Annotated in this window: 54 protein-coding genes; 28 read left to right on the forward strand and 26 right to left on the reverse strand. The window is 59.3% G+C overall.

Annotated features, from left to right (window positions below; genetic code table 11):
- The first annotated feature begins 428 nt into the window (after positions 1 to 428).
- The 7 genes from C4S63_RS09935 to C4S63_RS09965 all read left to right on the forward strand — a co-directional run bounded on the left by C4S63_RS09935 (position 429) and on the right by C4S63_RS09965 (position 4,035).
- Positions 429 to 845 carry a hypothetical protein gene (locus tag C4S63_RS09935; protein WP_062815812.1) on the forward strand — a complete coding sequence of 139 codons (417 nt, stop codon included), beginning with the start codon at positions 429 to 431 and terminating at the stop codon, positions 843 to 845.
- A 90-nt stretch (positions 846 to 935) separates the two neighbouring features.
- The gene (locus tag C4S63_RS09940; RefSeq protein WP_146063375.1) at positions 936 to 1,544 is read left to right on the forward strand and encodes a hypothetical protein; all 609 of its coding nucleotides are present in this window, start codon (positions 936 to 938) and stop codon (positions 1,542 to 1,544) included.
- A 56-nt stretch (positions 1,545 to 1,600) separates the two neighbouring features.
- Positions 1,601 to 1,894: a hypothetical protein gene (locus C4S63_RS09945; protein ID WP_062815814.1), complete on the forward strand. Its 294-nt coding sequence runs from the start codon at positions 1,601 to 1,603 to the stop codon at positions 1,892 to 1,894.
- Between the two features lie 21 nt (positions 1,895 to 1,915).
- Positions 1,916 to 2,491: an FxLYD domain-containing protein gene (locus C4S63_RS09950; RefSeq protein ID WP_146063376.1), complete on the forward strand. Its 576-nt coding sequence runs from the start codon at positions 1,916 to 1,918 to the stop codon at positions 2,489 to 2,491.
- Between the two features lie 70 nt (positions 2,492 to 2,561).
- Positions 2,562 to 2,870 (forward strand): DUF3658 domain-containing protein, encoded by a 309-nt coding sequence (locus C4S63_RS17645; RefSeq protein ID WP_082810770.1) that lies wholly within the window; start codon positions 2,562 to 2,564, stop codon positions 2,868 to 2,870.
- Positions 2,871 to 2,973: 103 nt separating this feature from the next.
- Positions 2,974 to 3,339, forward strand: coding sequence for a cupin domain-containing protein (locus C4S63_RS09960; protein WP_062816013.1), 366 nt, complete (start codon positions 2,974 to 2,976; stop codon positions 3,337 to 3,339).
- 87 nt (positions 3,340 to 3,426) lie between these two features.
- Entirely contained in the window at positions 3,427 to 4,035 is a 609-nt protein-coding gene (locus tag C4S63_RS09965; protein ID WP_062815816.1) for a PH domain-containing protein, read from the forward strand.
- A gap of 107 nt (positions 4,036 to 4,142) precedes the next feature.
- Here the strand turns inward: C4S63_RS09965 and C4S63_RS09970 are convergent, their stop codons facing one another.
- From C4S63_RS09970 to yidD, 5 genes are all read right to left on the reverse strand, one after another.
- Entirely contained in the window at positions 4,143 to 4,661 is a 519-nt protein-coding gene (locus C4S63_RS09970; protein ID WP_062815817.1) for an outer membrane beta-barrel protein, read from the reverse strand.
- 275 nt (positions 4,662 to 4,936) lie between these two features.
- Positions 4,937 to 6,349, reverse strand: a complete 1,413-nt coding sequence (locus tag C4S63_RS09975) for a hypothetical protein (RefSeq protein WP_103917474.1) — start codon at positions 6,347 to 6,349, stop codon at positions 4,937 to 4,939.
- Between the two features lie 78 nt (positions 6,350 to 6,427).
- On the reverse strand, positions 6,428 to 8,494 hold the full coding sequence (locus C4S63_RS09980; RefSeq protein ID WP_103917475.1) for a TonB-dependent receptor domain-containing protein: 2,067 nt from the start codon (positions 8,492 to 8,494) through the stop codon (positions 6,428 to 6,430).
- A 146-nt stretch (positions 8,495 to 8,640) separates the two neighbouring features.
- Positions 8,641 to 8,946 carry a hypothetical protein gene (locus tag C4S63_RS09985; protein WP_062815820.1) on the reverse strand — a complete coding sequence of 102 codons (306 nt, stop codon included), beginning with the start codon at positions 8,944 to 8,946 and terminating at the stop codon, positions 8,641 to 8,643.
- Complete coding sequence (yidD, locus tag C4S63_RS09990; RefSeq protein ID WP_082810771.1) at positions 8,943 to 9,218, reverse strand: membrane protein insertion efficiency factor YidD; 276 nt, start codon at positions 9,216 to 9,218, stop codon at positions 8,943 to 8,945. Before yidD ends, C4S63_RS09985 begins: the two co-directional genes overlap by 4 nt.
- 263 nt (positions 9,219 to 9,481) lie before the next feature.
- Here yidD and C4S63_RS09995 point away from each other — a divergent pair, with 263 nt between their 5' ends.
- Entirely contained in the window at positions 9,482 to 10,141 is a 660-nt protein-coding gene (locus C4S63_RS09995) for a hypothetical protein (RefSeq protein WP_234999984.1), read from the forward strand.
- Between the two features lie 164 nt (positions 10,142 to 10,305).
- Here the strand turns inward: C4S63_RS09995 and cysS are convergent, their stop codons facing one another.
- The 3 genes from cysS to thrS form a co-directional block, all read right to left on the reverse strand.
- Positions 10,306 to 11,688, reverse strand: a complete 1,383-nt coding sequence (cysS, locus tag C4S63_RS10000; protein ID WP_103917477.1) for a cysteine--tRNA ligase — start codon at positions 11,686 to 11,688, stop codon at positions 10,306 to 10,308.
- Positions 11,685 to 12,113, reverse strand: a complete 429-nt coding sequence (hisI, locus tag C4S63_RS10005) for a phosphoribosyl-AMP cyclohydrolase (RefSeq protein ID WP_062815824.1) — start codon at positions 12,111 to 12,113, stop codon at positions 11,685 to 11,687. Before hisI ends, cysS begins: the two co-directional genes overlap by 4 nt.
- Positions 12,114 to 12,218: 105 nt before the next feature.
- Positions 12,219 to 14,135 (reverse strand): threonine--tRNA ligase, encoded by a 1,917-nt coding sequence (thrS, locus tag C4S63_RS10010; protein WP_103917478.1) that lies wholly within the window; start codon positions 14,133 to 14,135, stop codon positions 12,219 to 12,221.
- Positions 14,136 to 14,396: 261 nt separating this feature from the next.
- Between thrS and C4S63_RS10015 the strand changes: the two genes are divergently transcribed.
- The gene (locus C4S63_RS10015; protein ID WP_103917479.1) at positions 14,397 to 15,968 is read left to right on the forward strand and encodes an HD domain-containing phosphohydrolase; all 1,572 of its coding nucleotides are present in this window, start codon (positions 14,397 to 14,399) and stop codon (positions 15,966 to 15,968) included.
- A gap of 200 nt (positions 15,969 to 16,168) precedes the next feature.
- Complete coding sequence (locus C4S63_RS10020; protein ID WP_234999985.1) at positions 16,169 to 16,984, forward strand: M23 family metallopeptidase; 816 nt, start codon at positions 16,169 to 16,171, stop codon at positions 16,982 to 16,984.
- A 158-nt stretch (positions 16,985 to 17,142) separates the two neighbouring features.
- Here the strand turns inward: C4S63_RS10020 and C4S63_RS10025 are convergent, their stop codons facing one another.
- Together C4S63_RS10025 and C4S63_RS10030 are read right to left on the reverse strand one after the other, a co-directional pair.
- Positions 17,143 to 18,372: a GGDEF domain-containing protein gene (locus C4S63_RS10025; RefSeq protein ID WP_103917481.1), complete on the reverse strand. Its 1,230-nt coding sequence runs from the start codon at positions 18,370 to 18,372 to the stop codon at positions 17,143 to 17,145.
- A gap of 125 nt (positions 18,373 to 18,497) precedes the next feature.
- Complete coding sequence (locus C4S63_RS10030) at positions 18,498 to 18,770, reverse strand: Arc family DNA-binding protein (RefSeq protein WP_062815829.1); 273 nt, start codon at positions 18,768 to 18,770, stop codon at positions 18,498 to 18,500.
- A gap of 351 nt (positions 18,771 to 19,121) precedes the next feature.
- On the opposite strand from C4S63_RS10030, the gene C4S63_RS10035 reads away from it, so the two are divergent.
- Entirely contained in the window at positions 19,122 to 20,069 is a 948-nt protein-coding gene (locus tag C4S63_RS10035) for a LysR family transcriptional regulator (protein WP_062815830.1), read from the forward strand.
- 333 nt (positions 20,070 to 20,402) lie between these two features.
- Here C4S63_RS10035 and C4S63_RS10040 read toward each other — a convergent pair whose 3' ends face one another.
- Positions 20,403 to 21,311: a 6-carboxytetrahydropterin synthase gene (locus C4S63_RS10040; protein WP_062815831.1), complete on the reverse strand. Its 909-nt coding sequence runs from the start codon at positions 21,309 to 21,311 to the stop codon at positions 20,403 to 20,405.
- A 247-nt stretch (positions 21,312 to 21,558) separates the two neighbouring features.
- Here C4S63_RS10040 and C4S63_RS10045 point away from each other — a divergent pair, with 247 nt between their 5' ends.
- Together C4S63_RS10045 and C4S63_RS10050 are read left to right on the forward strand one after the other, a co-directional pair.
- Complete coding sequence (locus C4S63_RS10045; RefSeq protein WP_103917482.1) at positions 21,559 to 21,897, forward strand: histidine triad nucleotide-binding protein; 339 nt, start codon at positions 21,559 to 21,561, stop codon at positions 21,895 to 21,897.
- A 48-nt stretch (positions 21,898 to 21,945) separates the two neighbouring features.
- Entirely contained in the window at positions 21,946 to 22,542 is a 597-nt protein-coding gene (locus tag C4S63_RS10050; protein ID WP_103917483.1) for an ACP phosphodiesterase, read from the forward strand.
- Positions 22,543 to 22,664: 122 nt separating this feature from the next.
- On the opposite strand, the gene C4S63_RS10055 is transcribed toward C4S63_RS10050, so the two are convergent.
- Together C4S63_RS10055 and C4S63_RS10060 are read right to left on the reverse strand one after the other, a co-directional pair.
- Positions 22,665 to 23,498, reverse strand: a complete 834-nt coding sequence (locus C4S63_RS10055; RefSeq protein ID WP_103917484.1) for an SDR family oxidoreductase — start codon at positions 23,496 to 23,498, stop codon at positions 22,665 to 22,667.
- A gap of 60 nt (positions 23,499 to 23,558) precedes the next feature.
- Positions 23,559 to 24,422: an alpha/beta fold hydrolase gene (locus C4S63_RS10060; RefSeq protein WP_234999986.1), complete on the reverse strand. Its 864-nt coding sequence runs from the start codon at positions 24,420 to 24,422 to the stop codon at positions 23,559 to 23,561.
- Positions 24,423 to 24,452: 30 nt separating this feature from the next.
- Between C4S63_RS10060 and C4S63_RS10065 the strand changes: the two genes are divergently transcribed.
- Positions 24,453 to 24,905: a 3D domain-containing protein gene (locus C4S63_RS10065; RefSeq protein WP_062815835.1), complete on the forward strand. Its 453-nt coding sequence runs from the start codon at positions 24,453 to 24,455 to the stop codon at positions 24,903 to 24,905.
- A 90-nt stretch (positions 24,906 to 24,995) separates the two neighbouring features.
- Here the strand turns inward: C4S63_RS10065 and C4S63_RS10070 are convergent, their stop codons facing one another.
- From C4S63_RS10070 to C4S63_RS10080, 3 genes are read right to left on the reverse strand one after another with little or no spacing between them, the layout of a single operon-like run.
- Positions 24,996 to 25,754, reverse strand: coding sequence for an SDR family oxidoreductase (locus C4S63_RS10070; RefSeq protein WP_103917487.1), 759 nt, complete (start codon positions 25,752 to 25,754; stop codon positions 24,996 to 24,998).
- Entirely contained in the window at positions 25,751 to 26,686 is a 936-nt protein-coding gene (locus C4S63_RS10075) for an alpha/beta hydrolase (protein WP_103917488.1), read from the reverse strand. The genes C4S63_RS10070 and C4S63_RS10075 overlap by 4 nt, the downstream gene beginning before the upstream one ends.
- Entirely contained in the window at positions 26,670 to 28,127 is a 1,458-nt protein-coding gene (locus C4S63_RS10080; RefSeq protein WP_103917614.1) for an NAD(P)/FAD-dependent oxidoreductase, read from the reverse strand. Before C4S63_RS10080 ends, C4S63_RS10075 begins: the two co-directional genes overlap by 17 nt.
- A gap of 101 nt (positions 28,128 to 28,228) precedes the next feature.
- Here C4S63_RS10080 and C4S63_RS10085 point away from each other — a divergent pair, with 101 nt between their 5' ends.
- On the forward strand, positions 28,229 to 29,236 hold the full coding sequence (locus tag C4S63_RS10085; protein ID WP_103917489.1) for an AraC family transcriptional regulator: 1,008 nt from the start codon (positions 28,229 to 28,231) through the stop codon (positions 29,234 to 29,236).
- A 139-nt stretch (positions 29,237 to 29,375) separates the two neighbouring features.
- Here C4S63_RS10085 and C4S63_RS10090 read toward each other — a convergent pair whose 3' ends face one another.
- Positions 29,376 to 29,837 carry an LEA type 2 family protein gene (locus C4S63_RS10090; RefSeq protein WP_063508601.1) on the reverse strand — a complete coding sequence of 154 codons (462 nt, stop codon included), beginning with the start codon at positions 29,835 to 29,837 and terminating at the stop codon, positions 29,376 to 29,378.
- Positions 29,838 to 30,114: 277 nt separating this feature from the next.
- A complete protein-coding gene (locus C4S63_RS10095) occupies positions 30,115 to 30,870 on the reverse strand; it encodes an SDR family NAD(P)-dependent oxidoreductase (protein WP_103917490.1) in 756 nt (251 codons plus the stop codon).
- A 125-nt stretch (positions 30,871 to 30,995) separates the two neighbouring features.
- Between C4S63_RS10095 and C4S63_RS10100 the strand changes: the two genes are divergently transcribed.
- The 3 genes from C4S63_RS10100 (at position 30,996) to C4S63_RS10110 (ending at position 34,090) form a co-directional block, all read left to right on the forward strand.
- Positions 30,996 to 31,493 (forward strand): hypothetical protein, encoded by a 498-nt coding sequence (locus C4S63_RS10100; RefSeq protein ID WP_062815842.1) that lies wholly within the window; start codon positions 30,996 to 30,998, stop codon positions 31,491 to 31,493.
- Between the two features lie 7 nt (positions 31,494 to 31,500).
- On the forward strand, positions 31,501 to 33,372 hold the full coding sequence (locus C4S63_RS10105) for a lipopolysaccharide assembly protein LapB (RefSeq protein ID WP_063508600.1): 1,872 nt from the start codon (positions 31,501 to 31,503) through the stop codon (positions 33,370 to 33,372).
- A 100-nt stretch (positions 33,373 to 33,472) separates the two neighbouring features.
- On the forward strand, positions 33,473 to 34,090 hold the full coding sequence (locus tag C4S63_RS10110; RefSeq protein WP_103917491.1) for a LysE family translocator: 618 nt from the start codon (positions 33,473 to 33,475) through the stop codon (positions 34,088 to 34,090).
- A gap of 36 nt (positions 34,091 to 34,126) precedes the next feature.
- Here C4S63_RS10110 and C4S63_RS10115 read toward each other — a convergent pair whose 3' ends face one another.
- The 4 genes from C4S63_RS10115 to C4S63_RS10130 form a co-directional block, all read right to left on the reverse strand.
- Positions 34,127 to 35,101, reverse strand: coding sequence for an FAD:protein FMN transferase (locus C4S63_RS10115; RefSeq protein WP_103917492.1), 975 nt, complete (start codon positions 35,099 to 35,101; stop codon positions 34,127 to 34,129).
- A 63-nt stretch (positions 35,102 to 35,164) separates the two neighbouring features.
- Positions 35,165 to 36,745 (reverse strand): general secretion pathway protein GspF, encoded by a 1,581-nt coding sequence (locus C4S63_RS10120; protein ID WP_103917493.1) that lies wholly within the window; start codon positions 36,743 to 36,745, stop codon positions 35,165 to 35,167.
- A gap of 21 nt (positions 36,746 to 36,766) precedes the next feature.
- The gene (locus C4S63_RS10125) at positions 36,767 to 39,217 is read right to left on the reverse strand and encodes a LamG domain-containing protein (protein WP_062815847.1); all 2,451 of its coding nucleotides are present in this window, start codon (positions 39,215 to 39,217) and stop codon (positions 36,767 to 36,769) included.
- Between the two features lie 4 nt (positions 39,218 to 39,221).
- Complete coding sequence (locus C4S63_RS10130) at positions 39,222 to 40,406, reverse strand: hypothetical protein (protein ID WP_103917494.1); 1,185 nt, start codon at positions 40,404 to 40,406, stop codon at positions 39,222 to 39,224.
- 203 nt (positions 40,407 to 40,609) lie between these two features.
- Here C4S63_RS10130 and C4S63_RS10135 point away from each other — a divergent pair, with 203 nt between their 5' ends.
- The 6 genes from C4S63_RS10135 (at position 40,610) to C4S63_RS10160 (ending at position 46,595) form a co-directional block, all read left to right on the forward strand.
- Entirely contained in the window at positions 40,610 to 43,219 is a 2,610-nt protein-coding gene (locus C4S63_RS10135) for a hypothetical protein (RefSeq protein WP_103917495.1), read from the forward strand.
- A gap of 137 nt (positions 43,220 to 43,356) precedes the next feature.
- Positions 43,357 to 44,100, forward strand: coding sequence for an outer membrane beta-barrel protein (locus C4S63_RS10140; protein ID WP_103917496.1), 744 nt, complete (start codon positions 43,357 to 43,359; stop codon positions 44,098 to 44,100).
- Between the two features lie 83 nt (positions 44,101 to 44,183).
- A complete protein-coding gene (locus C4S63_RS10145; RefSeq protein ID WP_231866032.1) occupies positions 44,184 to 44,732 on the forward strand; it encodes an outer membrane beta-barrel domain-containing protein in 549 nt (182 codons plus the stop codon).
- Between the two features lie 20 nt (positions 44,733 to 44,752).
- Entirely contained in the window at positions 44,753 to 45,244 is a 492-nt protein-coding gene (locus C4S63_RS10150; RefSeq protein WP_062815851.1) for a TlpA disulfide reductase family protein, read from the forward strand.
- Positions 45,241 to 45,477, forward strand: a complete 237-nt coding sequence (locus C4S63_RS10155; RefSeq protein WP_082810776.1) for a DUF4266 domain-containing protein — start codon at positions 45,241 to 45,243, stop codon at positions 45,475 to 45,477. Before C4S63_RS10150 ends, C4S63_RS10155 begins: the two co-directional genes overlap by 4 nt.
- Complete coding sequence (locus C4S63_RS10160) at positions 45,468 to 46,595, forward strand: DUF3570 domain-containing protein (protein WP_062815852.1); 1,128 nt, start codon at positions 45,468 to 45,470, stop codon at positions 46,593 to 46,595. Before C4S63_RS10155 ends, C4S63_RS10160 begins: the two co-directional genes overlap by 10 nt.
- A gap of 375 nt (positions 46,596 to 46,970) precedes the next feature.
- On the opposite strand, the gene C4S63_RS10165 is transcribed toward C4S63_RS10160, so the two are convergent.
- Complete coding sequence (locus tag C4S63_RS10165) at positions 46,971 to 48,065, reverse strand: phospholipase A (RefSeq protein ID WP_103917497.1); 1,095 nt, start codon at positions 48,063 to 48,065, stop codon at positions 46,971 to 46,973.
- Positions 48,066 to 48,120: 55 nt separating this feature from the next.
- Positions 48,121 to 48,309, reverse strand: coding sequence for a Trm112 family protein (locus C4S63_RS10170; protein WP_062815854.1), 189 nt, complete (start codon positions 48,307 to 48,309; stop codon positions 48,121 to 48,123).
- 268 nt (positions 48,310 to 48,577) lie between these two features.
- Between C4S63_RS10170 and C4S63_RS10175 the strand changes: the two genes are divergently transcribed.
- The 4 genes from C4S63_RS10175 (at position 48,578) to C4S63_RS10190 (ending at position 54,419) form a co-directional block, all read left to right on the forward strand.
- Positions 48,578 to 50,374, forward strand: coding sequence for an acyl-CoA dehydrogenase C-terminal domain-containing protein (locus tag C4S63_RS10175; RefSeq protein ID WP_062815855.1), 1,797 nt, complete (start codon positions 48,578 to 48,580; stop codon positions 50,372 to 50,374).
- 134 nt (positions 50,375 to 50,508) lie between these two features.
- Positions 50,509 to 51,987, forward strand: coding sequence for a DUF945 family protein (locus C4S63_RS10180; protein ID WP_103917498.1), 1,479 nt, complete (start codon positions 50,509 to 50,511; stop codon positions 51,985 to 51,987).
- 99 nt (positions 51,988 to 52,086) lie between these two features.
- Positions 52,087 to 52,458, forward strand: a complete 372-nt coding sequence (locus C4S63_RS10185) for a YbaN family protein (RefSeq protein ID WP_063509212.1) — start codon at positions 52,087 to 52,089, stop codon at positions 52,456 to 52,458.
- A 185-nt stretch (positions 52,459 to 52,643) separates the two neighbouring features.
- Positions 52,644 to 54,419 carry an acyl-CoA dehydrogenase C-terminal domain-containing protein gene (locus C4S63_RS10190; protein ID WP_103917499.1) on the forward strand — a complete coding sequence of 592 codons (1,776 nt, stop codon included), beginning with the start codon at positions 52,644 to 52,646 and terminating at the stop codon, positions 54,417 to 54,419.
- A 157-nt stretch (positions 54,420 to 54,576) separates the two neighbouring features.
- Here the strand turns inward: C4S63_RS10190 and C4S63_RS10195 are convergent, their stop codons facing one another.
- Positions 54,577 to 55,212 carry an endonuclease gene (locus C4S63_RS10195; RefSeq protein ID WP_103917500.1) on the reverse strand — a complete coding sequence of 212 codons (636 nt, stop codon included), beginning with the start codon at positions 55,210 to 55,212 and terminating at the stop codon, positions 54,577 to 54,579.
- A gap of 106 nt (positions 55,213 to 55,318) precedes the next feature.
- Positions 55,319 to 55,930: a TetR/AcrR family transcriptional regulator gene (locus C4S63_RS10200; RefSeq protein WP_063509209.1), complete on the reverse strand. Its 612-nt coding sequence runs from the start codon at positions 55,928 to 55,930 to the stop codon at positions 55,319 to 55,321.
- Positions 55,931 to 56,105 lie beyond the last annotated feature (175 nt).

A 56,105-nucleotide genomic window follows, 5' to 3' on the forward strand; every position in this document is an offset into this window, starting at 1 on the left:
GACACTCAAGAGTGAATTGTGGCCTGAATTCGATGGCAGATGCCTGTTGAGGATCGTAAAAGCGAAAAAAGCGAGTTATTCAGACCTTCCCTAGGTACATGGATATATGACAGTGCTCCGCATATTAAATATCTGGGGTATATTTCATTGGCTTGGCTACTCGTAACCTTTCTACTCACCGTGTTTTGTGAAAAGGCATTTTACAAATGGTATTGGCGTAAGGCAGATTTTAATCCAAGCTTTTCCATCAATAAGTTCATTTGGCAAGCGCACGCGGCGAGTTATTCGGGGCTACTAATCATCGTTCTGGTAATGTGGAATGATCTGTTCAGCATGTAACAAGGCGCTGTTGTCGGACTGGTTTTCCGCTGCGCTCCAAACCAGCCGCAAAGCGCGGCGTTATGCGAATAGAAGGAAGGGTGGATTAATTGATCAAGCTGGTTCCTATAGACAGGACTAAGTGGAAGAAGTCGACATATAGTGGCCATTACGATGACGGCGCTGATTACTACGAGGGAATTCGCTGTAAGTGTTTAAGGTGCGAGCGTTCATTCGTTTTTGCGCCCAAGGAGCAAAAAGAAACCTTCGAAGAAAAAGGTAAATTTCCTGGCTGGCTTCCTGCTTTGTGCCAAGAGTGCAATGAGCATTGGCTAAAAGCGCGGGAATTAGAACAGAAATTTAGCTCGGATTGGGCGCTGGGTAGCATATCCATCCAGGATGAGCGTCATTTTCTTCGGTGCTGGCTTGCTGCAGTTGAGGATGCTTCCTCGTACCGCAGAAAGGGATACGACGATAAAACTGGATTAATAAAGAAGCGTCTTCGCGAGATTGAAGGAGACGCATAACAAGGCGCTGCTGCCGACGAGCGGCAGAGCGCAGCGTTAAGCGTCCTCGCCCCACTTCGGCAGCGATTTCAAGAATAAGAGAGTTTAAAATTGAATTTAGGTGCTAAGCATCATTACATTCTTGTGTTTCTAACCGCAATTCTTTCGGGTGCAGCATCGACTGCAGGCATTTATTTGACAGCACCATATCAAACCGAACAGATAATCCGGCAGATGGAATATGAAAGAAAGGTCTCTGCTTACGAGAAATTCTTGGATGAGAGTATTTCTGAACCATCCTCGCTAGTTTTTAAAGTTATATCTCTTGATCAGATGGCGAGTAACATTACTACCGACGGCTCCATCCAATCCGTAGAGGACAAGCTTTTCGAGATCTCTCGTTCTACAGAATATGACAAGCTGTTCTATTCGTTGACTCGGCATTTTAAGTTACTCGAGCTGCATGGCAGCGAAAGAGTTAGAAAATACTGTGAAGATATAACCTCAGTGCTTCTCGGAAATAGATACGAAGTTGACTGGACCTATCATACTCAAGAGATGGTCGCAGTAAGAAATCAGTGGGATGATAACGATGGGGTAGTAATAGGTTGGGAGCCTCGGGTAACAGATGAAGAAAGAGCGAGGTTCTTGATTCTGTCTGCCCAATATAACGAGCTGATCCAACAGCTGAAAAGTGAAATTTCGACTACGGACGCCTAACCAGGCAAGGCAGCGGACGCGGAAACCGCGCCGCTGCTCGCAGCGTTAGATTGCTTATGAGTGTGTCACGTTTCTACATGGTGGTCGCTGCAACGGTCGTATCGGTCGTGCTGCTGCTTATTAAGTTTTTTAGTCGTCTAGTGCCGGGTTTTGAACAGCTGATTATTGCAACGGTGCTGGTTTTAGCTGCTCTATCCGCAGTTGCCTCTATCCTGGCGTTATGGTCACTTAGTAGGGAGGCTTCGAGCTCGCTTAAAGAAAAGGTGTTGGCGGTTGGGAGTCTTGTAGTTACGGTTCCGTACTTGGGAATCGTAGCCCTTATCGTCATAGAGCCATTCGACAATCCATGAAAAATCTAACAAGCCAAGGCATTGGGACAAATTTTGCATCGCTGCGCTCAAAGCGCAAAATATGCCCCTGCTTGGGGCGTTACACAATCAAAAGGGGGAGTGGTGAATTTCATAAAATATGTGTTTGCGAAAATTGGTTCAGGATTTCTTTATGGTGTCGGGTTCGTAATTGCTTCTTTGCTTCTAGGATCATTAGCATTCTCCTATGTGGATTCTAACCTAGAAGCTAAAGAGCAGAAGCGGAAAGAAAGAGAGCTAGCTCGACAAGAAGAGCGGCGTTTGATGTTTCGTGATTTCGATGAAACTGCAAAATTGGATGTTGAGGTAACTAAAGAACGTATTGAGCCTGGTGAGTTTACGTTGCTTGGTAAGGTCGAGAATCGCGGAGATGCGAAGTGGTCTTATGTGAGCGTGAAGGCTGAGTTGTTCAATGAGAGTGGTGACTTTATTGATGAGTGTACGGAGATCGTAAGCGAAACGATAGCTCCTGGTCAGGTGTTAAATTTTAAGTTGTCCTGTGGGGCATGCTCACAATTCAAACTACGTGATTATAAAAAATATGAGCTAAAAATAACTGATGCTCGGTACGTTCGGTAATGTGTAACAAGTAGCAGCAGGCCGACCTTCGGCGGCTGTGCTAGGCGTTATATTTTCGGGGTAGAGCAGGATGTTCGATGAAGGGGCGCCAGATTCAGAGCCGACCCAGGAGCAGATAGATCTGATTGCCGGTCTCACTCAAAAGGAAGTAAGCGAGATCGATGCTTGTATCTTGTCATGTGTAAGTGGGCACTGGAGAAAGGTTGCAAAAGTAGTCGCCGATGCTATGTATCAAATGCCAGAGCGAATAGCGGGAGTCCCTGACGTTTACTATGCACAGAGAGTTTGGGGTTTCGTCGAGCAAGGTATTATGGAGCATCAGGGGTTTCTTGGTCGCATGCGCTATTGTGAAGTGCGGCGTAGCACTGAAGAAACATAACAAGAAGCAGCAGGCCGACCTTGTAGTTCCCCCGCTTTTGCTTCCGCAAAAACGGGCATCGCATCAAACGCCCCTGAGCTCTGGAGTTATCTTGAAGGGAAGCATGAATTACGATCCGATCAATATAAAAGATAAACTGGCTCTTTTCGATGAGCTCTGGTCTCCTTGTGTAATAGCTGAAATGAATAACTACCAGTTCAAGCTCGCAAAAGGCGAGGGGGAGTTTGTCTGGCATGATCACCCCGATACCGATGAGATGTTTTTCGTGATTGAAGGTGAGCTTGTTATTGAATTTCGTGATGGGTCGGTCACGTTAAATCCCGGAGAGATGTATGTAATTCCAAAAGGGGTTAAGCATAGGCCTTTCGCCAAAGGCCTTGTTCAGGTTTTGCTTGTGGAGCCTAAAGGTGTTGTTAACACGGGTGAATCTGGTGGCACTCTTACCGCAGAAAACGATATTTGGGTTTAAAAATACTAGTATCAAGTCGGGGCACTCAGACGCAATAGGCTGCGCCATTTTTTTAGGTGTCAGCCAAAATCCATATGTGAGGAAATAATGGAAAACTACAACAAATACGCCGAATACACGAAGTCGCAAGACTGGAAGTCACTCTGCAAGTTGAATAATGTTGGTCTTGATTCATTTGGCACAAAAAAGGAATTGAAAGTACTGCCAGAGTATTTAGAGCCTGACGAGGTCGTTTTTGCGCTCACATCGGGGGTTATGGAGCAATCAGAAACTTCCAATTCATTTGATTTTGGTGCAAACACTTGGCTCGTGGTGCTAACAAGTGACAGGTTTCTGTTTCTTGATGCTGCCATGCTTACTAGTTCTGTTGACACCCAAAGCATTCGACATGATCGAGTTCAAGCTGTTTCCGCATCTCAAGGTTGGGTTCTTGGTAAGGTAATGATTGACTTGGGTAGCCGGTTGCTCACTATAGATAACTGCCAAAAGGCAACAGTAAGAGTTGTTGCTGATCTAGCGAACAAGTGGCTTAAAGAAATTGCGGATAAGAAAAGCACTCCCACTGCACAGCCCCAGCAATTATCTGAGGAATCAGGATTAGATAAATTGGAGAAGTTGGCAAAACTTCATTCTATGGGAGCACTTTCAGACGAAGAATTTAATGCAGCAAAGCAAAAGGTCTTATCTTCGTTGTAGTTCCCCTGCTTTAATGGACACTCAAAAGAGCGCCTCAAGTCACCCCAAACCAAAACGCCCACCTTCCGGTGGGCGTTTCTCGTTCAGCCTTCAGTGATCAACAGACTTCAGAACCGCCCGTTAATCCCGAACCCAAGATTCGACACTTCATCGCCACTGCGATCCACCGCGCGCAGGTATTCCACGCTGAGGAAGATCTGGTTGGTGATGGTGATGTCGGCGCCCAGGCCCAGGGACAGGTCCTTGTAGTTTTCGCCGTCGGAGCCGCCGCCGGGGAAGTTGGCGGTGGTTTCGATGTAGGACACGCCGATCAGGCCGTAGGGGCGGACCGGCAGGGTGTTGGGGAACTGGCCGCGGAAGAAGGCGCCGTAGGAGCGATCGACCTCCACGTCCACGTTGTTGCTCAGTTCGTCCTCACCGATACCCAGGCCCAGGCGCAGTTCGCCACCCAGGGTCTCGTCGCGGTTGATCCAGGTGCCGAATTTGAATTGCAGCACTTCCGGTTTGGCGGAGGCACTGGTGTTGTCCGGCTCGATCTTGCTGCTGACGATATCCAGCCCGGCGTAGCCGCTGGCCTGGGCAAACATGGGCAGGGCCAGGGTCGCGGCTAGCAGTACTTTTTTCATGGTATCTCCCGCTTGAGTCATGTGTATGACGAAGTAATGAAACGGATTGTAGTGAAAAGAAGGCGGTAGGGCGACCGGGGGATCAGGAAGGCGCCGCAGGAGCCTGCCCGCAAAGGGGCGCCTGCAGGCAGATTGTTTGCTGCGGGCCGCAATGGGATGACCCCGCGGTGTTGTGAAGGGCGCTACGGCGGTAAAGACGTGTTTGCCTTTATCCGCCGTAGACCGGCAAACAGGAGCGTTATCCCTCCTGAAAGATTGCCGGGTTGGACCAGGGATTAATGCTCGTGGTCATGATCGTGCTCTTCATCCTCGTGATCATGGTCATGGTCTTCACCCTCGTGGTCGTGATCATGGTCGTGTTCATCATCGCCATGGGCGGGTTCGCCCGCCAGGCCTACCCAGGCCAGTTTGCCGGGTGAAAACGTCAGGGGCAGAGGATCTTCCAGTTCGCCTTCTTCCAGATGCACCACAACGATGGCGTCATTCCCGGGATCGGCCAGGAAGACGTGGGCGGGCTCCCCCGCGACGGCCATGGCGATCCGGCTGCCGTGGCCAGAGGCCGCAGGAGCGGTGCTGGGGTCGACAGCGTCTTCCACATGGGCATGTTCGCTCCAGTCCGCGGTGTCGAAGATGCGCAGGTCGCCAGCGTCATCCAGCAGAACCAGGTGTTCGCCATGGGGATCGAGACTGTGGTTGTCCAGGGAAACGTCGGCCCCTTCCGTCCAGTCCAGCTCTTCGGCATCGCCATCTTCCGGATGGATGATGAGAATCCGGTCGCCCGCATAGGCCACGAAGTGAGGCAACTCATGGTGGCTGTCAAAGCTGCCGACCCGCTCGCTGCCAGTCAGGCCCAGGGTGGCGTTGTCCACGTGTTGGGCGGTGAAGGTCTCGCCGTCCTGGTGGACGATAAGGATGCCGTCACTGCAGCCGAACACGGAATAGTCTTCATTGGAGCCGGCGCCGTGCAGGCCCGGGCAGTCCAGGTTGACGGTGTCTTCCCGGTGATAGTGATCGTTATGCTGGTGATAGATGTCCACCTTTTCCGGCAGGCCGTTGGCTGCGGTGCGGTAGGTCGCCAGCAGAATGTCACCACGGGGTTCGGCGACGCCGTGGTGGGCACTGTCCAGGGTCTGGCTGGCCACACTGCCACCATTTTCCAGGGACGCATCCGTGAGCAGTTCTACTCTGGCCATGATGGCGTTGCCGGCATCGCCATCGTAAAACAGAGCCGCCTGTTCGCCGTGGACCCGATAGTGGGTGGGGGCGGGCCCGTTCAGGGTGCCAGCCATTGAGGGGGCGTCTTCATGCACATGATCGTCATGGACATAGAGGCCGCCGTCCAGGATCTGCACCTGGTTGGCGCTGCGCTGGGGGGCCAGGACAAATCGCTTGCCGGGGCTGGTGTACAGAGCGCTTGGGGCGCTATTCAGCGACAGGGAGCCGGGAAGCAGGGCTTGCTCTTCCAGATCATACATATAGAGCTGATCGCCGGCGCCATCGCTGGAGGCAATGACCAGGCGGCCCGGGTGGTCACCGTGATCATGGTCGTGATCATGGTCATGGGCGTCTTCACCGCCGCCCAGCGGGGTGCTGCCGGTTTCGTTTTCACAGCCGGCCAGTAGCAGGGCGGCCAGCAGACAGGTCAGCAGGGCCGGACCCCGCTTGGCTGCGTGTTTGAAGCGTTGCATGGTGTTCTCCAATTCGGTTCGCGACCCCGGCGGAATAATGGCGCCGGGGTATGTCGTTTTCACTTAACGATCCAGGCGTCAAAACTCGATACGGGTGCCCACGGTCAGGTTGCGGCCCGGTTCCGGCACGGTGCTGGCCAGGAAGGAGGTGTGGTTGAACACTTCCTCACCGAGCAGGTTGTTGCCGCGCACGAAAAAGGTGTAGCGCTGGTCGCCGCGCAGCCGGTAGCTGACGGTGACGTTGGCCATGTCGAAGGAATCGGTACGTTCCTCGAAACCGGTGATCTGGTCCTGGGCGAAGGTGCGGTAGTACTCCAGCTCCGCATCGAAATGGCCCACGTAGGTGTTGAGCCGGGTACCCAGCCGCTTGGCGGGGATGCGTGGCAGATAACCGCCGTCATCGAAGGTGGCGCGTACCATGTCGCCGAATACGGTAATGCCGATGGGGTCGACGCCGTAGTAGCTTACTGAGGCTTCGGCACCGGTGAAGGTGGCATCCCGCTGGCTGTACTTGATCAGGCGGAAATCTTCGATCTGGTCCAGGGTGCGGGCGTAGATGTAGTTATTGATGCGGTTCTCGAACACGCCCAGATCAAACAGCCAGTCGCCCTGGGTCTTGCGCAGGTTCAGGTTGGCGTTGAGGCTGACCTCGTCGTCCAGGTCTCGTTGGCCGCCACCGCAGGCACTGAGAAGACCGCACTCGTAGGTGTTGGTGGCCAGGTGCACCCCTTCGGCATACAGCTCCTGGGCGCTGGGGGCGCGCTCGGCGTGGCCCACGGACAGTACCAGCTCATAACCCGGCACGAAGGCCCAGTTGGCGGCGGCGGACAGGGAGGTGCTGTCCTGCTTCAGATCCGGTAGCGCTTCGCCGGGACGGTCTTCCGGGCGCAGTCGCTGACGCTCCTGGCGGGCGCCCAGTTCGAAACGCCATTGGTCGTTGAGCCGGTACTCTTCCACCGCAAACAGGGCCAGGGCCCGGCTTTCGGTTTTCGGCACGAAGGATTCTCCGCCCAGGGAGCTGAAGTCAAAGTCGGTGTACTGCATGCCGACCACGCCGCGCCAGTCACCGATGGGAGCATGTTCCACTTCCAGTCGGGCGTCGCCGCCCCGGTTGCGGAAGGTGGTGCCGATCTCGCCTTCCTCGATTTCATGGTGGCGGTATTCGGTGTGATTGCCGCGAAAGCGGATGGCAGTGATGCCGTCCATGGGGTTGCGGTATTCCCCCCGGGCGTCCACGCGGCGGCTGGCCAGGTCCACGAAGGGGGCGTCGTGCTCGCCATGTTCGTGGTCGTGCTCTTCATCCGGGCAGTCCAGGCTGGTGCCGCTGACACCACATTCCTCGAACTCGTGGCTGTGGCCGGGCAGGCCGTAGTTGTCACGACGGTAGCTGTAGGCCATGCCGAAGAAGCCCTGGTCACCGATCCAGGAGGCGCCAATGCTGCTGTTGTCGCTTTCCGCGTAGGTGCCGGGCACGGTGAGGCGGTCGAAGCCGTCCACTTCGTAATCATCCGCGTCCCGGCGGCTGCCTTCCACCCGAAACACCAGATGGTCGGTGGCGGAGAAGGTGATGCCGGCGGCGGTGGCGTTTTCATCGGCCACGGTGTTGGCGCGGGCGCCTACGAAGCCTTCCACGTCCTCACGCGGGCGTTCGGTGGGAATACGGCTGTCCAGCACATTCACGACGCCGCCACTGGCACCGCTGCCGTAGAGCAGGGTGGACGGGCCGCGCAGGACTTCGATCTGGCGGGCCAGCATGGGATCCACGGTGACGGTGTGGTCCGGGGAGATCTTGGACGCATCCAGCACCGCAGAGCCGTCGTTGAGTACGCCCACGCGTGGGCCGCTCTGGCCGCGGATCACCGGCCGGCTGGCGCCGCCACCGAAGGTATCGCTGTGCACACCGGGCTGATTGTTCAGGGTTTCGCCCAGGGTGGCGGCGTTTTTCTGGGTGAGGGTTTGCTGATCCATCACCGAGTACGGGGTGCTGGGGCTGCCGCTGCCCAAAGGCAGGGCCGAGACGTTCACCGTTTCCAGTTCATTGGCGGTGGAAGAATCGGAGCTGTCGGCCTGAACGACCGTTGGGGCCAGCGATGTAGCCAGCGCCACGGCGACGCACCCGGCCAGGGTGTGGCGTCGAGAATTCATAGAAACCTCTGTCTTCACGTTTGAGCGGCCGCGACGCTGGATTCAAGGGTCCTGGTGTCGCGGTCCGGAACGGGTGTCCGACAGCGTTATGCACGCAGGATCATCACGTTGAAGCGTGCGCGGGCTGTCGGATTGAACAAACGGTATCAAGCAGAGGCGGGTGGGCCGCGTGGGGGGTAGGAAAGGTGTTCAAGGGTGCGTCGTACCGGGGCAGCCACAGGGGCTGGGGCCGGTTCGGCGTGCAGGGAAACGACGTGAACATAGTGGTTGGGCAGGGCGAGCATGCCCTGGCCGTGGGTACAGATCTGGCAATCCGCAGCGGCCAGCAGCTCCGTGTGGGAATCGTGGGGCTGGGCATCGATGTGGGCGGGTGCGTGCCAGGCAAAGAGTAGCTGGGCGCAGAACAGCGCCAGAATCAGTGACAGCGACAGGCCGTGGCGAGCTGGCATCATGATGCGTTCTCCCCCGGGGCGCTGTGCTTTCTGCAGCGGTGCTGTTCCTGACCGGGCTCGGTGCCCGGCACATAGTCAAAACCACCGGGATGCCAGGGGTGGCACTTGCACAAACGCTTCGCTGCCAACGCGCTGCCGCGCAGGCTGCCATGGACTTCCACCGCCTGTCGGGCATATTCCGAGCAGGTGGGGTAGAAGCGGCATTGGTTGCCGATCCAGGGGCTCAGCAGCTTCTGGTATAACCAGAGCATACCGAGCAGAAGCGATTTCACGGTATCAAGACCTGTGTGGTGTCAACTCAACGGGGCATGATACGGCCAATCCGGTGGCGGATGCTACCTTGATGCGGGAGCAGGCTGATTCTGTCCTTGTAGGAGCCCATGCTTGCATGGCGAACCTCCCCACACCGGTTCGCCATGCAAGCATGGGCTCCTACGGGGCGCCTTGGCCGGTTGTGCCAATTTGTGAGCATGCCCTTGTCTGGCGGCAAGCCGGGTGCATACTGCGCCACGGACATGATTGTGAGGAGTGTGTTGTGAGAGCCATTGTTCTGACGTTGTTGATGTTGACGGCCCCATCCTGGGCGGCGGATTGGGAGCTGAACCATGAGGGTTCGCAGCGGGGTGACGTGACTACCTATGTGCGCGAGGTCTCCGACAGTCCGGTGAAGGCTTTCAAGGGCGTGGTGGAATTACAGGCCAGCGCCACCTCGGTACTGGCGGTGATCACGGCGGTGGACACCTTCCCGGAGTGGATCTTCCAGAGTCAGGGGGCAGAGCGCCTCAGTATTACGGAAAAAGAGCGCATCCATATGCGTTTCAACGGGATCTGGCCGGTGGCGGACCGGGATGTGGTGCTGGTCAATACACTGACCCAGACCGCTGATGGCGAGATTCATCTGCACAGTGAGAACGCCGAGGGCGTCAAGGACAAGCAGCCGGGCTTCGTGCGCATCCCGGCCCTGGATAACCAGTTTGTGATTACGCCGCTGACGGATGGCTGGGTACGGGTGAAATTCGAGACCTTCGTGGATCCGGGGGGCAATGTGCCGGTCTGGCTGGCGAATCTGGTGTCCACCAAGGCGCCCCGGGTGACGCTGGCAGGGTTGAAAGATCAGCTGGAGAAGCCGCGATTTGCCAATGCCACCCGGGAGGATTTGCCAGGGTTGCCGGGGATGGAAGCGCTGAAGCTGTGATGTGAGCCACAAGCCACAAGCCACAAGCTACAAGCTACAACGCGACCCCTAGGTTAAGTGTTTTTCAACGCAAGAAGCCGCGCCCATAGTATGGGCGCGGCTTCTTGCGTTTTAGATCATGGAAACCTTCCACCGTGTTGTGGCTTGAAGCTTGTAGCTATTCTCTATCGACTCCAGCGGGTGCCTTCGCGGGTGTCTTCCAGCTGGATACCGGCGTCGGTGAGTTGCTGGCGGATCTCGTCGGCGCGGGCGAAGTTCTTGTCTTTCTTCGCCTGGGTGCGCTCAGCCACCAGGGCATCGATTTCCTCGTTGCTCAGCCCGTCTTCGCCCGCGTTCTTGTTCTGGAACCAGGCGGTGGGGTCCTCGGTGAGCAGGCCCAGCAAGTCGGCGGCGGCCAGCAGTTCGGCTTTCAGGGCCGGTTTGTCGGCCAGCTCGGCCTTGTTCAGCTCGCCGGCAATGGCGTGCAGGGCGCTGACCGCTTCGGAGGTGTTCAGGTCATCCTTGAGGGCTGCCAGCACCGGGTGGTTGTCCGGCAATTGGTAGCCGGCCTCCGGCTCCACGGTTTCGCCACGGCCGAGCAGGGCGTAGTAGAGCGTATCCAGCCCCTTCTCCGCATTCTCCAGCAGGTCAGCGGAGAAGTTCAGTGGTGACCGATAATGGCTGGAAATGAGCGCGAAACGCAGGATTTCGCCGTGGTACTGGGTGAGCAGATCACGGACCAGACGGAAATTGCCCAGGGACTTGGACATCTTTTCGCCGTCGATGTTGATATAACCGTTGTGCATCCAGTAGCGCACGTAGTCGGTGCCGTGGGCGCAGCAGCCCTGGGCGATCTCGTTCTCGTGGTGCGGGAAGATCAGATCCTGGCCGCCACCGTGGATGTCGATCACGTCACCCAGGTGCTTGTGGATCATGGCGGAGCATTCGATGTGCCAGCCGGGACGGCCACGGCCCCAGGGGGACTCCCAGCCGGGTTGGTCATCGGTAGATGGCTTCCAGAGGATGAAATCACCGGGGTGGCGCTTGTAGTCGGCCACTTCCACCCGCGCTCCGGCAAGCATGTCTTCCAGTTTGCGACCGGAGAGCTTGCCGTAGTCGGGCATGGATTCCACCGCAAACAGCACCTGGCCGTTAGCCTCGTAGGCGTGACCCTTTTTCACCAGGGTCTCGATCATGGCGATCATTTCGCTGATGTGGTCGGTGGCCTTGGGAATGATGCTCGGGGTTTTCGCATTCAAAGACGCCATGTCTTCGGCGAAGGCGGCCGTGAAGCGTTCGGTGAGGGCACCAATGTCTTCGCCATTTTCCGCCGCGGCCTTGATGATCTTGTCATCAATATCAGTGATGTTGCGGGCATACGCCACCTCCGGGTAGAGGCGCTGCAACAGCCGGTACAGCACATCAAACACCACCACCGGGCGGGCATTGCCGATATGGACGAAGTTATAGACCGTGGGGCCGCACACGTAGAGGGTGATGCGGTTGGGATCCAGCGGAATGAAGTCGTCCTTCTGCCCGGTCAGGGTGTTGTGCAGTTTCAGGCTCATTTTTTGTAAAGCTCTTTCGGATCGATGATCGGCGTCTTGTCGATGGTGACGCTGTCGGCGTCGGCTTTCCAGTAGAAGCAGTCGCGGCGGCCGGTGTGGCAAGCGGGGCCGGTCTGGTCCACTTTCACCAGCACGGTGTCCGCGTCGCAATCAATGCGCAGTTCTTTCAGTATCTGCACCTGGCCGGAGGATTCGCCTTTGCGCCAGAGCGTTTTTCGGGAGCGGGAAAAATAGCAGACCCGACCGGTGGCCAGGGTTTCTTCAAGGGCTTCCCGGTTCATCCAGGCCATCATCAGCACTTCGCCGGTGTCATGCTGCTGGGCGATGGCGGCGATCAGGCCGTCGTCGGTGAGCTTCAGATTATCCAGGGCCTCTTGTAGCGGCACCTGGAAACCTTCGGGCTGTTGTTCGTTGTCTTTGAACATGACGCCTCCGGGGGCTGAATGCGGCCGTTGGAGCTTTGCTTGCAAAGCGAGGGGGGTTACCCTCTATTCGCCTTGCGAGCAAGGCTCCAACGGTGTTTCTTGGCCTCAGATCGGCAGGCGAGTCGCGTTGGCCAGGGCGGTGATGGCGGCGTCCAGGCTAGTCGTGTCGGTGGCCTGGGAGCCCAGGGTCCGGATGGCCACCAGTTGCTCGTCCGCTTCTTTCTCACCGATGACCCAGATCTGCGGCACCTTGGCGCGGGAATGCTCGCGTACCTTGAAGCCGATCTTTTCGTTACGCAGGTCCAGTTCTGCCGGGATGCCGGCGGCTTCCAGCTTTTCCTTCACACTGCGGGCGTAGTCATCTGCCGCATTGGTGATGGTGCAGATCGCTACCGGTACCGGTGCCAACCACAGGGGCAGGTGCCCGGCGGTGGACTCGATCAGGATACCCAGGAAGCGTTCCAGGGACCCCAGTACCGCACGGTGCAGCATCACCGGACGCTGGCGAGAGCCGTCTTCGGCCACGTATTCCGCGTCCAGACGCTCGGGCAGCACGAAGTCCACCTGCAGGGTGCCGCACTGCCAGTCCCGGCCAATGGCGTCGCGCAGAACAAATTCCAGTTTCGGGCCGTAGAAGGCCCCTTCACCCGGGTTCAGTTCGCATTCCAGTCCCAGGGATTCCACCGCATCGCGTAAAGCGCCTTCGGCCTTGTCCCAGGTCTCGTCGGCACCGGCACGTTTTTCCGGGCGGTCGGAGAATTTGATACGGAAGCTCTCGAAGCCGAAGTCCTTGTAGACCTCCCGCAGCATGGTGATGAACCCGGCGGTTTCTTCGTTGATCTGCCCTTCGGTACAGAAGATGTGGGCATCGTCCTGGCTGAAGGAGCGGGCGCGCATCAGGCCGTGCAGGGCGCCGTGGGCTTCGTTACGGAACAGGGTGGTGAACTCGCCGAGACGAATGGGCAGGTCCCGGTAGCTCTTGATGCCCTGGTTGAAGATCTGCACGTGGCCCGGGCAGTTCATGGGCTTGACCGCCATTTCCCGGTGATCGTGGGTGCAGACGGTGAACATGTCATCGCCGTACTTGTCCCAGTGACCGGACTTTTCCCAGAGGATACGGTCCATCATCTGCGGGGTGGCCACTTCCTGGTAGCCGCCTTTTTCCATCTTGCCGCGGATGTAGTTTTCCAGGTTCTTGCGCATGCGCCAGCCTTTCGGGTGCCAGAACATGCTGCCCACCGCTTCCTGCTGGATATGGAACAGACCCATTTCCTTGGCCAGTTTGCGGTGGTCACGTTTTTCCGCTTCCTCAAGCTGTTTGAGGTAGGCGTTGAGTTCTTTCTTGTCCCGCCAGGCGGTACCGTAGATACGCTGCAGCTGGGCCTTGGAGGCATCACCGCGCCAGTAGGCACCGGCCACTTTCATCAGTTTGAAGCCGTCGCCCAGCTTGCTGGTGCTGGGCAGGTGGGGGCCGCGGCACAGGTCGATGAAATCGCCCTGGCGGTAGAGGCTCACTTCCTGATCAGCGGGCAGGTCGCGGATGATTTCCGCCTTGAATTCCTCGCCGGCTTTCAGGAAGAAGTCGATGGCCTCGTCCCGGTCCCAGACTTCACGCCGAATTGCCTCGTTGCGACGCACGATTTCCATCATGCGTTTTTCGATCGATTTGAGGTCTTCCGGGGTGAAGGAATCTTCCCGGTAGAAGTCGTAATAAAAGCCGTTTTCGATGGTCGGGCCAATGGTGACCTGGGTTCCCGGGAACAGCTCCTGCACCGCCTCTGCCATGACATGGGCCGCATCGTGGCGGATCAACTCCAGGCCGTCGTCGGTGTCGCGGGTGATGATTTCTACCGTGGCGCCATCCTCGATGGGCAGATAAACATCGATCAGCTTGCCATCCACTTTGGCGGCAAGAGCCTGTTTGGCGAGTTTTTTGCTGATACGCTCGGCGATGTCCAGGGCGGACGCCGGCTGATCAAACGCCATGGTTGCCCCGTCGGGCAGTTGATAGCTGACACTCATGAGAGGTAGGAATCCAGATTGGCTCGGAACCGGCAGATGGTAGGGGCTGTTGGTGTTTCGTTCAAGTCGCTGCTGGCGGAATATGCCAAGGCAGAGGGGCGGCGAGCGGCGATATCCCATTGTTGCTGAACCGGCGGTATGGGCGTGGGTCGAAAGGAATAGAGGAAAGCGACGTTTTTTGCCTGAAATCCTGGCTCAGCCTATGCTTGCTGGGCAAACACACGATTTTGCTATGGATGACCATTGGGAGCGGGATAGCTCATGAACTCCTTTTTGCCTGACACCACATCGGTGACGGACGAAAATCTGCTGCCGCGCATGTTGCGGGTGGCGCAACATCTCAGCGAGCAGCGGGATGTACCGCGCCTGCTGCAGGTATTGCTGGATGAGGCTCTGTACCTGTGTGAGGCGGATACCGGCTGGGTGTGGCTGTATGCAGATGGCAAGCCTGAGCCGGGGTTGAGCTGCCTGTGTCGCCGGGCCGGTGATGCGTTCCTGCATGAGGAGGCCAGCCTGTTCTGTCCCATGGCGCGCAAAAGCGGTTTGCCCGAACAGTGTTATGAAGACGGCAAGCCGCTGGCGGTGGATCTGTCGGAAAGCGCCCTCAGCGAGGAGGACCGGTATTTACTGGATGCGCTGGCCCCGGATGCTGGCGGCTTGCGGCTGTGGCCCCTGCGCAATCATGAGGGCATGGTGATCGGGGTGCTGCAGCTGGCCTATAACCGCTCGCTACCGGCCCGTTTGCACCGGCTGGGGAAACACAGCGATCTGATCTTCCAGTCCCTGCTGACCTACGCGGGGATTGCCTTGAGCAATCTAAGCCAGGTGCAGGAGCTGAAGGAGCTGCTGGATGCCTTTATCAAGGTGCTGGCCCAGGCCATTGATGCCAAGAGTCCGCACACCAGTGCCCACTGTCAGCGGGTGCCGGTGATTACCGAAATGCTGGCCCAGGCGGCCTGTGAGGATAATGCGGACTTTGCGGACTTTTCCCTGGATGAGGACGGCTGGTACGAATTGCATGTGGCGGCCTGGTTGCACGACTGCGGCAAGCTGGCCACGCCGGATTCGGTGTTGGACAAGTCCACCAAGCTGCACACCCTCCATGACCGTATCGACGAGGTGGCCAGTCGCTTTGCCGCCCTGCGGGCGGAAATCCAGTTTCGCTATGAAAAGGCCTGTTTGCTGGATCCCGCCGACGAGCCAGCCAGCCGTGAACGCATGGAAGCAGAAATCGGTCAGTTGAAGGAAGATCTGGCGTTTCTGGAGCGCATCAATCGGGGCGGAGAAGCCATGGCCGAGGCGGACCAGCAGCGGGTGCGGGACATCGCGGCGCGGCGCTGGACCGATGCCTGGGGCCAGAAAAAGCCCCTGCTCACCGACGATGAGGTTTACAACCTGTGTATCCCCCGGGGCACGCTCACTCCGGAAGAGCGGCAAATCATCAATGGCCACATGGATGTGACCCTGGACATGCTCGGGTCACTGCCGTTTCCGCCCAAATTGCGCCAGGTACCGGAATATGCGGGCGGCCACCATGAAAAAATGGATGGCACCGGTTTTCCACTTGGGCTCACCCGTGACCAGATGTCGATCCCGGCGCGGATCATGGCCATCGCCGATGTGTTCGAGGCTCTTACCGCCAAGGAGCGCCCCTACAAGACACCGCTGAAGCTCAGCGAAGCCCTGGCCATCATGCAGCGAATGCGCGACAACGATCACCTGGATCCGGACCTGTACCGGTTGTTTATTCGCTCCGGGGTGTGGCGTCAGTACGCCGCAAAACATCTGGATCCGGTGCAGCTGGATGTGGAGGATGGCAGTGCTTTTCTGTGATGGGTTTTCTGTAGGAGCGTCGCTGGCGGCGCGATAGCCAGAGCGGCGAAGTGCGAGGAGCGAGTTTCGAAAGGCAGACCTGAAAAACGGTGGGGCCTGCTGATTGTCGCTTCCCGTCATTCGTCACTCGAGACGGAATGTATCGCGCCGCCAGCGACGCGCCTGCGGAAAGACGACCGAATGTTTTCTTGAGGTTTCCTGTGCGTATTACTCTTGCTGTATTGCTCTGCCTGCTGTCATCTGTGTCCCTCGCCAGCGAGTGGCTGCTCTCTCTGGAAGGCCAGCGAACCCAGGGGGCGCTGTTGCGTGGGCAGGTGGCAAGTGGGGTGACGGTCAAACTGGGTGACAGGGCGGTACGGACCACACCGGAAGGATTCTTTGCCGTTGGTTTTGGCCGGGATGCCGACCTTGAGCAAGTGTTGACGCTGGAAAAGCAGGGCAAGGCACAGCAAGTGCCGGTAATCCTCAGCAAGCGTGAGTACGATATCCAGCGTATCGAAGGGGTGCCGCAGCGTACCGTGGAGCCGCCACCGGAAGCGGTGCTCAAGCGGATTCGTCGCGAGGTGGCGGAAATCAAAACGGCGCGGGACACGGACTCTGCCCTGCTGGCCTTTCTCAGTGATTTTCAGTGGCCGCTCACGGGCCGTATCAGTGGTGTCTATGGCAGTCAGCGGGTTTACAACGGCAAGCGGGGCCGGCCCCACTATGGTGTGGACGTGGCCCGGCCCACCGGCACTGTGGTGGTGGCTCCTGCGGACGGGGTGGTGACCCTGGTGCAGGGCGATAATTACTATTCCGGCGGCACACTGATCCTGGATCATGGCTACGGGGTTTCCTCCACCATGATCCACCTCAGCGAGGTGTTGGTGGAAAAAGGGCAGGCGGTCAAGCAGGGCGAGCCGGTGGCCAAGGTCGGCGCCTCCGGTCGCGCGACCGGGCCGCACCTGGACTGGCGATTGAACTGGTTCGAGGAGAAGCTGGATCCGGTGACGGTGGTGGGGGAGATGGAACAATAGTTGACAGTTGATAGTGGACAGTTGACAGCTCGCGGCGAGTGCTTGCTATAACCGAAAGCCAAGAGGCCGCGCTCAAAAGTTTTGGGCGCGGCCTCTTCACGTTAAAAATCAGACAACCTGTTCCGCGTAGCTGTCAACTGTCCACTATCAACTGTCAACTAACTCAACATCTCCACCAATCCCTGACTATTCGTCATCGCCACCCGGTTACGGCCAGCGCCTTTGGCCTGGTAGAGGGCCTCGTCAGCCTGTTTCAGGAGTTCGGCGCCATTGCTGGCGCCGTGGTCGGAGCAGGCGACTCCCACGCTGATGGTGACCACCTGGCTGACCCGGGAGCCGCTGTGGGGCAGGCCCAGTTGTTCAACCCGGTTGCGCATCCGCTCCGCAAACACCAGGGCATCATTGAAGCTGGAATCGGTAAGGATGATAACGAACTCCTCGCCACCATAGCGGGCCACAAAGTCCGTGTCGGCCTGCACCATCGAGAGGGGGACATGGGATATTTTCTTCAGGCATTCGTCCCCGGCCGGGTGGCCGTAGGTATCGTTGTACTGTTTGAAAAAATCGATATCGAACAGCAAAAGACTGATGCGTTCCGGGGCATCCGGATTGCCCTGCTTGTGCAGGTGGAACAGGTGATTGAGCCGGGACTCCATGCCTCGCCGGTTGATGCAGCCGGTGAGGCCATCCACGGTGGCCTGGTTTTCCAGTACCAGGTTTGCGGAGTGAAGCTCGTTACGGTGTTGGTAAAGCACGTGCTCGGAGAGGAAGTGCTGGCGCAGCAACCGCTCATACACGTACTGGCCAAACAGGCTCATGCTGGCAAAGGCCAGGGTTACCATGGTCAGGGTGATGGATTCGAACGGGGTCCGCTCCGGATTGGCCAGCAGTGTGGCGACCATGGCGCCGATCATCACGGTGGAACTGAGCAGGGCGGAGTAGAAAGGCACCCGCACGAGGATGCAGATCATGATGATCGACAGGGGCGTATGCAGGAAGAAGGTGTAGGCAAGAGGGTGATCCACATGTACACCCAGATAATTGCCAGTCAGGGCGATGGCAAACGCCAGTGCCAGAGTGGCCGGGTGCAGCCATTCCCGCCACTGGAGTTTGCGGGCAAGAATCACGCAGCCGCCGGCCAGCATCAAGGTGAAGAGTCGGGGCCGCCAGGAATTACTGATCACATCCGTGCCGATCCACGACTCGATCAGCATGGCGGTGGCAATCAGGGTGGAGACCAGGCCCAGCGCCCAGGGGGCGACCTTTGACACACTGGCCAGAAAATAGAGGCGAAAGTCTTTTTCCAGCGGCTTTGGCAGACGCAGGTGCCACGGCAGTTTGATGTCACTGCCGGTGGGGAGCGGGTTATGTCTCTGGGGGGCGGTCACGGCCGATAGGGCTCCTTTGTGTCCGTGCGTCGATGACGGCCATGTTTCATCATAGAGTATGCCGGCTATGGAAAAAAATCACAGGCGGCCAACGGCACATTGTAAGGACAGAAGGCGGTTTGCATTCAGTCCAGCAGAGCCAAAAGTGCCTGTCGCTTACCGGCAGGCAGACGCCGGAAACGTTCCAGCAGGTACGCTTCTTCCTGGCCGTCAGGAATTGCCGGTTCGCCATGGGGCAAGGTGGCGGGCCAATTGCTGAGACTGTGTTGCAAGCGGGCAATGATCTCCGCATTCATGCTTCGATGGCTGAGACCGGCGGTTTCCGCGACACTGGCCCGCATGCCATTGGGAAATCGAACCACGAACTTCTCGGCTCGCGTGGTTGCGCTGCTTGTCATAGTAACCTCTGAATCACACCTGCGAACAATAAATCAGCCTCTATATACAGGGCGGCTGTTCCAGACAACACGACAGGGTGTAGCGTTAACAGTGCATTAGACCTTACGCATTTTTTTGCCTTTAGGCGATACTGGCAGCTTGCCATTAAGCCTCAAACAGCGACCCGGTTAACACCGAAAACGGTAAAAATTGCTTTTACATTGCAATGTTTTCACGCAGACCTCACGACGTGGCGGGATTTGCCCGGATATTGTCTGCTTTTGGAGGCTTAACGCGTTGCCATGTGACACCCCGCATGCCGCGCTATAGAATCCATTTCGGTGATGTTTTATTAGGTGGCAATTCATATCATGAATATTGGTGCGGCTGACCTGAACCTGCTCAAGTACCTGGATGTGCTGCTGCGCGAGCAGAATGTGACCCGGGCGGCAGAACAACTGGGCATTACCCAGCCCGCCATGAGCAATTCCCTCAAGCGACTGCGGGAATTATTCGGTGATCCCCTGCTGATTCGGACCAGTGACGGCATGACCGCCACGGAACGTGCCCAGGAACTGCGCCCGTTGGTGCGACAGATCCTGTCCCAGGCGGAGCAGCTGTTCACCCCGGAGGATGTGTTCCAGCCCTCGGAAAGCCGTCGGGTGTTCCGCATCATGACCAGCGATTATGCGGAGGCCACCCTGGTGCCCCACATCGTGCGGCGCCTGCGTGCGGAAGCCCCGCACGTGGTGCTGGACTTCCTGACCCCTTCGGACGTGAGCTACCAGGACATGGAGCAGGGTCGGGTGGACATGGCGGTGAACCGGTTCAACGAGATTCCCGGTTCCTTTCACCAGGTGAGTCTGTGGAAGGATTCCTTTTCCTGTCTGCTGAACCGGGATAACCCCATTGCCGGTGATTTCAATCTGGACAGTTACCTGTCTGCGCAACATATCTGGGTCTCGAAGACCGGTTTCGGGGTGGGGTTCGGCATGAATCCGGAAAAGCTCGGCGGCCTGGGCTGGATTGATCATGCCCTGGAGCAGTTGGGCAAGAGCCGCAAGATCAGCATCTTTACCCGTCACTACCAGATGCCCGCCTTGCTGGCCATGAACAACGACCTGGTCGCCACTCTCCCCAGCCGGGTGGCGCGGATGCAGGCTCAGAACGAACGGCTGCTGATCAAGGAGCCGCCTTTTGATATTCCCCAGTTCGAACTGAAGATGGCCTGGTCATCGTTACTGCACCACAACGTGGCCCATCGCTGGTTGAGACGGCTGATTCAGGAAGAGGCGGAAAGTATTCTGGCGGAGGAGTAGCTACGAGCGACGCTCCCGGGATAGGGCAAGCCTGAAAAGCTCCTCATGCGCTGAGATATCTACGAAGCCGCTTGTAGGAGCTATGCTTGCATAGCGAACCGCGCTTGCGCGGAAATCGCCCGTAGGGCGATCAGGCATTTCAGCGCGCGTCAGATTGCAGAAAGAACGGCTGACGACAATCCTCTGTTGCCTCGCTACGCTCGGTTCGCACCTGCAAGAGGTGCTCCTACATTCAATCGCGCCGCCAGCGACGCTCCTACAGCCTCTGGGGCGCGGTTACGGGTGCAGTCTTTCCCGCGTTACAGCTTGAAGCTCATAGCTAGCCGTTGCTTCTCAAATCACCGCCGCCCCACTTAGCCAACCACTGTGGGCCTTGCCGGGCAGGTTTTCCCCGGCTTCGGCGATGGCGCCTTTGCCCACGCCCTCAAAGGCCCGCACGCGAAAGTGTTTGCCGGGGGCTTCGGTGGCCAGCTGCTCGGCAATGTGGGCGGCCAGCTGTTCCACGGTGGTGTCGGTGTCCACCAGATAGCAGTGGTCCTCAGGGATGACCAGCTCGAAATGCCCCTGGGGCGCATCGTAGCGAAAGCGGTGGTGGGGGATTTCGTCGATGTAGTAGGTGCCTTCCAGGTCCTCTTCGGTACCCAGGTAGATATCTTCCCAGCGGTCCGCCCAGAGTTTTTCCCAGTAGCGGCTGCGGCGGCCATTTTCGAAAATGTGGATGCCGGAGCGATGGCCATGGGCAATACGCTGGCAGTTGCCGTCGTGTTTCTTCAGGCCATGGGAATAGTGATAGAAGGGGGCCGTGCCGGTATCTTCCTCGCGCAACACGATGTGCACTTCCGCCACATTTTCCGGTACCACCTGCTGCACCAGGTCCATCAGGAACAGGGTCAGGTTGGCCTTGGAAATTTCCGGGCCGTTCATCAGCAGCAGGCTTTCGCTGGGCGCCACCATGCGGATGGTGCCACCCCGGTAAAGCCACTCCAGGCTGGTGTTGTTGTCCCGTTCACTCACGGTAGCGTGTTCACTATCCACCGGCACCAGCAGGCGATGATCCACGCTGTCGTCGATGATCTGCTTGATGCGTTTTTTGATATGGCCGAAGTCGAACACCATGCCCTGATGATCCAGGTCGCCGGTGAGTTCCAGATCGACCAGCCAGGATTCACCGACCATGCCGCGCTTGGGATGCAGATAGGAGAAATCGGCGACGGTTAAATTTTCGACAAAAAGTGTGGCCATGCGGTTCCGGTGGAATCAGGTTGGGTTTCGACAGACTGTCTCCTGAGTCCATGACGTCATCATGGCGCGTCATGCGAGCCTGACGTCATGGATTCAGGTGCTATAATGCCATTATTCTGGTCTGCCGCTAAGGTGCACGTCACTCGCAGCGAGCATTTTACGAGCAGTTAGCGTGCGAGCTGTGAACCGGGGCACACCTTGTGCCGGAGAAATCGTTCATTCCTGCCTATCCGGAGCGTTACCCACCATGGCTGAAACCCTCTTTTCCAAGATCATCGACCGGGAGATTCCCGCCGATATCATTTTCGAAGACGACCAGTGTCTGGCTTTCCGGGATATCAATCCCCAGGCGCCCACCCACTTCCTGGTGATCCCCAAGAAACCGATTGCCAAGCTGTCCGATGCAGAAGTAGAGGATCAGGCGTTGCTGGGCCACCTGCTGCTGGTGGCCAGCCAGGTAGCCGGGCAGGAGGGGCTGGAAGATTTTCGCCTGAACGTGAACAACGGGGCCGGTGCCAGCCAGACCGTATTTCACCTGCATGTGCATGTGTTGGGGGGGCGTCCGTTCAGCTGGCCTCCCGGTTGAGGGATGCCTGGACGGGTTGCTGATGGTGCAAGGATTTCAGGACAGATCATGAACTACCTGGCGCATCTCTCCCTGGCCCAGCCCTCGGTGCCCTCCAAAGTCGGCAATGTGCTGGGGGATTTCATGCATGGCGTGGAACGCTCCCGGCTCAGTGCGCCGGTCCGTCGGGGCCTGGACAACCATCGTCTGGTGGACCGGTTTACCGATCACCATCCCTGGGTGCAGGCCCAGCGTCGCACCTTTTCACCGGACCGTCGCCGCTTTGCCGGCGTGGCCCTGGATGTGCTGTTTGATCATTTTCTCTGGCAGCACTGGGCGGCGTTTTATCATCATGATCGGGAGGCCGCCATTCGCCGTCACTATGCGCATCTGCAATCCGGCCTGCCGCTGATGCATGCGGCCATGCGTGAAAGGGTGGAGCGGCTGATCGAACACGATCTGCTTAATCAATACCGGGATCTGGCGCGGGTGGGGCAGGCACTGGATGTGATTGCCGGGCGCATCCGTTTTGCCAACCGCTTCGCCGGCATCATCGAGGAAATCGCGCCTCGCTATGCGGCGCTGGAGCAGGGATTCCTGGATTTCTACCCCGAGCTTCAGGAAGAGGTCAAGGCCGCACGGGTGGAGGAATCGCTCTCTTTGTAGGAGCTATGCTTGCATGGCGAAAAGGATCCTCTGCTTGCAAGGTTCTTCCTGCGAACCTGAAGCCCCTTCCGCCATGCCGGCATGGCTCCTGCGGGAAAGGCGTTATCTCAGTGGTGAGATTCTCACAGCGTCGGCAGGTCCAGCTCGGCCATGGTGTCGAAATACAACTCTTCCGCCAGCTTCTGGTTGCGTGCCCGTGGCGAACGCAGGGCCGGTTTGTGGTTGGCGAAGTATTCCCCGGTGATGTCAGCGTACTGCGGGTCCAGCGCCAGGCTCACCGGCAGGGTCGCCGCCTTTTCCGGAGTGGTAAGGGTGGGGCGGATCAGGGCCATGGCCGCTTTGGGCACATGACGGAAGATCGGCGTGTCCACGCCGCCGGGGTGCAGCGCATTACTGGTAATGCCGATATCCCGCAGGCGCTCGGCGAGCACATTGCTGAACAGGATGTTGCCCAGCTTGGACTGGCCATAGGCATCCATCACCAGATAGGGCTTGCGGCCGCGCCAGGTGTTCTTGTTGATCCGTCCCAGCCAATGCGCCACGGAGGCGACGTGCAGGATGCGTGGCTGATTTCCTTTCTTCAGCAGCGGCAACATCAGGTGGGTGAACAGCACCGGCGCCAGATAATTGACCCCGAACTGCATTTCATAACCCTCGCGGGTGAATTCCTGCTGAGTGGGCACGACGCCGGCGTTATTGATCAGCACGTCCAGCTCGCCCAGCTCGCGGTATATCATCGCGGCGTTGTCGCGGACATTCTCCAGATCGGAAAGATCCAGCGGGAACAGCCGGACCTTGGCGTCAGGATGGCGATTCTTGATGCGAGCAATGGCAGCCTGGCCCTTGGTCTGGTCCCGGCAGGCCAGTGACACTTCTGCGCCACGGCCGACCAGTTGCTCGGCGGTACAGTAGCCGATGCCGGAATTGCCGCCAGTAATCAGGACACGCTTGCTCATGATTTGCTCCGCAGTGGTTTGCGCCAGCTTACCAGTATGAGTGCGTCCTGTGAGGCCAATCTAATGCGGGGTGCGATCAATCCAGTCGAGGATGTCATCAGCCACCTGTTGCCACCGGGGACCCTGGAGCAGCAGGTGAGGCCCTTCAGGATAGAAGCGGTATTCGCCCTGGTTTGCCAGGTGGTCGTGAAGATGGCTGATCCCGGCCGCAGGCACGGAGTTGTCCTTGCCGCCGTAGAGCAACAGTGACGGTGTCTGGATCGAGGGCGCCCGGTCGCTGGCGCTGTCAGCCAGCTTGATCAGACCCCAATAGGCATCCATGCGCACATTACGGATCACCCGGGGATCCGTTGCCAGCCGCTGGGCGCTATGGTCTGCCAGGTGCGGATCATCGGGGCGGCGGTCCACGGTCAGACGATATCCCGGGGCCAGGAAGGCGGCGCTGGCGATGGCCGCATTCCAGCCATAACGCAGGCGAATGCCTTCACGTACGGCGGGCCCGGCCAGCACCATGCCGGCGACTTTGTCTGGCACCTCCAGGGCTGCCAGGATCGCCACGGCGCCCCCCAGGCTTTCCCCGACAAGGAACACCGGACGTTGATAGCGTTCATAGAGTTGCTCGATCTGGAAGATGGCTTCCGAGACCAGTTGTTCCTCCCCGGCCCATTGGCCCTGCTGGATTCGGTCGCCGAATCCGGCCTGGTCATAGCTGACCAGCAGGTGTCCATGATCCGCAAGGTAAGGGCCCAGCGCCTCGAAGGCGGCGCCGTAGTCACCGAAGCTGTGCAACCCCAGTATCACCGCATCGGGCTCCCCGGCGGGTTGCCATTGGCGCAGGGTATCGGTGAGGGGCGCAGGGGCAGCCGTATCCTCCGCCCTTTTGTCGGAAACCAGGTTGCAGGCCGACAGCAGACCGTGAAGCATAACAAGTGTGACCAGACGGAGAATCATCGAATGAGTCTAGCAATCCGCCCGCAACGGCGAGTGAATGCCTGCGCCTTTACCCTGGCATTGCTGGCGGTGACCTGGCTGGTGGCGCGTTGCGAGGCGGATACTGCAACCCCCGCTGCAGCGGACACGGTGACCATGACAGTGACTGCCACGGCGTACAATTCCCTGCACGGTCAGGGCGCCGGTGCGGACCATGCCCTGGCCGCCTGGGGCGATCGCCTCACGCCGGGCATGAAGGCCATTGCGGTGTCACGGGATCTGATCCCCCTGGGGCTGGACTACAATGCCGAGGTGCAGATTGAGGGCTTGCCCGGGACCTGGCAGGTGAAGGACAAGATGCACTGGCGCTGGAAAAAGAAGATCGATATTTACATGGGTGAGGACATACAGGCGGCCAGGCAGTGGGGCCGCAGAAAGGTGACGATTACCTTCCTGGCACCTCAGGACGAGCCGTAGCTTGACCCCCCGGCTGTAGGAGCGTCGCTGGCGGCGCGATTCTGACTTCATTTATCGCGCCGCCAGCGACGCTCCTACGGAGAAGCTGCGTCAATCCCGGCTCAGGAACTGCAGCAACAGACGTGTCGAGCCGCTGGGCAACGCCTTGTCCAACAGCTTCAGCAGCTTGAAGCTGAGCCCCACCGGGTTGTGCACCGGGACTTTTTCGTTGGCGGCCTGCCAGACCTTTGCCACCACGTCGTCGGCACTCAGATTGACGCCCATGCGGTCCAGTATCGGCGGACGGAAGCTGGCTTGCTCCACCATGGGGGTTTTCACGAACGGGGGCATGATGTCCACCACACGAATACCCTGTCGGCCCCATTCGATGTTCAGCGCTTCGGTGAGTGAGCGCACGGCGAACTTGCTGGCGGAGTAAGAGGCGAAATGTGGCACACCATAAAGGGCTGAAGCGGAACTCATATTGATAACCGCCGCCGCCCGGCTTTCCTGAAGGAAAGGGTGGGCGGCCAGGCTCATGTTGATCAGCCCGGTCACGTTGATATCGATGATCTGCCTGTGCTGCTCTGCGCTGATGGACTCGAAGGGTCCCATGCGCAGGATGCCGGCACAGTTGAACAGCACATCGATGCAGCCGTCTTCGGCAAAGTCCCGGCAGGCGTGTTGACAGGCAATGCTGTCGGTCACATCCAGTCGCCGGTACCAGCTGTGGTTCAATGTGGCCGCCAGCTGGGCCAGCGCAGTGTCGTTCACATCCGTGAGGCCCACCCGCCAACCGTTGTCATGGAAATGTCTGGCGGTGGCCAGGCCGATGCCGCTGGCGGCACCGGTGATCAGGATACGTTTCATGCGCTGACATCCTTCCAGTGTTTATGGATAAACCGGGCGCAGGTCATCAGGGCCTGGTCCGCATCGGCCAACACTCCGGCATGGAGCTGGAAGTCATGCCAGCGTTGCGGGTGGACCTGCAGACGGGCTGGCGTGCCCGCGTCGTTCAGGGCGCTGCACAGACGGTGGCTGTCGTTGAGCAGGATCTCGTCGCTGCCGGCCTGAATCAGTACCGGGGGCAGACCGGTCAGGTCGCCATTGAGGGGGGAGCAGGCCGGCCGGGCAGGATCTTCACCGCCATAGGCGTCAGCGGCGCTGGCCAGCCAGGCCGGGCTGAGCATGATGTCCCGGTCGGTGTCGAAAAGATCGTTGAGGCTCAGGTCCACCCAGGGCGAGATCAGGATGGTGCTGCTGGGCAAGGCGGTTTTTTTCGCTTTCAGTGCTTGCAGGGTGGCCAGGGCGAGGCCGCCGCCGGCGGAATCGCCGGCAATCACCAGGGTGGCAGGGTCCACCCCTTCTGCTAGCAGGGCATCGTACACGGCCACGGCATCCTCGATGGCGGCGGGGCAGGCATGCTCCGGTGCCAGCCGGTAGTCCGGAACCACCACGCGGGCATTGGCGAATTTCGCCAGGTGTGAGGTAACCGAGCGGTGACTTTCCGGGCTGCCGGCCACATAGCCACCACCGTGCAGGTAGAGCACGGTGCCCTGGGCATTCAGGGGCGCGTAGTGGCGACAGGGCACGTCACCCAGGGGCGCGTCATGGCTGGGCACATCACGGGCGACCAGAGTGGTCTTGGCCATGATGTCCATCCAGCGGCGCTGCGTCTTCACGCTGAAGCGCGGGTTGGCCACCGGTTTGAACAGCATGGCCAGGGACTGACGCAGGGCGCCGGCCAGTACTTGCTGGGTGCCGGACTGGGCCCGGCTGATTCGATCAACGAAGGAGGTCATAGTCACTCAGGTCCAGGGTCCGTGTCTGGCGGCGGTAGTCGAAGGTAAAGCCGGGCCAGTTGTTGGTGTTCTTGCCACTCTCGGTCTTGTACCAGCTGTGGCAGCCCTTGTCCCAGACGGTATTGCTGATCTTGTCCTGCACCGTCTTGTTGAATTCGTCCTGTACCCGGTCACGCACTTCCAGTGCCTTGATGTCCTGTTCGTCCATCTGCGCCACACATTGCAGGATGTAATGAATCTGGCTTTCCAGCATGTAGATGATGGAGTTGTGGCCCAGGTTGGTGTTGGGGCCGTAGAGCATGAACAGGTTGGGAAAGCCGCGCACGGTGATGCCCAGATAGGCCTCGGCGCCGTCTTTCCACACCGCATTCAGATCGGCTCCATCACGGCCGGTAATGGTCATGGGGGTGAGGAAGTCGGTGGCCTTGAAGCCGGTACCGTAGATGATCACATCGGCGTCGTGGTGGGTGCCGGTGCTGTCGGTGAGGCCGCTCTGGTCCACCGAGCTGATACCGTGGTTGATCACTTCCACATGGTCCTGGGCCAGGGCCGGGTAGTAATCGTTGGACATGAGGATGCGCTTGCAGCCCATGGGGTAATCCGGGGTCAGCTTTTCGCGCAGGACCGGGTCCTTGATCTGCTGCTTCAGGTGGCGGCGGAACAGCCACTCGTACACCTTCATGGCTTTCTGGAAGGAGGTGAAACCCAGGGCCCGGGATTCATTGGTGGCATAGATGCGCAGCCGGTCCAGGGTCTGGGTAATCGGCGCCTTGCTCAGTACCTGATGCTCCAGTTTGCTGTAGGCGCGATCCGGTTTGGCAATCACATGGGCAGCGGAGCGCTGGAACAGCTTTACCTTGCCGGCCACCTTGGCCACTTCCGGCACGAACTGGATGGCGCTGGCACCGGTGCCCACGACGGCCACGGTCTTGCCGGTCAGGTCCACGTCGTGGTCCCAGCGGGCACTATGGAAATGGGCGCCGCCGAAATCCTCGATACCGGACAGCGGCGGGTAGGCGGGCTGGTTGAGCTGGCCGGTGGCGGTGATCAGCACCCGGGTGGTCAGGGTGTCGCCATTGGTGAGTGTCAGCTCCCAGATGCCATCTTCGTCACGGTAGTGGGCCTCGGCCACTTCGGTGTGGAAGCGGATGTGCCGGTACAGGTCGTACTTGCGCGCACAGTATTGCTGGTAGGCGAAGATTTCCTGTTGCGGTGCGAAGCGGCGGCTCCAGGGGTAATGGCGCTCGAAGGAAAACGAATACAGATGCGAGGGCACATCGCAGGCGGCGCCGGGGTAGGTGTTGTCACGCCAGCAGCCACCCACGTCGTGGCCTTTTTCAATCATCAAAATATTCTCTTCGCCCAGGGCTTTCAGGCGAATGGCCATGCCGAGTCCGCCGAAGCCGGCACCGATAATCACCACGTTGTGGGTCACTTGCATGGTAAACATCCCGATAAACATTATTGAGGATCACTCTAACGGGACGGATACGCCTTGTTTATGGCATTCTGGGACATAAAATTGTGGGAAACGGACATTTCATGGATGTACGTCGAGCTATCACCAGTGTGCGTCTGCAGGTGGCCTACGCCGCCGAGCATGGGCTGGCCCCCGAAGCCTGTCTGTCGGGCAGTGACATCGACCCGGCCATGCTGCACCGGCCGGAAACCACCATCGAGCGGGCCCAGGAGCGGCGAGTGGTTGAGAACCTCTGCGCACAACTGGGGGATCCGGTCCGGCATGGCCTGGCAATGGGGCAGCGTTATCACCTGAGCAGCTACGGAGTGTGGGGCTTTGCCCTGCTCAGTAGCCCCACCCTCCGGCAGGCGGTGGAGCTGGGGGTGCGTTATCTGGATCTGACCTTTGCCTTTCTGGATATCCGACTCGATGAAGTGCAGGGCGAGGCGGTGTTGATGCTGGAAGACAGCGGGCTGCCGGAGACCATTCGGCCCTATCTGCTGGCGCGGGATGCCAGCGCCGTGATGATGATCCAGGAAGAGTTGTTCGCCAGCCGGATTCCCCTGTCTTACCTGGCCCTGCGTTTACCGGCTCAGGAGCCGGCGCCGTTTACGGCCATTTTTGGCCTGCCCCCCCGGTTCGATCAGTCACACAACCAGGCTCGCTTTGTGGCCGGTCTGCTGGATATGCCCTTGCCCCAGGCCAACCCGGTCACCGCCCGGCTCTGCGAGGAGCAGTGCCAGCAATTACTGGTGCAGCGCTATCGGCAGGGCGGGGTGGCGTTGCAGGTACGTCGGCGCCTGCTCAGCCAGCCGGGCAGCTTTCCGGGTATGGAAGCCATGGCGTCCGCCCTGGGCGTCACCAGCCGCACCCTGCGTCGTCAGCTGCAAGCAGAAGGTACCGGGTATCGGGAACTGCTGGATGAAGTGCGGCGGATGCTGGCGGAACAGTGGTTGATTCTGGGCGGACTGGGCATGGAAGAGATCAGTGAGCGCTTGGGATTTTCCGAGCTGTCCAACTTCAATCACGCTTTCCGCCGCTGGACCGGCCAGACCCCGGCCCGGTTTCGGCGCGAGCGGCAGAGGAAGTGACGTGTTATCACAGAGGTTTCTTGAATAGGCTGTAGGAGCGTCGCTGGCGGCGCGATTCTGGCCTCCTTCATCGCGCCGCGAGCGACGCTCCTACAGCAAGGGTTGTTAACGAAATCAGGCTGCTATGCGCTCAGGCACTTCAAGGCATCGCTGGCAGCGTCATTTCGCCTTCCTTGTCGAAAGACAGCGGCAGCGGTACGCCGGCAACGCGGGCCTTGCCCACCAGTCGATACTGCAGGGGCTTGTCCTGTTGCTGCTGGATGTTCTGTAACTGCTTCAGGCTACTCAGCAGGCTGGTGGTAATGGTGGTGTTGACCTTGGCATCGCCCATGGCGGGCAGGGTCACGCTCTCACCGGTGAGGCCGCGGGCAAATTTTTCCCCGTTGATGAAGATCTCGTAGTCGAGACTCTTGAGGGTCAGCTCCCGATCGTTGGGGTTGCGGGCCCGCAGGGTCAATCCCCATTCCTGCTCGAACAGGCTGATGCTATTGAGGGCAATGCCCGTAACGCTGACCTCCGGAGCTTCCAGTGATCCCAGTGTCTGGCAGCCGCTTGTGATCATGGCAGCCATGATCAGCCAGATGGCAGCAATCTTTCTCATTCCCTAACTCCTTTGCATGGGCCCGGTTAGAGGCAAGCATAGCGGGAAAGTTGCATCAATGAAGCAGGCGGATGAGTTGGCGCGGAGAGACAGGATAGGTGCATGCCGAACGGCCCGGTCTCCCGCCACGCCACCGCGCCCCTGGCGGGGCGCGCATGGCGCGGCATCCTGATCGGGCCGCCGGCATGGATGCCAATACACGAGGTGTATCGACCTTTTGATAGTGGCGCGGATCGGCGGGGTGTGGCAAGCGACAAGTGTGACAATTTTGTATCTGTTACCAGGGGAGCGTGTCCCCCTGCCAATTGATAAAGCGGCCACTCTGTTCCGGGGTCGCCCTGTCCAGCTGCTGGGTCAGTTGTTCGGCTACCCATGGTGGCGAGAACAGCTTTCCTTCCGGTACCCGGGATTGAAAAGGCGCCGACAGGGGGGTATCCGTTGTTCCGGGGTGCAGGGCAAGCACCGTCAGTTTAGGGGCCCGACGGCGGGCTTCCACCGCGAAGGTGCGCAATAGCTGGTTCAGTGCCGCTTTGCTGCTGCGATAGCTGTACCATCCGCCAAGATGATTATCGGTGATGCTGCCCACCCGGGCGGAAATGGCGGCAAAGACTGCCGGTTGCTGGCGAAGCAGTGGCAGCAGCCCCTGGGCCAGCAATATGGGGGCCCAGGCGTTCAGACGGAAGCTGTATTCCAGGTTTTCTGCGCAAAGATCTTCCAGGCGCTTTTCCGGGGAACGATTGTGACCGGAGTCGTACAAGACACCGGCGCAGTGGATGACACGGGACAGATGGTCGGTGTATCCGGCGGTGGCCGCAGCCAGTGAGGCCGGCCCCTGGGCGGTTGCCAGATCTGCCGGGATCAACCTCAGGCGGTCATTGTGGTCGTTCAATGTTGCCAGTGGAGAGTGGTCAGGCTGCCGGCTGCTGGCAATGACGTGGTCTCCCCGCGACAGATGCAGGTGGGTGAGCGCCAGGCCGATACCGGAACTGGCGCCGGTAATCAGTACCGGGTAGGGAAGGGATTCGCTGGTCATGGCGGAAGAATCGCCGTTAGTCGGACAAGCTGACGTGAAGAGCGGATCAGTTGTGACAATCACAACAGTCAAAGGGACATGGCTATGGTAGATTCACAAAAAACCATCAGGATTGGGGGAGCGCAATGCGCCGTGTAGTAGTGTTGCTGTTGATGTTGTTTGCCAGCCAGCTTCATGCCGCCGAGCTGGACAAGGAACTGGCGGATTTCAAACGCGACGTGCTGGAAGTCAATAAACGCCTGTTGCTTCTGGAAGAGGAGTTGCTGTTCCCTGCGGATACCCAGGTGGGCATTTATGTGTCGCTGGATGTGGGCCATTACTTCCAGCCGGACAGTGTGACCCTGGAGCTGGATGGTGAAGTGCTGGCCAGCCACCTTTATACCGAGCGGGAATTGCGTGCCCTGAAAAACGGGGCGGTGCAGCGGCTGGCACTGGCCAACGTAAAGAACGGCGAGCATGAGATCGTTGCTTTCGTGACCGGTATGGGGCCAGAGGGCCGCGAGATCCGCCGGGGTGTGACCGGTCGATTCGACAAGCGCCATGGTCGCCATTTCGTGCAGCTGCATATCGAGGACGATAAGGCCAAACAGCAGCCCCGTCTCCTGTTCCGTGACTGGCGCTGAGGCGAGCATGCTGAAGTGGTCTGCCATGGTGTTGATGCTGGTCAGCTCACTGGCCTGGGGACGGCTGGATAAGCCGCATCAGGTACAGGAACTGGCCTATGGGGAAGTGGCCTATCTCTACCTGCAAGGCGACTATTTTGCCGCTTTGACCCGGGCACAAATGGCCCTGGAGCGGGGGGAGGTGGATGTGCACCGGGCCGACCTGGAGGTGCTGCTGGGAGCCATGTACAGCGCCTACGGTATGCCGGAGGATGCTGAGCGTGTCTTCAGTGCCCTGCTGGATCAGCAGGTCAGTGGCGAGGTGGCCCAGCGAGCCTGGATTCATCTGGCCGGTCTTTTCTACCGCCAGCAAAAATACCAGCGAGCCCTGGAGACCCTGGAACAGCAGGTGGGTACCCCTCCTGAAGGCTTGCAAGAGGTCTACCTCAGTCTGCGGGCACGGGTCTTGATGCGCCTGGGCCGCTATGAGAAGGCGGCGGAATCCCTGGATGCCTTTGCTGAAAATCACCCGCTCAATGCCTATCTGCGATACAACCTGGCGATCAGCTGGATCAATGGCAAGCACCCGGGGCTGGGCCAGGAATGGTTGTGGGAGCTGGCCAATCTGCCGCCCGGCGCACCGGAAGTGAATGCCATCAAGGACAAGGCCATGCTGGCCCTGGCCATCTACATGCTGCGCAGCGACCAGGAAGACCGTGCCCTGCAACTGCTTCGTGACGCGCGCCTGGAAGGGCCCTTTGCCGATGTATCCCTGTTGCTTTATGCCCGTGCCCTGCTGATCGAGAACCAGCCGGCCCGGGCCCTGCCGGTGCTGCAGAAACTGGACCGGCAATCAATTCAGCGCTCCACGGTGCAGGAAGCGCAGCTGGCCATCCCTTACCTTTACGAGCAGATGGGCGATCAGCGCTCCGCGCGTCAGGCTTTCCAGACCGCATTGGAACGTTTTGACGGGCTGGAGCAATACCTGCTGGAGGTGGAGGCACGCATTGCCAGCGGCGCCTGGTTTGAGGAAATGGTGGGTGAGCCCCGCTGGTCCACCGCCATGGACCCGGTGCCGCCGTTTCTGCCGAAACGGGTAAAGAGCTTCCCCACGTTTTATGAATGGTTTGCCACCACGGAATTCCAGCATGGTTGGCACAATTATCACGAGCTGATGCGTCAGCGGAATCTGCTCACCCAATGGCAGAATACCCTGCCTGCCATGCAGACCATGCTCGCCGCCCATGAGCGAAAGCATCAGCAGGTCAGACCCCAGGCGAAGGCCCTGCTTCGGGAGTTGTCCCAGCAGGATTTTCAGGAGCGCCTGACCCGATTGCAGCGAGACTATGACACGGCGGTATCCGAGCAGGACCCCCTGCCGTTTGCCACCGACAAGGAGCAACGCCTTTGGGAGGCCCAGCAGGAAGCGGAGCGCAAGACCCGTGGCTGGGGCAAGCGCAAACGGCCGGATATGACCGCCAAGCTGGATTTCTACAAAGGCATTCTGCTTTGGGAAATGCAGGAGGATATCGTACCGCGGCAATGGCAACGAAAGCAGGAGCTCAGTGAGATCAGCACCCTGCTGGATCAGACCCGGGTGTTACGCAGCCGGGTCATGGTGGCCAGCAACCGGGTACAGCGGCTGGAATACTTCCGCCAGGAACTGCCCGCCCTGGAGCGGGAGCTGGCCAGCTTGCAACAGCGTGGTGAGCGACTCATGCGCCGTCAGCAGTACTCGCTGCAAGCCTCGGCGTTTGAACAGGTCACGGTAACCCGCAAAAGACTGAAACGGTTCAGTGCGGCGGCCCATGAGGGGCTGGCGGATCTGTATAACAAGGCGTTGCGCAATCGCCGGGAGCCGGCGGCGGCTGCCAGTGGTGTCGAGGCGCCGGTAGAGTAGGCGCTGACACTCTTGTCGCCTGGCGCTCAGGGTGCCGAGGACAACCGGGGTAGCGGCTTTATGGCTGCCTTGCTGATGGACAACAGATTGATGGCAGGGCATGGCCATGGATGGATACGGGGTACTGTTACTGATACCGGTAATGATGCTGCTGGCGGCGCTGCCCAGTACCAGTGTGGCGCTGGTGGTGGTGAGTTCTGCCCGACTGGGCGTGGGGCACGGCCTCTGGGTCGCTGCCGGTATTGTGGTGGCAGATCTGCTGTTTGCCGGCCTTGCCCTGTGGGGCATGACCGAATTGGCGCGGCAGCTGGGTGGTTTTTTTTCGCTGGTCCGAATTCTCGCCGGGCTCTGGCTGGTGTGGTTCGGCATCACGCTTATCCGCAGTCGTGACACAACCGTCAGCGGCGCGTCCATCAGGGGGAGTAGCAAGGTGGCCAGCTTTCTGGCCGGGCTGGCGGTCACCCTGGGCGATATCAAGGCGATGGTGTTCTACGCGAGCCTGTTTCCCCTGTTTGTGGATATGCACACCCCGGCTGTCGGGTATCTTGTTACGGTATTGCTGATTACGGTTTTCAGTGTGGGTGGCGTTAAGGCCATCTATGCGTTGCTGGCCGAGCGGATTGCCCGTCACCGTCATCCCCAATGGCGAAAGCCCCTGAACATGGTCGCCGGCTGCACCATGATTGGCGCCGGCACTTGGCTGGTAGTCCGCCCCTAGGAGCGAAACGGGAATAGCGGGGAGGGGGAGTGCCGCCTATTCCGGTGCGGTGAGATCGTTGGAATAAACCACGTTACCGCGGCGATCGATGATGATGGCGGAGGTGTTCGCCAGCTGATTGATCAGCGCCAGACCTTTTTCCACTCCCAGCACAAAGACACTGGTCGAGAGAGCATCTGCGTCCAGGCTGTTGCCGGCCAGTACGGTAACGCTGGCCAGGCCATCAACGCTCTTGCCGGTTTGCGGCGACAGGATATGGTGGATGCGGCGGCCATCACGGATAAAGTAGCGCTGGTAGTCGCCGGAGGTGGACATGGCCAGGTCGGCGATGGGCAGTCGCATGGCCACCTTTTCCCGATTACGGGGATGCTGGATGCCGACTTCCCAGGGTCGCCCCCGGTGGTCGCCAAGCACATAGCTGTCGCCGCCCAGTGACAACCAGGCATGGGCAATGCCTGCTTCTTTCAAAAGCGCGATGCCCCGATCAATCGCATACCCCTTGGCGATGCCGCCCAGGTCGATGCGGGTGCCGGGAGAACGAAAATGCACGCGATGATCCGGTAGCAAGGCAATACGGTCGGCGCCGATGTGACGTGTGGCATCGGCCAGCGCTGTCTCATCCGGTGCCTTGCCTTGCCGATAGTCATAGAGATGACCGGCACTGGCAAAGGTGATATCGAAGGCGCCGTCGGTGAGCTGATAGAAATAGAGAGACCGTTCCAGTAGCTGGTAAAACTCCGGGCTGATGGTTTGCGGTGCCTTGTGCCCCAGCCGGTTGAGCCGGGCAAGCTCGCTATCGTCCACCCAGGGGGAGAGCAACTGGTTGAGCCGTTCCATCTCCGTTTCCAGTTGCTGGAACAGGTCGGTGGCATCGTCTTCGGACCACAGGGAGACGCTTGCGCGGGTGCCCATCACATCCCAGTGGTGCTGTTGCCAGTTGGCGTACACGGGGAGTGACAATAGCAGCACAAGGCAGGCAAACAGTGCGCGCAGCAGGTGGGGGCGAAGCATCAGCGTATCCGGGACCAGTGTGTGGATGTTGGCGCTTTGCCAGCAAAGCGCCAACGGTGACGGTCAGGTAATGGTACCACTGACGATGGGCTCGAAGGCGGTGAGCCGGTCCATGGAAGCGCTGTTGCCCAGACTGTGATTGGGGAACTTCTCCGAGAACAAGCCCTGCTCACCATGAAGCGCCATGTAGTTAAGCCACACGGTCTCTGCCAGCAAGTTCACGTTGTTGGCGGCCGGGGTGCCGGCGGTCTCCACCGAGGCATCCGGGCGCATCCAGCCCAGCTGCTGATGCTGTTCGGCGGTGCCGCCTACGGTATTCAGGGTGGGACGTCCGTTGGGGTTGTAGACCAGGAAGAAGGATGCCGCGGTGGAAGAATTATCGCCGGTCCATTCGCCCTTGCCACGGCCCTCCGCGGAATCATCAATGCGCCCGTTGCTGGCCACGGAGCCATCACTGAACACATAGATCATCAGTGGTACCCCTTTGCGGCGGGCGTACTCCAGGCAGGCGCCCATGCAGCGTCCGGCACGGCGGTCACGGATTTCGCCGGTGCCCCGTTCGCCGGTGTGATAGTCAAAGCCGCCCATGCTGATACAGCCGGCACCGGCGTAACCGTTGACGACCAGTTTCATTACCGAAGCGGTTTTTTCAAATTCCCGATCGTTGAGTTCGGCGTCCGAGAAGATGCTGAGGATGTCCATGTCCTCACGGATATCCAGGGTGGAAGGATCGCCGTAGCGGTCGGTGATATCGGCCGCTTCCACATAACCACAGCGCAGCAGGTTGCGCAGGTTGTCGCGGCGGTTGGCATCGGTCAGGCCGCTGTCGATACGGTCGATGCGCTTGTGGCTGATGCGGGCGATGGACTCCATCACCGACACCGCATCCGCCTGATCAAGCAGGCCGACCAGTTTGCCGGTGTCTACCAGGCCGGTCACATCCGAGCGGCGATCGATTTTGGTGGGGCGGGCCGAGGCAATGATGGAGCGGTCCGGCGCCATGGAGTTGCCGCCGGAGACCGAGCTGCGCGAACCAATCAGCGAAAGCAGTTCGCCGTCGGCGCCCGCGTTGAAGATACCGTACATGGGGTTGTGAGGATTGTTGGCGGTATCGTTTTCCGAGCGCGCCGGAATCACGCAACCATTCACGTTGCCGACGGCATTCTGTGCCTTGTCCAGGATGCCCAGCAGGAAAGGCGAATCACTGTGAAAAGCCAGCCCAAGATCCGTGTTGATGGTGTTCGGATCATTGTTGGGTGCCATGTTGCCGGGCAGGCCCAGCTTGGAGTAGCCAGCACTGCTGAGAAAATCCTGTTGTCCGCCCTGGCCCCCCACCAGCACGTTGGAGCCGGCGATGTTGGCGCCGCCAGCCAGATCGAAACAGATAAAGGGAATCTTGCCGGCGCCGGCGGCAGCGATACCGCAATCGGTTTTCATCCCTTCCAGGTCGCCGGACAGAGCGGCCATGGCCTCGCGGGGATTACTGAACAGCCCGAACAGGCCCACGCTGCCGAAGGCGGCCCCGGTGATCAGGCCGCGCCCCAGCATGTCCCGGCGGCTGACCGGCTTGCCATGTCCCAGGTTCAACAGCGGTGCATCCGGGTGCAGGGGCTGTCGACGTTTTCTGAAAAAGTTACGTTTCATGATTCTGTCCCCAAACAGGCTCTATTGCATCAGCATGGTGGCGCTGCCCAGCATGGCCGCACAGGCCGCCTTGGCGGCAGTGGCGGTGCGTTCCACGCAGTCGCTGCTGCACTGGGTCAGGTTGGTATCAAATAGCAGCTGTTCCAGTTCTCCTTCCACATCGGCGCGGGCCGGCTGGTCGGCCTGACCATTGCCGACCATGCGTTCGAATAGCGGTGAAATCACCCAGTCACGCCATTGCTGAGGGGTGATGGTGTTGGCGCCGGCGTTGTAGTTGAGCCCCACGAACAGAGGGGGAATGGCGGCATCATTGGTGCGTTCGGCCTCCACCAGCGCGTTGCAGTATTCGATGGCTAACTGGGCGACGCCCACCTGGTGAGCAGTGAGGAACGCCTCGATGTTTTCCTCGCTGGGCAGTTGGGTGCGCAGGCGCTGGTAAGTGTCGGGCACATCGCCGTAGCCTTCCGGGACCCGGGTAAGGGTGCTCATGGTGGCGTTGATTTCCGCAAAATTGCGGAGCCCGGCAAGAGGTTGCTCTCCGTATTCATTGGGTGTCAGCGGCAGGGGCTGTGGTTCGGTGTGAACATGGGTATGGCTGCCTAGGCGTTCGAAGGTCAGGAAGAATTCGTCATTGTCCTGACCCTGTTCCACCGGTAGCAGGGTGCCCAGGCGTGACAGGGTTTCCCCCTGTTCGCTGTAGCCGTCACCACCGATCTGCGTATCCAGGGTGGCGAAGGCTTGCGCCACGTCCGGCACCTGGCCGTTGATGCCCAGCCGCAGGCCGGCCAGGGGAACTTCATCACTGACAATGTCCTGTTCCAGGTTGATGAAGTAGGGGGCGGCGAACAGGTAGCTGAAGTTATCAAAGCGGGACACTTCAAACACCACATAGGCACCGGGTTGATCGATCAGGTGGCCAATATAGAACGGCAGGAAGTAACGCTCGCCCACGCCGGCGTCAAAGTTGGTACGAATCTGCGCTTCGGTGAGGGCGCGGTTGTGGATGGCTGCAAAGCGGATCACGCCTTCCCAGGGCCGGTCACTGGAGGCTTCATTACCCAGCACCAGGGCAAAGGTGTCATCCCAGGTGTTGAGAAGGGCGGGGGTGACCGGGTCAGTGGCACCATTACGCACGCCATTGATGTAGATCTGCCGGCCGTTTACCGGATCGAAGGTCACTGCCACATGCTGCAGGCTGGCCTGCAGCGGGTCATCGGCGGTGTCCAGTGCCGGTTCGCCGTTGCCGTCGGTGGCTTCGCCGATTCGCTGAAGTACCTGATAGTTGCTGCCGCTTTGCGCCAAGGTCAGGTTGCGGGCGTCCGGGCCGGCGGAGTAGCTGATGATGTGCGCATCATCCTGGCCGGTGCTGGCGGGTACCAGCCAGGCTTCCAGTGTCAGCTCGCCGGTGGCACGGATCATGTCGCTGAGTTTCTTGCTGGTGGCCGTGCTGCCCTGGGCCTTGCCGTTGTTGAGGCGGATGCCCCAGCCGCCTTCCCAGGTCACGTCGCCGCTGAACTGGAGGTGAATGGCCGGGTCCACGCCGGAGCTGTCAAAGGCGGTCAGGCCTTCGCCGGTCTTGAATTCATAGCGGGCGATGATGTTGCTTTCGTAGCGGCCGCCACCGGCAGCCAGGGTGCCGTCGTCCACATTCAGTGACTTGCTCAGCACCAGGTCGCTGTCCGGCGCGGTGGGGATAATGGCATCCGCCATGGCACGAATGGCATTTTCCATGGCCTGGGCATCACTGTCGCAGTCGTCGCTCCAGCAGTTGTGGCTGTCTTCGCCCAGGCGCTCGACCAGTCGGCTCAGCTCCGGGCTGTTCAGGTCTATTTTGCTGCGCGCGGCAATGTAGGCCTCGTTCACGTCATCCGCGGCCAGGTAGGGGCCCTGCGGAGTGTTGGCGTCACTCTGGTGGCAGTCGCTGCAATGGTCATCCAGAAGCGGGTAGACATGGGTCTGGAAGAGACTGGGATCCTGGGGGAAGTTCTTGCTGTTTCCCGGGTCCTTGATTGGCGGTTCTTCCAGTTCCGTGGTGCCGCCGCCCAGTCCCAGGCTTTCGCCTGCCCAGGCGCTGATCCAGGTGCTGATCTGGTCGGCACAGAACTGCGGGTCGGATTCCCAGCAGTTATGCCCACCGGCCACTTTCTGAACCATCTGCGAGGACGCAGGCTGGTTGAGGTTGATCAGCGGGTTTGCCGCTGAATAGGCCTGGTTGATATCGCCGGTCTGCAGGAAAGCCGGTTGCTGGTCACGGTGACAGGCGCCGCAACGCTGTTCACTGACCAGGTTATTCCAGATGTAGATCTTGAACGCGGAGACGTCGGCGTTGCGCGGCGCCGGGCCATCATAATTGACGTTGTTGTTGCCGCCACCATTGTTGCGATTCGGGGTGGTGTCGGAGCCGCTGCCGCTGCCGCCGCAGCCGCTGATCAGTGCGGCACAAAGTACGCTGACAAGTGGAAGATATCGCATCGCCTCAGTCCCCCATGCAGTAGGTGGCCGCATCGGCAAACAGCGTCTTCATGCGGTAGTTATCATTTTTGAACTGACTGGTCATGCTGGCCAGTTGGGCGGTGTCGTTCCCGTCTGCGGGCTTGCGCAGGCAGACGGCCTCAAACACTTTTTCTGCCTGGCAGGTAGCAAATACCTCGCTGTGGGCCAGCTCCCGCCCCAGGCTGGCGGCGCCACTGCCGCTGCCGTTCAGGTTCGGGTCCCAGCCCAGGTTGGCATTGGGGCCTTCACGCCAGTAATTGTCCCAGCTGTCGTCGGGGGTGATGTAGCCCCAGGGAAAGTTGTTGCTGTTGATCAGATATTTGCCTTGCACCCGGGTGCCGGTGTCCGGGTCGGCACTGGTGTTGTAGACCATGCGGCCACCATCCCCTTCCTGGGGGCCTTCCCAGTCGTAGTAGGCAAATCCCTGGGCCAGTGGGTCCATGCCACTGTGACAGCTGATGCAGTTGTTACGGAAAATCCGGCTGTCGCCGCCCGGGCTGCGGCTCACATCCTGGCGGATGCGGTCGGAGGGGCGGGTGGTGTCCTGGACCTGTTCCAGGTCTCGGCAGAGATGGTTCATCAGGGTAAAGCGCAGCATGGCCCGATTGGTGCCGGCATAGAAAAAGGCATTGGCAGCGGCACGGGTGGTCAATACACCGGCCACAGCCTGGGAGGGGGTGCCGTACTGGCTGGCCTGGCTGCTGGCAGAAAGCACCTGGGCCAGGTTGGCGTGCTGGCTCTCCAGGTTGCGGTAATGGGCATTGCTGTCCGCAGAGGCTGGCGGACTGACGTTGCCCACATAAAGCAGGTCATCGTAAAGAATGCGGCGAAAGTCCAGATCGTCGCGAATCGCGCCAATCACCGTGGCGGTGTAATCATTCAGGGGAGCGAACACATCCTGGGCTTCATTGGTCCAGGGTGTGGCGAATTGCTTGAGTGTGACGTTATAGAACGCCGGGTGCTCCATGGCCAATTCGGCGGCATCACGGGGGCCGCTGGAGGCATTGCCCTCGATCAGGTTCACCATGGTGTTCAATGTGGCGGCATCCGCCGGCACGCCGGCAAGACGGTTGTGTATGCGTTGCGCCTGGTCGCGACTGTTGGCCATGCCTGTTACAGGCAGGCTCAAAGCCAGCGCCACCAGAAAGATCCCCCGATAGCCTTTCATGGCTGTATCCTTTTTCTTTGTTACGGTGTCGGTTGGTTGCCATTGGTTGGCAGCCCAAAGCGACCGTTTAACAGATTTCCCGTTTCCCGCAGTTATTGTCCATGACATTCTGCATCAGGCTCTGTGAATTGGGGCCCAGAAAATCAAGATCGGATTCGCGATACTGACACAAACCAGAAAAAAACGGACGAACGGTGGAAATAATGAGGGTACCTGTCCTGCTGGGCTTGCTCATGGGGATGAGTGGCTGTGGTGGCATGGACGGGGGGGATCAGCAAAAAGACCCCACGGTAACCGATATCCCGGTGGCGTATGTGCAGCGAGATCTGCCCAGGGATGAAGACGGTGGCATCGTGATGGAGTCTCTGGAGGAGCCGGTTTCATTCCAGGCCGGAGCCAGGCTGATGGTGCGCGATAGCGCTTCCTCCCGTGCTGTGGCTCGCGATATCACCACGGCGATTCTGGGCGATGGCCATGATATTCGTGACCTCACTGTCAGCTACGACGGAAGCCGCCTGCTGTTTTCTGCCCGGGCGCCGGAGATTGAGGACGCGGATGAGGACGAACAACCGACCTGGAATCTCTGGGAGTACGACTTTCAATCAGGCGCGGCCCGGCGGCTGATCAGCAGCGACCTGCGTGCCGAAGAAGGGCAGGATCGCTATCCGGCCTATTTGCCGGATGGTCGTATCGTGTTTGCATCTACCCGTCAGCGCCAGGCCCGGGCCCGCTTGCTGGACGAGGGAAAACCCCAGTTCACCCCGTTGGAGGAGGGTCGCGATAACGCCGCCTTTGCCTTGCACGTAATGAGTGCCGATGGCGTGGAGATCGAGCAGATCACCTTCAACATGAGCCATGATGTGGCGCCACTGGTAGGGCGTGATGGCCGAATCCTGTTTCTGCGCTGGGACAACAAGGACAACGAAAATCGCTTTGATCTGTACCGGGTGAATCCGGATGGCAGTGGTTTGTCGCCGCTCTATGGCGCCGACAGTCATGACGCCGGCGATGATCGAACCCGGGAATTCCTGCCCCTGTCCCTGATGGGAGATGGGCGCCTGCTCACCGCCGCCCGTTTGCGTGAAGCCGGAGCCGGGCAAATGCAGCCGCTGGCCATCGATATCGATAACTTCGTCAATCGAGACGGTCCGCTCCATGGGCGGGTGGCCAGTCAACCGGAGCAGGTCCTGCCCGGTCCGGCTGCCACCCTGGATGACACAGTGGCCGTGGAAGGCCGATTGGCGGATCTGGTGAGCATGGATGATGGTTCAGGCCGGTTTCTGATGGCCTGGTCTCCCTGTCGTTTGCTGGAGGGCGATACGCTGCGCCCCTGCACCGCGGATTACCTGGGTCAGGGGTTGCCGGAAGCGCCGCCGGCTTTCGGTCTGTGGATACTGGATCCCGCTGAGGGTACCCAGCGCCCTGTGGTCTCCCCCCGGAATAATCTCTGGGTGACCGAGCTGGCGGTGGCCACGCCGCGCAGCTTGCCGTCCCAGGCCCTGGATAGTGTCCGGGATGAGGCGCTTGCCGAGGAAAATCTGGCACGGCTGGATATCCGCAGTGTCTACGACATGGACAGCCGTTTCGTCACCTTCAACACGCCAGGCTTGCCGGGGATTGCCTCCCTGGAACAGTACCGGGATCCTTCCCTGGTGACGCCTTCACAACGGCGGGTTCGGTTCCTGCGTATTACCAAGGGGGTGCTGATTCCCGATGAGGATGTGCGGGATATCGCCGGTGCCCAATTCGGGCGGGCGGCGAATTTCGGCATGCGTGAGATCGTTGGCTATGTCCCCGTGGAGCCGGATGGCTCGGTGCGGGTGCAGGTACCGGCGGATGCGCCGTTGGGTTTGCAGCTGGTGGATGCGGACGGCAAGTCGGTCTATAACCGGCATGGTGCCTGGATCAACGTACGGCCCGGAGAAACCCTGCAGTGCCAGGGGTGTCATGCCAACAATTCGCCGCTGCCCCATGGCCGTACCGATGGCATGGCGCCCTCCATCAATACCGGCGCGCCATCTACCGGTCAGCCGTTCCCGAACACTCGCACGGATGTGGTGGGCTTCGCCGATGCTGGCGAAACCATGGCACAGGCCCTGACCCGGCTCTACCCGGAACGGGAAATTCCCAGTATCGATATGCGTGATTTCGATGCCTGGAGCGACCCGGCACCGAGTGAAGACTGGCTGTTGGCCTATGCGGACCTGGAGACGCTGGCGCCGGCTACCGTGCAGTGTCAGCAGCAATGGCAAGCGGAATGCCGCACGGTGATTCACTACGAGGATCATATCCAGCCGCTTTGGGATTTGCCCCGCCAGGCGGATGTGGATGGCAATCTGCAGGACGTGACCTGTTCCTCCTGCCACAACCGTCGCGATGCCATGAATGCGCTGCAGGTACCCCCTGCCCAGCTGGAGCTCACCGGTGAAGCTTCAGCGGACCAGCCATTACAACCTACCAGTTACCGGGAATTACTGTTCAACGACAACGAGCTGATCCTGGAAGACGGGGCGTTGGTGGATCGCCTGGTGATCGTCACGGATGGGGAAGGCAATGTCGTTTACCAAACTGATGAAGACGGCGAGCTGATTCTGGATAACATGGGTAATCCGGTTCCGGTGACAGAAACAGTACCGGTAGCCTCGGTGATTCGTGCCGGGCAGGCGCGCAATTCGGCGGCATTCTTTGATACCTTTATCGGCGGGGGAGTCCACGACGGCTGGTTGACGGCAGAAGAACTGCGATTGCTGGCAGAATGGATCGACCTGGGGGCGCAACTGTATAACGATCCGTTCAGGGTCCCCGAAAACTGAGAAGGCGATCTGTCGGCTTAGTTAGCCTGACAGGGGTCGATGACATCTTTTCCACTGGACCGATGGCATCTGAAGACAAGCCCGGGATTGTGACTCCGGGCTTATTGACTGTTTGATTGAAAGGGGAGACGCACCCGTTGCGCCTTGTAGTTGTCCTGTTATCCATGTTGGTGCTGTTCCCGGCCCAGGCGGTCTCATCCGAACCGGCGCCAGCCTTGCAAGTCAAGGTTGCCGAGCCCTATGTGGAGGTTCATACCGGGCCGGGCCGTGGCTATCCGGTATTCCATGTGGTGGAGCGCCATGCTCCGTTGACCCTGTTGTTTCAGCGCGCGGGCTGGATCAAGGTGGAAACACCGCGCGGACGCATTGGCTGGGTGCCCCGCAAGGCCCTGCTGAAAACCCTGGATGGCGCCGGTGAGACTCCGGAATTGCAACACCTGGGCTATGAGGACTTCACGGGGGGGCACTGGCAGGCATCGGTGCTGGCGGGGGAGCTGGACGGGGTGACCTCACTGGCCGTCGGAATGGGTTACCGGTTCACCGAAAACTTTACAGCAGAAGCCATGTTTACCCAGGCCAGCGGTAATTTTTCCAACAACAAGCTGCTTGAGTTGAACCTTCAGCATCAGCTTTTCCCGCGCTGGCGAGTCTCCCCCTACGTGATGCTGGGAACCGGCCGTGCCAGTATTGAACCCCGGGCCACTCTGGTGCGCCCGGAAAACCGTGACGAGACACTGGCCTTTGCCGGTGGCGGCCTGAAAGTCTATCTCGCCCGCGGCTTTGTATTACGGGGTGAATACCGGAGCTATGTGCTGTTCACCGAAGAAAACGACAACCGGAATCTGGAAGAATGGAAACTCGGTTTCTCCCTGCTGTTTTAACGTTGTGCCTGTTGCCTCTCACAGGGTATGGGCAAGAGACGAACCATCAACAAACCTCCATCCAGGATGCTGACCCGGGATCGGTGCTGGATCCTGAAATCGAACGCCGCCGTATCAAGGAAGCGGACATTGATACGGAAAATTTTGAGGCGGGTATCTACGCGGGCATTCTTTCCATCGAAGATTTCGGTGCCGAGCCGGTAGTCGGGGTGAGGCTGGATTACCACTTGTCCGAGGATGTGTTCTTCGAAGCGGTATTGGGCCGGGCGGAGGCAGGTGAAACCAGTTTCGAAACCCTCAATGCCGGGGTGCGACTGCTCAATGATGACGAGCGCGAGTTTACCTATTACCAGGCGTCGGTAGGCTACAACCTGCTGCCAGGCGAAGCCTTCCTGTCGGGGGGGCGTACCTTTAACAATGCCCTCTACTTGCTGGGCGGGGCGGGCATTACGGATTTTGCCGGCGATGAGCATTTCACTCTGGGTGTTGGTGTGGGGTATCGGCTGCTGGTCAATGACCTGATCGCCGTGCGTGTGGATATGAAAGATCACATCTTCAATCTGGATGTGCTGGGGGAAGACAAGACCACTCACAATCTTGAACTGACCGCCGGGGTCAGCCTGTTTTTCTGAAAAGGGTAGGGGGAGCAATAATGAAAAAAACACTGACAATGATACTGGGCGCGTTGGCTTTGCTGTTGGCAAGCAATGCGTACTCTGCGGAGGGGGAGCCCGCGCCGGACTTCACGCTGAAGACCCTTGATGGCACCAACCTGAAACTCAGTGAGCAGCGGGGCACTGTGATCTTGCTGAATTTCTGGGCTTCCTGGTGCGGACCCTGCCGGACGGAAATGCCTCTGCTGGACGCGCTCTATGAGGAATATCGGGATTACGGATTTACCGTGCTGGGTGTCAATCTGGATGAAAACCGTGACCAGGCAGATCGCCTTCTGGACAAGATTCCGGTGACCTTTCCGGTACTGTTTGATCCGCAAAACAGCACCAGTGAAACCTATGGCGTGGATGCCATGCCCACGACCGTACTGATTGATCGCAATGGCGTGGTTCGTCATCACCACCGGGGTTACAAGGATGGCTACATGGATAAATACGAAGAGCAGGTGAAGGCGCTGGTGCTGGAATGAAAACAGTGGGAACGATACGTATTGCCGGACTGATTCTGCTCCTGGCGTTTACCGCCAGCGGTTGCGCCGTCAGACCCTGGCTCAAGCCCTATGACCGCGCCAGACTGGCGGACCCGGTGATGAATGTATCGGCACACCCGATAGCGGAAAGCTACATGGGCCATGTGCATCAGGCCCGGGAAAGCATGCGTGGAGCGGAAGGTAGTGCGGGTGGAGGTTGCGGATGCAACTGATGCGTACGCTGTCGGTGGCCTTGCTGCTGGGGGCCAGTACCCTGCTGCAGGCCTCGGTGTTGCCTGAGGACCGGCTGGATGTGCTCTACCATCAGTACGAAGGGGGCGGCATGAAAATCAACGGCCCCTCCGTGCTGGTAAGAAAATCCTTTGCCGACAAGGTGGCAGTGCATGCCAACTATTATGTGGATGAGGTTTCCGCCGCCTCCATTGATGTGCTGGTCAGCGCCAGCCCCTACTCGGAAGAACGTACCGAAAAAAGCGTGGGCGTCGACTACCTGCATGGCAAGGCTATTTACTCGTTAAGCTACGCCAACAGCGAGGAAAATGATTTCGAGGCCAACTCGGTGCACTTTGACATGAGTCAGGATTTTTTCGGTGACCTGACGACGCTGAGCCTGGGGTACTCCAAAGGCTGGGATGAAGTCTTCCGCACCGGTGACAACAGCTTTGCGGAAGAGGCGGATCGACAGCATTTTCGTATCAACCTGTCACAAATCCTGACCCGGAACCTGATGGCCAGCCTGGGTCATGAGCTGATCACCGACGAAGGCTATCTGAACAATCCCTACCGTTCGGTGCGCTATCTGACCTCCGGCGGCAGCTACAGTTTTGAGCCGGAACGTTATCCGGAAACACGCACCAGTGAAGCCACCTCCCTGCGGCTGTCCTACTATCTACCCTGGCGAGCGGGCCTGCATGGGGAATACCGGATCTATGATGACTCCTGGGGCATTGATGCCAGTAGCTGGCAGGTCAAGCTGATACAACCCCTGGGCAGCAACTGGACACTGGAAGGACGTTATCGGGCCTACCAGCAGGGTGATGCGGATTTTTATGCCGACCTGTTTCCTTTCCAGAACGCGCAGAATTTTCTGGCCCGGGACAAGGAGCTTAGCGAGTTCAGTTCCACCGTTGTGGGGCTGGGCATCGGTTTCGAGTTCAGCAAGCCGAACTGGGAAACCATCGACCGGGCAGGGCTGAATCTGTGGGTCGATCGCTTCAGTTTCGATTACGACAACTACCGCGATATCCGTGTCGATACGACCCCGGGCACGGAACCCCTGTACAGCTTTGATGCCACCGTAACCCGGTTATTGTTTACGTTGTGGTATTGAGCTACGAGCTACACTCGATGGATAGGGAAAAAGCTGGAAAATTCCCCCGGGCCTCGGCATTTCTACGATGCCGCTGTAGGAACGGAGCGTAGCGGAGTAACGCACGTAGTGCAGTGCGGCCCGAAGGGTGCGCGAAGCGAATAACCTATGCTTGCTCCCCCGGGGATCTATGACATGCGAACCGCGCTCGCGCGGAAATCGACCGGAGGGCGATCAGGAATATTTGGGCTCGACAGGTCTTTCCAAACCCTCCCGATCCGGTATCCCCCCCAACCCTATTCACCATGCACGCATGACTCCAGCGGGATGAGTGCCTGGCAGGGAGGAAATCGCGCCGCCAGCGACGCTCCTGCAAAAAACTTCCGGGCCTGTGTGCTACAGCGAATCCGTCAGCAAAATGCCGAAGCTGAAACGGTTTTCGTAATCGTCGTAGTTGATCAGCGAATCACCGTAACCGCTGAATACCTGTACCAGTCCCTTGAAACGCTTGCTTAACGGGAAGGAGTAGTTGATCCGCCCGGCCCCTTTGTTGTCCGAGCGCAGGTTGTTGCGCACCATCAGCTCAAGCACGTGGTTGCGGAACGGGTAGGCTACTTCCAGTTCGAAATTGCCCATGAATTTTTCGATGTCCGGATTGTCGTCGCCGGACGTGTCCAGTGGGTCATCTTTCTTCTCTTCGGGAATCCGGTACCAGGGTTTCACGGACCAGTAATAGTCACCGGTCTTGAAGATATAGTTCATGAATACCCGGTTCCAGCTCCGGGACACGGGGACATCCCGACCATTGGACTGGTGGTTGAAACCGGCCACCAGCAGCTCGGAGTCCAGCGGTCCAATCTGCCAGTCGACAGGCTTGGAAATGAAGATCTCCGGCTCGTAGTTGGTTTCCCGAAACGGTGCGGAGATCTCGCTGTTGTAAGCCTGCCAGAAGAAGGTGCCAGTGAAGGCCATCCACAGAGTGACATCATCGACGATGTTTTCCTTCAAGGGGGCCTTGAGCGATAGCTGGAATTTCACCTCGTTGGGTTGCAGATCCCGGTCATCCTTCTCCGGATCATTCCATTGCCGGTTGGACCAGTAGCTATAGGGCAGCAAGTAATTACGGCGGTGAGGGGTAATCACAAAGGGATTGCCGCGGGTGGTGTTCTCCAACGCCAGGCGGGCGCGCAGGGCGTCCTCGTTGGTCCGTTCGCCGGGCAGCTCTTCACCGTTCTGGCACCAGCCTCGCAGCTCTTTCAGGGTAACCTGCTCATTGGCCGTCTGGGCACTGCGCAGCAGGCAATCGTTCTCCTGCTGGGTTTGACTCATCTCCGTAGGAGGCGCATCGGGAACCGGCGTCTCTTTCTCCGGCGTTTGTGCCGTCTGCTCTTTTTCGCGTTCGGTTGCTTTCGGAGCGTCTTCGGCGAGGACAGGGGAGGCACAGATAGAGGCACTTACCAGTGTCAGGGCCAGCGCCAGAGATTTGCACATGGGGGGATCCTTTTGCGTTGCCGGGCGTTCTGTTTGGCTCATCCAGCTGCCTGTGTTACAGGTTGCTGACTTCCTCGTCGCTCATTGAGCGAGCCTGATCCTCCAACATGACAGGAATGCCATCGCGTACCGGGTAGGCCAGGCCACTGGCCTTGCACTTGAGTTCACCGGCCTTGTCGTCATAGATGAGGGGCGCCTTGCTGACCGGGCAAACCAGAATGTCGAGTAGGTTGGTATCAATCATTTTTACCGTCCTTTGCAGTGATTCCGGGAGTATACCCAATGTCCACCGCGGGGGAGAGAATCCTCCCGCAATCCCTCCCGGTTTTTGCAAAAAACCTGTTAAAACAGTTGCCTATAAAGGCAAACGCAAGTTTCAAACGCTTGTTTGACTCACGGGTCACAAATAGGGGTAGAGGGGGGATTGAGGCCTGACCTAAGATTAGCGTCCCAAATAGCTGGCGAGCCCACGGCCCGCCTCATTTTCACCGATGATTTTAGGGAGATTTGAGATGCCGGATTACAAGGCTCCCCTGCGCGATATGCGCTTTGTGCTGAATGAAGTCCTGGACATCGATGGCCATTACCAGGGCCTCGGTCTGGAAGAGGTCAACAGCGAACTGCTGAACGCCTTCCTGGAAGAGGGCGCCAAGTTTGCCGAGAACGAGCTGGCTCCCCTGAACCGTTCCGGTGATGAGGAAGGCTGTGGTTTCGACAACGGTGTGGTGACTACGCCGAAAGGCTTCAAGGAAGCCTACGCCAAGTACGTGGAAGGCGGCTGGCCGGCCATGGGCGGCGACCCGGAATTCGGCGGCCAGGGCCTGCCCGGTTCCGCCGGTATCGCCATCAGCGAAATGACCGGTACCGCCAACTGGTCCTGGAGCATGTACCCGGGTCTGTCCCACGGTGCCGTAGCGACCATCGAAGAGCACGGTACCGACGAGCAGAAACAGGCCTACCTGCCGAAACTGACCAGCGGTGAGTGGACGGGCACCATGTGTCTGACCGAGCCCCATTGTGGTTCCGACCTGGGCATCCTGAAGACCAAGGCCGAGCCCAACGCGGACGGCTCCTTCAATATTACCGGTACCAAGATTTTTATTTCCGCCGGTGAGCACGACATGGCCGAGAACATCGTCCATATCGTACTGGCCCGTCTGCCTGACGCGCCCAAGGGCACCAAGGGTATCTCCCTGTTCATCGTGCCCAAGTTCATGACCGACGGTAACGGCGGCGTTGGCGAGCGCAACACCGTGACCTGTGGTTCCATCGAACACAAGATGGGCATCAAGGCCTCCGCCACCTGTGTGATGAACTTTGACGGTGCAAAAGGCTACCTGATCGGCCCGGAGAACAAGGGTCTGAACTGCATGTTCACCTTCATGAACTTCGCTCGTCTGGGTACCGCTATCCAGGGTGTGGCTCACGCCGAGTTGGGTTTCCAGGGTGGTCTGACCTACGCCAAGGACCGTCTGGCCATGCGCAGCCTGTCCGGCCCGAAAAACCCGGAAGGCCCGGCAGATCCCATTATCGTTCACCCGGACGTGCGTCGCATGCTGCTCACCTCCAAGGCGTTCGCCGAGGGTGGTCGTGCCCTGGTTTACCTGTGTGCCCAGCTGGGCGACAAGGTGAAGCTGGAGAAAGACGAAGCCGCCCGTAAGGAAGCGGATGAACTGATGGCGCTGCTGACCCCGATCGCCAAGGCGTTCGTGACCGAAGCGGGTCTGGAAGCGGCCAACCACGGTGTGCAGATCTACGGTGGTCACGGCTTTATCCGTGAGTGGGGCATGGAGCAAAACGTGCGTGATGCCCGTATCTCCACCCTGTACGAAGGCACCACCGGTATCCAGGCGCTGGATCTGCTGGGCCGTAAGGTGATGATGACCCAGGGTCAGGCCCTGCGTAACTTCACCAAGATCGTACACAAGTTCTGCGAGAGCAATGCCGACAATGCCGACCTGAAGGAACTGCTGGAGCCCCTGGCTGGCTACAACAAGGAATGGGGCGAGCTGACCCAGGCCATTGGCATGCAGGCCATGCAGAACCCGGATTATGTTGGTGCCGCGTCCGTGGACTACCTGATGTACTCCGGCTACGTGACCCTGGCGTACCTGTGGGCGCGCATGGCAGCCGTGGCGCACGCCGCACTGGAATCCGGTGCCGGTGACGAGGACTTCTACAAGGCCAAGATCAGCACGGCCAAGTTCTACTTCAAGCGCATCCTGCCGAGAGCGGCGGGTCACAAGGGCTCCATCGAAGGCGGCCTGGACTGCCTGATGGAACTGGACGCGGAACACTTCGCGTTCTGATCCGGCGTTGATGCCAGTAAAAAAACCCGCCCTCATCCGGCGGGTTTTTTTTTGACGGTAGGGGAGCGGACACCATAGCGGGCATTTTTCGCTATAGTGTCGGCACAAAAATATGACAGGGATGGGGGATATCCATGAAGAAGTTGATTGCACTGGTTCTGGTGCTGGTTGTGGCGTGGCTGGGGGCCACGTTCTATGTGGGCATGCGTGCGGAGACACTGTTTCGCGAGGAGGTCGCAGGTCTGGAAGTGATTCCGGGGCAGCGGGATATCATCGTTGATGTGTTCAGTTATGAGCGCGGGCTATTCCGCGCCAGCGCGGTGACTTGCCTGATCATTCAGGGTGAGATGGCGTCAACGGCCAACCTGGGTGCCATGTCGGGAAAAATCTGTTCTCTCAGCACGATTCACCACGGCCCCTTCGCCTGGACCGATGACGGTCTGTTTGTGGGCATTGCCGCCAGCGAGGAAGTGCTGGATTTGAGCGAGTTGCCTGCGGAAATGACGGCCATGGTGAGCGAGATTTTCCAGGGCAAGCCCCCGGTGACGGGTTATAGCCGCTATGGCTTTGACGGCAGCCTGACCATGAAAGTGGCGGTGGCGCCGGTAAACCTGGATTCGCCCATGGGTAAGGTGGTCCTTGAAGAGCTGCAGCTGGACGTGTTGCGGCCGACGGCGGGGGACTACCCGGTCAATGCCTACCTGTCACTGCAGGGGCTGGATGTGTCGTCACCGAAAATGGGGTTTGCAGTGGATTCGCTGACCGGGTCGGTGGATGTGATTGCCATGTTGGGCGGAGAATTGCCGCTGGCAAATATCAATTTTACCGGCAAGCAGCTGCGCTGGTCCCAGGGTCAGCAGCCGATGCTGGCGTTTGATCTGACCCTGCAGGGCACCACCAAGGACCACGGTGACACCCTGAGTGGCGACAGTCGGCTGTGGCTGGACCAGGTGGCCGGTCCCATGGTGCCGCTGCCCATGGACAGCGCCTATCTGGGCATGGAGTATGCCGGCCTGGACAAGCAGGCCCTGGTCAGGGTGCATGCCCTCAATCGGGAAATGGATGAAATCCAGACCCGGGCCCTGATGGGCGCCCTGTCCGGAAACGGAGAGCAGGCTGACATGGAGCAGCAGATGATGCGTATGCAGAGTCTGCTGGAGGAGATGACGCAGGTAGCCGCTGAGCAACTGCTGCGCCCCGGGGATAGTGAACTGGCATTGCAGATGCTGGTGGATGACCAGGGGGAGCGGCAGCTCACCCTGGACAGCAAGGCCCGTTACCTGGGAGTCGAGGGTGGCAACCTGCCCACCCTGGAACTGATGGCCCTGAGTGAAGAGCAGTTCCAGCAGATGCTGGATATTCAGGTGCACCTGGACATGCACCAGGGGATGGTGCCGCCGCCCTATGCCGACCGCCTGGTGGCCCTTGCCGAGCAGGGCGTTGTGGAGCGACAAGGCGAGCGCTGGCGTAGTGTGATCAATGTCGGTAACGGGGTCCTGAGTCTCAACGGTCAGCCCGTGAGCCGGACCCAACTGCAGGCACGGGTGCAGGCCATCTCCGCTCCTGACAGTGACCCGCAGGCCGAGGAAACCGAGACCCTCCAGGTCGATTGACCCGCAAAACCCGCCGTCTGGCGGGTTTTTTATTCCCCGTAAAATCGGGCATGCTGTAATTATTCTCTCGCGGGTCCATTGCCTTCTAGGAGGGGAGACATGGGGACAGTCAGAGTGCTGTGCTGGCGCTCACTAGCGATGCTGTTTGTGCTACTGGGAATGATCGGTGTGGTCGTTCCGGGCATGCCCACCGTGGTCTTCCTGCTGCTGGCGGCATGGGCCGGGAGTCACGGCTGGCCACAGCTCGAGCGCTGGCTGGTACAGCATCCCCGTCACGGGGGGCATATCCGTCAATGGCGCGAACACGGTGCCATTCCCCGCCGCGCCAAGTGTGCAGCGTCCACCATGATGCTCATCAGCATTGCCCTGATCAGTCTGTCATCGGCGCCTGATTACGTGAAAATCGGCGTGCCACTGCTGCTTTGCGGGGTGTTGCTGTGGATGTGGCGCCGGCCGGAGCCGATTGAATAGGCCAGGGGTATTGCCGATACCGAACGACGCTGTCCGATGCTCACAAACCGTGTCTTCTCCCTCTTACTTCCACTCGCTGCGTGATTGACGCGTGAGGCCATGAACGGCGGGTCACAAATAACCCTGTTACCCGGCGCCCTGGCTGCCTAAAATTTGCGCCCTGCCAACTTTCAGGAGATGTGCAAATGGCGACCTATAAAGCGCCCCTCGAGGACATGCGTTTTGTTCTCAACGATGTGTTCAAAGCGGATCAGCTGTGGGCTTCCATGCCTGCCACCGCCGAGGTAACCCGCGACCTGTCCGACGCCATTCTGGAAGAAGCGGGCAAGATGACCGAAGGCCTGTTGTTTCCGTTGAACCGCAATGGTGATGAGCAGGGTTGTACCTGGAATGACGGGGATGTGACCACCCCGGACGGGTTCAAGGACGCGTTCAAAACCTTTGCCGAAAATGGCTGGAGTGCGTTCTCCGGTAATCCGGAATTCGGTGGCCAGGGCATGCCCAAATCCTTGGCGGTGCTGTTCGAGGAAATGATGCACAGCGCCTGCTCGTCTTTCGCCCTGTATCCTGCGCTGACCAGCGGTGCCTGCCTGGCCATCGATGCCCACGCCAGCCAGGAACTGAAAGAGCAGTATCTGCCCAAGCTGTACAGCGGTGAGTGGAGCGGCACCATGTGCCTCACCGAGCCTCACTCCGGCACGGATCTGGGGATCCTGCGTACCAAGGCTGAGCCCAACGACGACGGTTCCTTCAACATCACCGGTACCAAGATCTTTATCACCGGTGGTGAGCACGACATGACCAGCAATCATGTTCACCTGGTGCTGGCGAAACTGCCGGACGCCCCGGCCGGTTCCAAGGGTATTTCCCTGTTCCTGGTGCCCAAGTTCCTGCCCGACGCGGACAACAACGCGGGCGAGCGTAATGGCGCTACTTGTGGCTCCATTGAGCACAAGATGGGCATCAAGGGCTCCGCTACCTGTGTCATGAACTTCGACAGCGCCAAGGGCTGGATCATTGGCGAGCCCAATCAGGGGCTGGCGTGCATGTTCACCATGATGAACTACGAGCGTCTGTCCATCGGCCTGCAGGGTCTGGGCCTGGGTGAAGTGAGCTACCAGAGCGCCGTGGACTACGCCCGCGAGCGCCTGCAGGGCCGCAGCGCCACCGGCGCAAAAAATCCCAACGGCCCGGCGGACCCGATCATTGTTCACGGTGACGTTCGGCGCATGCTGATGAACATGCGTGCCATCAATGAGGGTGGCCGTGCCCTGGCTGCCTACGTGGGCATGCAGTTGGACACCGCCAAGTTCAGCGACGATGCGGACGCCAAGAAAAAGGCGGAAGACCGGGTTGCGCTGCTGACTCCGGTAGCCAAGGCTTTCTTCACCGATCGCGGTCTGGATACCACCATCACCGGTCAGCAGGTTTTCGGTGGCCACGGTTATATCCGTGAGTGGGGCATGGAGCAGTTCGTGCGCGACTGCCGTATTTCCCAGATCTACGAAGGCACCAACGGCATCCAGGCGCTGGACCTGGCGGGCCGGAAAGTGGCCCGTAATGGCGGCAAATCCGTGGAAGCCTTCCTGGCGGATGCCCAGGCCTGGGTTGAAGAAAACAGCGGTAACGGCCAGCTGGCTGCGATCAGCAACGAGCTGCAGGCGGCACTGACCCTGCTCAAGGACGCCACCGACGAGCTGCTGTCCCAGGCGGCTAACAACCCGGACGCGATCAGCGCTGCCGCCGTGGAGTATCTGGACCTGTTCGGTTACGTGCTCTACGCCTGGCTGTGGGCACAGATGCTGGCGGCCACCGACGGTCGGGATGACGACTTCGCTAAGGCCAAGCGTATTACCTGCCAGTACTACTTCCAGCGCATCCTGCCCAAGGCCCATGCCCTGTTCGCCCAGATCAAGAGTGGCGCGGATACCATGATGGGTCTGGACGGCGAGTGGTTCTGAGTGAAAAGTTGAAAGTGCAACGTTAAAACGCGGGAGAGGTTATCCCGTACTGAAAACCAAGAGGCCGCGCCCAGTACCTGTGCGCGGCCTCTTGTGTTTAGTGAAACCAGTGCGTTTTTCCGCGGTTCAACTTTACACCGTTGACGTTCAACGGCCTCTACGGAAACTGCATATTCAATGGAGAGCTTGCTTCCAGTGATTCCGCCCGGTTCGGTTCATCGATAAAGGGGTTGCGGTTGCCCTGAACCTGTTCGATCACGTTGTTGCGGCGACGTTCCTCGTCATCCACCGGGTCATCCCGATTCCAGCGCTGGTACATTTCCAGCGTTCCCAGCAAGGGGATGTCGTAGCGGTCGTACAGATAGAGCATGGCCCTGGCCACATCGCCCTTGGCGGACCGGGGTGGCTCGAAAACCTGAAAGGCCTGTTTATAGCCGCATTGGGAGTCGGTTGCTGTGGTGGCAGGCAGATCACCCAGCAGGGTTCGGCGCCGGTCCAGTTCGGCGCGGCGGGTTACCGGGAACAGGCTGTGGCGATCCCGTGTTGCATTGGCGAACTGCTGGTTGCTCTGGCAAAGGCGGCTGGTGCGGCAGCCAAAGTGTTGAGCCAGTCGGCGTTCATCATAGATATGTTCAACAGAGACCCGATCCCCGGGCTGAAACGCTTCCTGGCAATAAAGCGTCTTGCCGCCATTGGCATACACCTGTTGCAGGAATTGTTGTTCAGGTGAATCGCCATAGCTGGCGGCTACTGGCAAGAAAAATGCCAATAGGACCAGTGAAAACTTGTTCATATTGTGAGTCCCGTCACATGTCTTCTCTTGCCATCTTAGCCCCCAAAGGCAGAGTGACAGCTAACTACAATGTATACCGGGGAGATGGAAGGTGCCAATGGTCGGACTAGCGGTTGTCTAACAAGAGCGCCACGCAATCGCCAATATGTGCGTCAATCGCACTGTCTGGCGGCATTCGCTCCGGGGATAAAAGCGCGCACAGCTGGAACTCGGCTTTCACCATACCCAGGAACTGACGGGCAGTGTGCGGGGTGGGCAGTGAGGCGGGTAATTGCCCCTGTCGTTGCAGGTGATCCAGATATTTCTCCAGCTCATTGAGCAACAACGCCGGGCCCGCCAGATACGCGCTGCGAGCCAGTTCCGGAAAGGCCGGTGCCTGGGTGATCAACAGTCGGTACAACTCCAGGTTGACCGGTTCCAGCAACGCAAACACGAAGTTGCGGGCAAGCACGGTCAGCCCTTCCCGCGCCGGCATCCCGGTGACATCGATGGCGCGGACGTCCTCAACCAGCTTGTCGGTGTGATAGCGAATCACCGCACCGAACAGCCCCTGTTTGTCACCAAAATAGTCATAGAGGCTGCGCCTGGAGCCGCCGGCCCGGGCAATGATCATGTTCAGAGTCGTGCCTTCGTAGCCATGCTGCAGGAACGTTTCCGTGGCGGCTTCGAGAATGGCTTGCTGACGCTTCTGGCCGCGCTGGCTAAGGGGTTGTTGCATGAAAGGGCCGACAAGTGAACAGGGAAAAAGGGTCCGGGCACCGGGTTTTCGTCAAACGGGTCACCCTATTGTGCCCTGCGGGAGCAGGCAGGTCAGCAGTGGGTACCGGTATGTCCATGATAGCCGTCACATCCGGGCAAAGGGTCATCATTTTATGGTTGATATATAAATAAGA

It is taken from the genome of Alcanivorax sp. DSM 26293 (assembly GCF_900107995.1).
GTDB lineage: Bacteria > Pseudomonadota > Gammaproteobacteria > Pseudomonadales > Alcanivoracaceae > Alcanivorax.

Excerpts from the sequence above, each read along its gene's own strand:
- C4S63_RS10175 (WP_062815855.1), top strand. The coding sequence starts at position 48,578 with ATGCCGGATTACAAGGCTCCCCTGCGCGATATGCGCTTTGTGCTGAAT.
- C4S63_RS10035 (WP_062815830.1), top strand. The coding sequence starts at position 19,122 with ATGAATATTGGTGCGGCTGACCTGAACCTGCTCAAGTACCTGGATGTG.
- C4S63_RS10135 (WP_103917495.1), top strand. The coding sequence starts at position 40,610 with ATGAGGGTACCTGTCCTGCTGGGCTTGCTCATGGGGATGAGTGGCTGT.
- hisI (WP_062815824.1), bottom strand. The coding sequence starts at position 12,113 with ATGTTCAAAGACAACGAACAACAGCCCGAAGGTTTCCAGGTGCCGCTA.
- C4S63_RS10030 (WP_062815829.1), bottom strand. The coding sequence starts at position 18,770 with ATGACAAGCAGCGCAACCACGCGAGCCGAGAAGTTCGTGGTTCGATTT.
- C4S63_RS10100 (WP_062815842.1), top strand. The coding sequence starts at position 30,996 with ATGCGCCGTGTAGTAGTGTTGCTGTTGATGTTGTTTGCCAGCCAGCTT.
- C4S63_RS10070 (WP_103917487.1), bottom strand. The coding sequence starts at position 25,754 with ATGAAACGTATCCTGATCACCGGTGCCGCCAGCGGCATCGGCCTGGCC.
- C4S63_RS10075 (WP_103917488.1), bottom strand. The coding sequence starts at position 26,686 with ATGACCTCCTTCGTTGATCGAATCAGCCGGGCCCAGTCCGGCACCCAG.
- C4S63_RS09970 (WP_062815817.1), bottom strand. The coding sequence starts at position 4,661 with ATGAAAAAAGTACTGCTAGCCGCGACCCTGGCCCTGCCCATGTTTGCC.
- C4S63_RS10170 (WP_062815854.1), bottom strand. The coding sequence starts at position 48,309 with ATGATTGATACCAACCTACTCGACATTCTGGTTTGCCCGGTCAGCAAG.
- C4S63_RS09960 (WP_062816013.1), top strand. The coding sequence starts at position 2,974 with ATGAATTACGATCCGATCAATATAAAAGATAAACTGGCTCTTTTCGAT.
- C4S63_RS09975 (WP_103917474.1), bottom strand. The coding sequence starts at position 6,349 with ATGCAACGCTTCAAACACGCAGCCAAGCGGGGTCCGGCCCTGCTGACC.
- C4S63_RS10065 (WP_062815835.1), top strand. The coding sequence starts at position 24,453 with ATGAGTCTAGCAATCCGCCCGCAACGGCGAGTGAATGCCTGCGCCTTT.
- C4S63_RS10190 (WP_103917499.1), top strand. The coding sequence starts at position 52,644 with ATGGCGACCTATAAAGCGCCCCTCGAGGACATGCGTTTTGTTCTCAAC.
- C4S63_RS10160 (WP_062815852.1), top strand. The coding sequence starts at position 45,468 with ATGCAACTGATGCGTACGCTGTCGGTGGCCTTGCTGCTGGGGGCCAGT.
- C4S63_RS10110 (WP_103917491.1), top strand. The coding sequence starts at position 33,473 with ATGGCCATGGATGGATACGGGGTACTGTTACTGATACCGGTAATGATG.
- cysS (WP_103917477.1), bottom strand. The coding sequence starts at position 11,688 with ATGAGCCTGAAACTGCACAACACCCTGACCGGGCAGAAGGACGACTTC.
- C4S63_RS10095 (WP_103917490.1), bottom strand. The coding sequence starts at position 30,870 with ATGACCAGCGAATCCCTTCCCTACCCGGTACTGATTACCGGCGCCAGT.
- C4S63_RS10015 (WP_103917479.1), top strand. The coding sequence starts at position 14,397 with ATGAACTCCTTTTTGCCTGACACCACATCGGTGACGGACGAAAATCTG.
- C4S63_RS10155 (WP_082810776.1), top strand. The coding sequence starts at position 45,241 with ATGAAAACAGTGGGAACGATACGTATTGCCGGACTGATTCTGCTCCTG.
- C4S63_RS10150 (WP_062815851.1), top strand. The coding sequence starts at position 44,753 with ATGAAAAAAACACTGACAATGATACTGGGCGCGTTGGCTTTGCTGTTG.
- C4S63_RS10200 (WP_063509209.1), bottom strand. The coding sequence starts at position 55,930 with ATGCAACAACCCCTTAGCCAGCGCGGCCAGAAGCGTCAGCAAGCCATT.
- C4S63_RS17645 (WP_082810770.1), top strand. The coding sequence starts at position 2,562 with ATGTTCGATGAAGGGGCGCCAGATTCAGAGCCGACCCAGGAGCAGATA.
- C4S63_RS10180 (WP_103917498.1), top strand. The coding sequence starts at position 50,509 with ATGAAGAAGTTGATTGCACTGGTTCTGGTGCTGGTTGTGGCGTGGCTG.
- C4S63_RS10055 (WP_103917484.1), bottom strand. The coding sequence starts at position 23,498 with ATGAGCAAGCGTGTCCTGATTACTGGCGGCAATTCCGGCATCGGCTAC.
- C4S63_RS10165 (WP_103917497.1), bottom strand. The coding sequence starts at position 48,065 with ATGTGCAAATCTCTGGCGCTGGCCCTGACACTGGTAAGTGCCTCTATC.
- C4S63_RS09980 (WP_103917475.1), bottom strand. The coding sequence starts at position 8,494 with ATGAATTCTCGACGCCACACCCTGGCCGGGTGCGTCGCCGTGGCGCTG.
- C4S63_RS10085 (WP_103917489.1), top strand. The coding sequence starts at position 28,229 with ATGGATGTACGTCGAGCTATCACCAGTGTGCGTCTGCAGGTGGCCTAC.
- C4S63_RS10125 (WP_062815847.1), bottom strand. The coding sequence starts at position 39,217 with ATGCGATATCTTCCACTTGTCAGCGTACTTTGTGCCGCACTGATCAGC.
- C4S63_RS10115 (WP_103917492.1), bottom strand. The coding sequence starts at position 35,101 with ATGCTTCGCCCCCACCTGCTGCGCGCACTGTTTGCCTGCCTTGTGCTG.
- C4S63_RS10185 (WP_063509212.1), top strand. The coding sequence starts at position 52,087 with ATGGGGACAGTCAGAGTGCTGTGCTGGCGCTCACTAGCGATGCTGTTT.
- C4S63_RS09965 (WP_062815816.1), top strand. The coding sequence starts at position 3,427 with ATGGAAAACTACAACAAATACGCCGAATACACGAAGTCGCAAGACTGG.
- C4S63_RS10045 (WP_103917482.1), top strand. The coding sequence starts at position 21,559 with ATGGCTGAAACCCTCTTTTCCAAGATCATCGACCGGGAGATTCCCGCC.
- thrS (WP_103917478.1), bottom strand. The coding sequence starts at position 14,135 with ATGAGTGTCAGCTATCAACTGCCCGACGGGGCAACCATGGCGTTTGAT.
- C4S63_RS10040 (WP_062815831.1), bottom strand. The coding sequence starts at position 21,311 with ATGGCCACACTTTTTGTCGAAAATTTAACCGTCGCCGATTTCTCCTAT.
- C4S63_RS10120 (WP_103917493.1), bottom strand. The coding sequence starts at position 36,745 with ATGAAACGTAACTTTTTCAGAAAACGTCGACAGCCCCTGCACCCGGAT.
- C4S63_RS10080 (WP_103917614.1), bottom strand. The coding sequence starts at position 28,127 with ATGCAAGTGACCCACAACGTGGTGATTATCGGTGCCGGCTTCGGCGGA.
- C4S63_RS10090 (WP_063508601.1), bottom strand. The coding sequence starts at position 29,837 with ATGAGAAAGATTGCTGCCATCTGGCTGATCATGGCTGCCATGATCACA.
- C4S63_RS10050 (WP_103917483.1), top strand. The coding sequence starts at position 21,946 with ATGAACTACCTGGCGCATCTCTCCCTGGCCCAGCCCTCGGTGCCCTCC.
- C4S63_RS10195 (WP_103917500.1), bottom strand. The coding sequence starts at position 55,212 with ATGAACAAGTTTTCACTGGTCCTATTGGCATTTTTCTTGCCAGTAGCC.
- C4S63_RS09945 (WP_062815814.1), top strand. The coding sequence starts at position 1,601 with ATGAGTGTGTCACGTTTCTACATGGTGGTCGCTGCAACGGTCGTATCG.
- C4S63_RS10130 (WP_103917494.1), bottom strand. The coding sequence starts at position 40,406 with ATGAAAGGCTATCGGGGGATCTTTCTGGTGGCGCTGGCTTTGAGCCTG.
- C4S63_RS10105 (WP_063508600.1), top strand. The coding sequence starts at position 31,501 with ATGCTGAAGTGGTCTGCCATGGTGTTGATGCTGGTCAGCTCACTGGCC.
- C4S63_RS09985 (WP_062815820.1), bottom strand. The coding sequence starts at position 8,946 with ATGATGCCAGCTCGCCACGGCCTGTCGCTGTCACTGATTCTGGCGCTG.
- C4S63_RS10060 (WP_234999986.1), bottom strand. The coding sequence starts at position 24,422 with ATGCTTCACGGTCTGCTGTCGGCCTGCAACCTGGTTTCCGACAAAAGG.